Annotated in this window: 44 protein-coding genes, 1 tRNA gene and 1 pseudogene (1 of these 46 cut by a window edge); 31 read left to right on the top strand and 15 right to left on the bottom strand. The window is 58.3% G+C overall.

Annotated features, from left to right (window positions below):
* Positions 1–408, top strand: partial view of a hypothetical protein gene (locus ACR9Y2_RS35125; protein ID WP_435046570.1) — the 3' end only. 939 nt of this gene lie to the left of the window's left edge; only the last 408 of its 1,347 coding nucleotides appear in the window; its start codon lies beyond the left edge, outside the window; it ends in the stop codon at positions 406–408.
* Positions 409–588: 180 nt separating this feature from the next.
* Here ACR9Y2_RS35125 and greB read toward each other — a convergent pair whose 3' ends face one another.
* Both greB and ACR9Y2_RS35115 read right to left on the bottom strand, forming a co-directional pair.
* Positions 589–1,212 carry a transcription elongation factor GreB gene (gene greB, locus ACR9Y2_RS35120; protein ID WP_435046569.1) on the bottom strand — a complete coding sequence of 208 codons (624 nt, stop codon included), beginning with the start codon at positions 1,210–1,212 and terminating at the stop codon, positions 589–591.
* Positions 1,213–1,588: 376 nt separating this feature from the next.
* The gene (locus ACR9Y2_RS35115) at positions 1,589–2,362 is read right to left on the bottom strand and encodes a formylglycine-generating enzyme family protein (protein ID WP_435046568.1); all 774 of its coding nucleotides are present in this window, start codon (positions 2,360–2,362) and stop codon (positions 1,589–1,591) included.
* Positions 2,363–3,077: 715 nt separating this feature from the next.
* Here ACR9Y2_RS35115 and ACR9Y2_RS35110 point away from each other — a divergent pair.
* The 5 genes from ACR9Y2_RS35110 to ACR9Y2_RS35090 all read left to right on the top strand — a co-directional run bounded on the left by ACR9Y2_RS35110 (position 3,078) and on the right by ACR9Y2_RS35090 (position 7,860).
* Positions 3,078–3,638 carry a hypothetical protein gene (locus ACR9Y2_RS35110; protein WP_435046567.1) on the top strand — a complete coding sequence of 187 codons (561 nt, stop codon included), beginning with the start codon at positions 3,078–3,080 and terminating at the stop codon, positions 3,636–3,638.
* A gap of 432 nt (positions 3,639–4,070) precedes the next feature.
* Entirely contained in the window at positions 4,071–6,974 is a 2,904-nt protein-coding gene (locus tag ACR9Y2_RS35105) for a hypothetical protein (protein WP_435046566.1), read from the top strand.
* A 344-nt stretch (positions 6,975–7,318) separates the two neighbouring features.
* Positions 7,319–7,498: a hypothetical protein gene (locus ACR9Y2_RS35100; protein WP_435046565.1), complete on the top strand. Its 180-nt coding sequence runs from the start codon at positions 7,319–7,321 to the stop codon at positions 7,496–7,498.
* Complete coding sequence (locus tag ACR9Y2_RS35095; RefSeq protein WP_435046564.1) at positions 7,499–7,636, top strand: hypothetical protein; 138 nt, start codon at positions 7,499–7,501, stop codon at positions 7,634–7,636.
* A complete protein-coding gene (locus tag ACR9Y2_RS35090) occupies positions 7,633–7,860 on the top strand; it encodes a hypothetical protein (protein ID WP_435046563.1) in 228 nt (75 codons plus the stop codon). The genes ACR9Y2_RS35095 and ACR9Y2_RS35090 overlap by 4 nt, the downstream gene beginning before the upstream one ends.
* 633 nt (positions 7,861–8,493) lie before the next feature.
* Here the strand turns inward: ACR9Y2_RS35090 and ACR9Y2_RS35085 are convergent.
* Positions 8,494–8,904 carry a hypothetical protein gene (locus ACR9Y2_RS35085; protein WP_435046562.1) on the bottom strand — a complete coding sequence of 137 codons (411 nt, stop codon included), beginning with the start codon at positions 8,902–8,904 and terminating at the stop codon, positions 8,494–8,496.
* A 489-nt stretch (positions 8,905–9,393) separates the two neighbouring features.
* On the opposite strand from ACR9Y2_RS35085, the gene ACR9Y2_RS35080 reads away from it, so the two are divergent.
* The gene (locus ACR9Y2_RS35080; RefSeq protein WP_435046561.1) at positions 9,394–10,665 is read left to right on the top strand and encodes a hypothetical protein; all 1,272 of its coding nucleotides are present in this window, start codon (positions 9,394–9,396) and stop codon (positions 10,663–10,665) included.
* A gap of 287 nt (positions 10,666–10,952) precedes the next feature.
* On the opposite strand, the gene ACR9Y2_RS35075 is transcribed toward ACR9Y2_RS35080, so the two are convergent.
* On the bottom strand, positions 10,953–12,338 hold the full coding sequence (locus ACR9Y2_RS35075; RefSeq protein WP_435046560.1) for a DUF2252 domain-containing protein: 1,386 nt from the start codon (positions 12,336–12,338) through the stop codon (positions 10,953–10,955).
* Between the two features lie 57 nt (positions 12,339–12,395).
* Here ACR9Y2_RS35075 and ACR9Y2_RS35070 point away from each other — a divergent pair, with 57 nt between their 5' ends.
* The 6 genes from ACR9Y2_RS35070 (at position 12,396) to ACR9Y2_RS35045 (ending at position 18,504) form a co-directional block, all read left to right on the top strand.
* Positions 12,396–13,910 (top strand): FumA C-terminus/TtdB family hydratase beta subunit, encoded by a 1,515-nt coding sequence (locus tag ACR9Y2_RS35070; RefSeq protein WP_435046559.1) that lies wholly within the window; start codon positions 12,396–12,398, stop codon positions 13,908–13,910.
* Positions 13,911–13,968: 58 nt separating this feature from the next.
* A complete protein-coding gene (locus tag ACR9Y2_RS35065; protein ID WP_435046558.1) occupies positions 13,969–14,424 on the top strand; it encodes a YybH family protein in 456 nt (151 codons plus the stop codon).
* A 52-nt stretch (positions 14,425–14,476) separates the two neighbouring features.
* A complete protein-coding gene (locus tag ACR9Y2_RS35060; RefSeq protein WP_435046557.1) occupies positions 14,477–14,830 on the top strand; it encodes a PadR family transcriptional regulator in 354 nt (117 codons plus the stop codon).
* Between the two features lie 11 nt (positions 14,831–14,841).
* A complete protein-coding gene (locus tag ACR9Y2_RS35055; RefSeq protein WP_435046556.1) occupies positions 14,842–17,439 on the top strand; it encodes an ABC transporter permease in 2,598 nt (865 codons plus the stop codon).
* A gap of 56 nt (positions 17,440–17,495) precedes the next feature.
* A tRNA-Phe gene (locus ACR9Y2_RS35050) sits at positions 17,496–17,571 on the top strand.
* Positions 17,572–17,877: 306 nt separating this feature from the next.
* Positions 17,878–18,504 (top strand): recombinase family protein, encoded by a 627-nt coding sequence (locus ACR9Y2_RS35045; RefSeq protein WP_435046555.1) that lies wholly within the window; start codon positions 17,878–17,880, stop codon positions 18,502–18,504.
* A 1,421-nt stretch (positions 18,505–19,925) separates the two neighbouring features.
* Here the strand turns inward: ACR9Y2_RS35045 and ACR9Y2_RS35040 are convergent.
* Entirely contained in the window at positions 19,926–20,540 is a 615-nt protein-coding gene (locus tag ACR9Y2_RS35040) for a hypothetical protein (protein WP_435046554.1), read from the bottom strand.
* A 710-nt stretch (positions 20,541–21,250) separates the two neighbouring features.
* Here ACR9Y2_RS35040 and ACR9Y2_RS35035 point away from each other — a divergent pair.
* The 8 genes from ACR9Y2_RS35035 to ACR9Y2_RS35000 all read left to right on the top strand — a co-directional run bounded on the left by ACR9Y2_RS35035 (position 21,251) and on the right by ACR9Y2_RS35000 (position 32,161).
* Positions 21,251–22,093 (top strand): hypothetical protein, encoded by an 843-nt coding sequence (locus ACR9Y2_RS35035; RefSeq protein ID WP_435046553.1) that lies wholly within the window; start codon positions 21,251–21,253, stop codon positions 22,091–22,093.
* A 470-nt stretch (positions 22,094–22,563) separates the two neighbouring features.
* On the top strand, positions 22,564–25,377 hold the full coding sequence (gene ppdK, locus ACR9Y2_RS35030) for a pyruvate, phosphate dikinase (RefSeq protein ID WP_435046904.1): 2,814 nt from the start codon (positions 22,564–22,566) through the stop codon (positions 25,375–25,377).
* Positions 25,378–25,874: 497 nt separating this feature from the next.
* Positions 25,875–26,405: a hypothetical protein gene (locus tag ACR9Y2_RS35025; protein ID WP_435046552.1), complete on the top strand. Its 531-nt coding sequence runs from the start codon at positions 25,875–25,877 to the stop codon at positions 26,403–26,405.
* Positions 26,406–26,458: 53 nt separating this feature from the next.
* Entirely contained in the window at positions 26,459–26,818 is a 360-nt protein-coding gene (gene tnpA, locus ACR9Y2_RS35020) for an IS66 family insertion sequence element accessory protein TnpA (protein ID WP_435040430.1), read from the top strand.
* A 2-nt stretch (positions 26,819–26,820) separates the two neighbouring features.
* The gene (gene tnpB, locus ACR9Y2_RS35015; RefSeq protein WP_435044829.1) at positions 26,821–27,249 is read left to right on the top strand and encodes an IS66 family insertion sequence element accessory protein TnpB; all 429 of its coding nucleotides are present in this window, start codon (positions 26,821–26,823) and stop codon (positions 27,247–27,249) included.
* 14 nt (positions 27,250–27,263) lie between these two features.
* Entirely contained in the window at positions 27,264–28,790 is a 1,527-nt protein-coding gene (gene tnpC / locus ACR9Y2_RS35010) for an IS66 family transposase (RefSeq protein ID WP_435040429.1), read from the top strand.
* 135 nt (positions 28,791–28,925) lie between these two features.
* Positions 28,926–29,651, top strand: a complete 726-nt coding sequence (locus ACR9Y2_RS35005) for an HNH endonuclease (RefSeq protein WP_435046551.1) — start codon at positions 28,926–28,928, stop codon at positions 29,649–29,651.
* A 1,520-nt stretch (positions 29,652–31,171) separates the two neighbouring features.
* The gene (locus ACR9Y2_RS35000) at positions 31,172–32,161 is read left to right on the top strand and encodes an SEL1-like repeat protein (RefSeq protein WP_435046550.1); all 990 of its coding nucleotides are present in this window, start codon (positions 31,172–31,174) and stop codon (positions 32,159–32,161) included.
* A 70-nt stretch (positions 32,162–32,231) separates the two neighbouring features.
* On the opposite strand, the gene ACR9Y2_RS34995 is transcribed toward ACR9Y2_RS35000, so the two are convergent.
* From ACR9Y2_RS34995 to ACR9Y2_RS34975, 5 genes are all read right to left on the bottom strand, one after another.
* Positions 32,232–32,963 carry a hypothetical protein gene (locus tag ACR9Y2_RS34995; protein WP_435046549.1) on the bottom strand — a complete coding sequence of 244 codons (732 nt, stop codon included), beginning with the start codon at positions 32,961–32,963 and terminating at the stop codon, positions 32,232–32,234.
* A 392-nt stretch (positions 32,964–33,355) separates the two neighbouring features.
* Positions 33,356–33,916, bottom strand: a complete 561-nt coding sequence (locus ACR9Y2_RS34990; RefSeq protein WP_435046548.1) for a PEP-CTERM sorting domain-containing protein — start codon at positions 33,914–33,916, stop codon at positions 33,356–33,358.
* Positions 33,917–34,994: 1,078 nt separating this feature from the next.
* Positions 34,995–35,147: a hypothetical protein gene (locus tag ACR9Y2_RS34985; RefSeq protein ID WP_435046547.1), complete on the bottom strand. Its 153-nt coding sequence runs from the start codon at positions 35,145–35,147 to the stop codon at positions 34,995–34,997.
* Between the two features lie 288 nt (positions 35,148–35,435).
* Positions 35,436–35,903 (bottom strand): hypothetical protein, encoded by a 468-nt coding sequence (locus ACR9Y2_RS34980; protein WP_435046546.1) that lies wholly within the window; start codon positions 35,901–35,903, stop codon positions 35,436–35,438.
* 2,430 nt (positions 35,904–38,333) lie between these two features.
* Complete coding sequence (locus ACR9Y2_RS34975; protein ID WP_435046545.1) at positions 38,334–39,320, bottom strand: HNH endonuclease; 987 nt, start codon at positions 39,318–39,320, stop codon at positions 38,334–38,336.
* A 417-nt stretch (positions 39,321–39,737) separates the two neighbouring features.
* Here ACR9Y2_RS34975 and ACR9Y2_RS34970 point away from each other — a divergent pair, with 417 nt between their 5' ends.
* A complete protein-coding gene (locus tag ACR9Y2_RS34970) occupies positions 39,738–42,923 on the top strand; it encodes a DUF4062 domain-containing protein (RefSeq protein ID WP_435046544.1) in 3,186 nt (1,061 codons plus the stop codon).
* Between the two features lie 65 nt (positions 42,924–42,988).
* Here the strand turns inward: ACR9Y2_RS34970 and ACR9Y2_RS34965 are convergent, their stop codons facing one another.
* From ACR9Y2_RS34965 to ACR9Y2_RS34955, 3 genes are all read right to left on the bottom strand, one after another.
* Positions 42,989–43,174 (bottom strand): hypothetical protein, encoded by a 186-nt coding sequence (locus tag ACR9Y2_RS34965; protein ID WP_435046543.1) that lies wholly within the window; start codon positions 43,172–43,174, stop codon positions 42,989–42,991.
* Between the two features lie 384 nt (positions 43,175–43,558).
* Positions 43,559–44,077, bottom strand: a complete 519-nt coding sequence (locus ACR9Y2_RS34960; RefSeq protein ID WP_435046542.1) for a tetratricopeptide repeat protein — start codon at positions 44,075–44,077, stop codon at positions 43,559–43,561.
* Positions 44,078–44,161: 84 nt separating this feature from the next.
* On the bottom strand, positions 44,162–44,590 hold the full coding sequence (locus ACR9Y2_RS34955) for an HNH endonuclease (RefSeq protein ID WP_435046541.1): 429 nt from the start codon (positions 44,588–44,590) through the stop codon (positions 44,162–44,164).
* 120 nt (positions 44,591–44,710) lie between these two features.
* On the opposite strand from ACR9Y2_RS34955, the gene ACR9Y2_RS34950 reads away from it, so the two are divergent.
* The 3 genes from ACR9Y2_RS34950 (at position 44,711) to ACR9Y2_RS34940 (ending at position 47,926) form a co-directional block, all read left to right on the top strand.
* Positions 44,711–45,010 (top strand): helix-turn-helix domain-containing protein, encoded by a 300-nt coding sequence (locus ACR9Y2_RS34950; RefSeq protein ID WP_435046540.1) that lies wholly within the window; start codon positions 44,711–44,713, stop codon positions 45,008–45,010.
* 158 nt (positions 45,011–45,168) lie between these two features.
* Positions 45,169–45,924, top strand: coding sequence for an endonuclease NucS domain-containing protein (locus tag ACR9Y2_RS34945; protein ID WP_435046539.1), 756 nt, complete (start codon positions 45,169–45,171; stop codon positions 45,922–45,924).
* A 1,390-nt stretch (positions 45,925–47,314) separates the two neighbouring features.
* Positions 47,315–47,926, top strand: a complete 612-nt coding sequence (locus ACR9Y2_RS34940) for a hypothetical protein (RefSeq protein ID WP_435046538.1) — start codon at positions 47,315–47,317, stop codon at positions 47,924–47,926.
* A gap of 789 nt (positions 47,927–48,715) precedes the next feature.
* Here the strand turns inward: ACR9Y2_RS34940 and ACR9Y2_RS34935 are convergent.
* Entirely contained in the window at positions 48,716–49,081 is a 366-nt protein-coding gene (locus tag ACR9Y2_RS34935; protein WP_435046903.1) for an IS66 family transposase, read from the bottom strand.
* 654 nt (positions 49,082–49,735) lie between these two features.
* Here ACR9Y2_RS34935 and ACR9Y2_RS34930 point away from each other — a divergent pair.
* From ACR9Y2_RS34930 to ACR9Y2_RS34920, 3 genes are all read left to right on the top strand, one after another.
* On the top strand, positions 49,736–50,704 hold the full coding sequence (locus ACR9Y2_RS34930; protein ID WP_435046537.1) for a tyrosine-type recombinase/integrase: 969 nt from the start codon (positions 49,736–49,738) through the stop codon (positions 50,702–50,704).
* 252 nt (positions 50,705–50,956) lie between these two features.
* Positions 50,957–51,379 (top strand): tyrosine-type recombinase/integrase, encoded by a 423-nt coding sequence (locus ACR9Y2_RS34925; protein ID WP_435046536.1) that lies wholly within the window; start codon positions 50,957–50,959, stop codon positions 51,377–51,379.
* 148 nt (positions 51,380–51,527) lie between these two features.
* Complete coding sequence (locus tag ACR9Y2_RS34920) at positions 51,528–52,493, top strand: tyrosine-type recombinase/integrase (protein WP_435046535.1); 966 nt, start codon at positions 51,528–51,530, stop codon at positions 52,491–52,493.
* Positions 52,494–52,558: 65 nt separating this feature from the next.
* Here the strand turns inward: ACR9Y2_RS34920 and ACR9Y2_RS34915 are convergent.
* A pseudogene (locus ACR9Y2_RS34915) lies at positions 52,559–52,798 on the bottom strand (IS66 family transposase zinc-finger binding domain-containing protein); the annotation flags it as partial.
* Positions 52,799–54,406: 1,608 nt separating this feature from the next.
* Between ACR9Y2_RS34915 and ACR9Y2_RS34910 the strand changes: the two are divergent.
* Genes ACR9Y2_RS34910 through ACR9Y2_RS34900 form a run of 3 tightly spaced genes read left to right on the top strand, consistent with a single transcriptional unit; the run spans position 54,407 to position 57,587 of the window.
* Positions 54,407–55,258, top strand: a complete 852-nt coding sequence (locus tag ACR9Y2_RS34910) for a sugar phosphate isomerase/epimerase family protein (RefSeq protein WP_435046534.1) — start codon at positions 54,407–54,409, stop codon at positions 55,256–55,258.
* A complete protein-coding gene (locus ACR9Y2_RS34905) occupies positions 55,245–57,155 on the top strand; it encodes a sensor histidine kinase (protein ID WP_435046533.1) in 1,911 nt (636 codons plus the stop codon). Before ACR9Y2_RS34910 ends, ACR9Y2_RS34905 begins: the two co-directional genes overlap by 14 nt.
* A gap of 18 nt (positions 57,156–57,173) precedes the next feature.
* Entirely contained in the window at positions 57,174–57,587 is a 414-nt protein-coding gene (locus ACR9Y2_RS34900) for a hypothetical protein (RefSeq protein WP_435046532.1), read from the top strand.
* Positions 57,588–57,671 lie beyond the last annotated feature (84 nt).

Genomic DNA, 57,671 nt, shown 5'->3' with positions numbered 1-57,671 from the left:
GCACTCTTTCCGGAGACCTACTATCCAGGTGTGAGCGACTGGCCGGAGGCAGCGGTGGTCGTGGTCGAAGAGGGGCAATCCATAAACAACATTACATTCCGGCTCCCGGATTTCGGCACCAAGCGCAACGTTGTCTTCCGGGTGGTCGATGAGGGAGGGCTTTCCGTTGCGGACGCCAAAGTGTTGGACTATGGTTATAGCCGCACGAGACTGGCTGCCGTCGGCGTCACGGACAGCAGCGGCAATGCCACGGTGGCGTTGTGGCCCAACGCCGAATATACCTTATTTGCCGAAATACACCTGCCTGAATATCGCCCGTACTTCGCGGACCCGATTCTCATTCCCGCCGGCAGGATACCAGCGAATCGTGTGTTCGTTCTGAAGGGTCTTCATTCGCGGCGTCCATAGGACTAGCGACTTGACGGTCTGTCGTCATGCCGGACCCGTGGCCTGCCTTGATCACTCCTGGATCACGCGCCAACAGGAACTAATCCGGCAGCAGTCCAAGCTGCGGTTTGCCGATGATTTACGCGGAGAGGTCAACTCGCCACTCGTCCCCAAGCCCCCCCGTAAAGTACATGTGTCGAGTTACGAGCTTCGGCCAGGTGGATCGGAATTGCGAGCAAGCCCCTTTGACGAGGATTCGGCAAAAGGCGGTTCACTGAATGGTTCGACCGCGATGCTCTCATAACGCACTTCAAGCACGATCAGGTCGGTTGTGCCGCCCGGCGCCCTGAGTTCTACGTGGTCGCCTTCCGCCGACTTCAGCAATGCGCGCCCCAGAGGCGAGAGCCAACTGATGTGGTTGCGGTTGAGATCGACCCCGTCGGAACCCACGATACTCACCACACGTTCGGCGCCCTTGGTATCGGCATAGCGCACAGTGGCTCCAAAGAATACCCTTGCCGAGGCCTGCTCCGATCTCGGAGCGCCCGGGTCGACCATTTCCGCGGCTTCAATGCGCTTGCGGAGAAAGCGAATCCGGCCATCGATCTGACGCAGGCGCCGCTTCCCGTACTTATAGTCGGCGTTATCGCTGCGATCGCCGTTGGCGGCCGCCCACGACACCATCTCCGTGACGGTCGGGCGTTCCCTGGTGACGAGAAAGTGGTACTCCTCATTGAGACGCTTCAGGCCGCCTGGCGTTATGTAGTTCTTGCCCGGCGATTCGGGTTTGTCCGCTTGGGGTTGTCGAGTAAACGCTGTTCGCACTTCTAGTCCGCCCGCGCGAATCTCGCGGATGAACCAGGGGCCACGAGGAAGGGGTGAGGAAAGCACCCCGGATGTCCGAATTCCCTGGGAGGCGTGCCTCTACTGACCGATTGTTTCACGTCCTCCAATCCCGCGTTGAGCCGGCCCGCCGCCACGGGCGCTCGCGCGCGAAGGCACGCCGTTGGCAGAAGGCCACCCGGCGCTTGCGAGTTGCTAGCGAATCCCGCGCTACCCTTCCGTTACCGGATTGGGGAAGGGTTGCCGACGATCCGGGAGTCGGCGGACCATAGCTGAACCCTATGCCGTCAGGGTGGATCTTCCGCAGTTTGGACGACAGTTTCGTTAGTGTTGCTGATTCCTTTAGGGTAGTTCCAAACTAGCCCCATACGAGCCGAAACCCAATGCACCCATCGTGATATTCCTGTCCGATCTCGTATCGCTTGGAGACCGTGCAGTGGACAGCTCCATTGTGGAAGCACCCGCCCCGAAGAACACGCTCGTCGCCTGGGCCTGAGTAGGCCGATCCGTCTGACGGTACTTGAGCCGGGTCTGAAGTGTAGACATCCTGGCACCACTCCCAGACATTGCCCGACATATCGTAGATGCCCAATTGATTCGGCGCCTTCCGCTTCACGGGTTGGGTGTGATCACCGTGCCGACGATGGTGCCAGGCCACTTGTTCGACGTCCTCGCTTCCGCTGAAAGTGAAGCCATCCTGCCACTGCGGACCGCCGCGCGCCGCATACTCCCATTCGGCTTCTGTGGGTAGACGGAAGTTGAAGGGCTCACCAGGCGGAAGGGACGCTTGCTCCGCAAGGCCCGCCGGGATGGAAGTGGAGTTGATGCGATCCAGAAACCCGCCGGGCGCTGTAAGGCTGTTCCAGGAGACATTCTCCAGTGGGTGCTCGTCGCTTTCCCGATTGATTGAGGGATTGGAGTTGCCCATCACGTGAACCCAGAAAGCCTGGGTAACAGGAGCAACGCCGATATAGAACCCTCGTGGAATCTCGATCAGCGGACCACCACGTCCGCTGGCTCGATCGCCGAACGGATAGCGGTTACCCTCAGTTCCTGGCACATAAACGAAACTCGCAGCATGGCGTGTTTGTCTGAAGGACTCGTGCCAAGAGTAAGCAAGGACCTTGCTCATAGTGTCTCCTTGAAACTGTCATCTCCGACTACATCGATCAAATGCTTCCGCAGCTTGCAATGACAACGCAATCAGAGCAACTTTGTCATTCATTTCTGACCCTTAGCTCCTCCCGTGACTCATGATAACGGCCCGCGACACGGCGTCCAGATGACGCGCTATCCGGAAGTTGAGAGTTCGTCCCGGTCCATAAGTCCCGATCTGGGAAGTTGGGCGTTGGGACTTCTGTAGTGAGACGCCGTGGCGCCCGCCGGACGTGTTGTCGCCGTTGCTGAGAAATGGTGTCCGGCTTGGGCTGCCAGCTCCGGGCGTGTCAGGCGCCACTCGTACATAGTCCCGCAGCATCGGATGCGGTCCAGAAGGTCGGCCTGGAGAGGATGCCGGCGCGCCAACGTGAATCGTCATCCCGGCTCAGCATCCACAGATCGTTAAGTTAGCGCTTATGTCCTTTCTCCCCCTCCTCCTTGGCAGGCGAAGCCGAAGGGGGGAGCCCGACGGAGGAATGGTGGCCAGAGCATCCTGAAAGCGGGGCGTGTCGTGGATTTGGCTGTCCCAGTGAAGCAGGGGCCGCTCGAGTTCAGAGTGACTGAAACGCCATCCTTACGTCCGATAGACGTCGGCGATGATCACTTTCTCGGGTCCGGCAACCACTATTCCGGTGCGCAGCTTCTGATCGATGGAATTCTGGAGCGGCTGCGCACTGGAGGCAACAATTATGGGTATTCTTCTGGGCTACGCGCCTTTTGTGGTGTTTTTTGCCGTCTCAAACCTGGGCGGTTCAGGAATGGGGTTGGTCTGTGCGGCGATCGCGGCGGTTATCCTCACAGCGGCCAGGGCTCTCGGCGGCAAGCAATCCGTCAAACTTCTGGAGCTTGGCAGCGTGCTGCTGTTTGCGGGCCTGGCGGCGGCCGCCTATTCCAGCAATGCAAACTGGACCCTGACTGAAGTCCGCCTGCGGGTGGACGCCGGACTGCTGGCGATCATCGTGGCCTCGCTGGCGATCGGCCAGCCCTTCACCTTGCAGTATGCGCGGGAGGAAGTACGCCCCGAGTTGTGGAACAACCCGGACTTCCTGCAGACGAATCGGATCATCTCGGCTGTCTGGGCGGGCGCGGTCCTGATGTGTATCTTCGCGGAAGTGCTCTGGATCTACTTTCCAGCCGTACCCAGGGGAGTCGGCACGATTGCGACGATTGGGGCGATCTATGGGGCGGTTCGCTTCACCTCGTCATATCCGAGGCGCATCCGGGAGCAGGCGGCAGTCGCGGCGGAGTGAAGGGTTGGCAGCCGCCCTTCGGCGTTCCTCTGCTTGGGCGTTCGCTGCGTGCGCAATCTGAGCGGAGCAAGGTCGTCGCGTTCTTGCGCAGAAACGTGATTTGGCAATAGGCGCCCGCGGGGGCGAGTTGATTGTACAGGTCATCTGAAGACTGAGGAAACACGTTGGAACTCCGGCGGCTGATGCCGGCAGATCGTATTGGACGTGCGAGGGTGAGGGGGAGCCATCGGGGCTCCCCCTTTTCCGCGTTTGGGAGGAAGGCCTGACGCCGGTTGGTATTGATCTCCCCATGGATCCCTCCTGTCCTTTGCGCGCTCAATCTGTGCAAGCCCAAGCCTCGCGATTTCGATCATTCAACGGCTGCCCGGCACGTTGCCGCGATCGCCGGAATCTTTGATCACATTTGGCCAGGTGGTCGCCACTTGGAGGGGCATGAGAGAGAAACTCACCGACAACATTTGGAGCCGCATGACCGCGGCGCCCGGGCACCGCTCACGGCTGCGGATGTACGCTTTGGCGTCATTCTGCCTGGCCATGAGTTCCACTGTAGGGTTTGCGGCGGACAGACAGTTATCCGCCAAGAAAGCGAAGGACGGCCTGATTGCGGCCCCTACCGCGGGCCAGCGGCTGAGCGGCAAAATCCACGTGTGGATCAATATCCCGGACGACCAGAGCACCCGGTTTGAGGTGAAGCTGAACGGGCAGGACATCTCGGATGCCTTCACGCAGAAGCGGCGCAAGTCCTCGGCGCCGAACGGCCGCACGCGGACGGTGCAGAGCGATGCGCTGACCGCCCACGACGGACTGCGGAGCGGGCGCAATCTGGTGGTGGCGCGGGTGTTGATGGCCGGCAAGGCGCCCAGAAGGGAACACCTCTATTTCGAATGGTCGCAGCAGCCACTGCTGGGCGCCTCTTCCGTGAGTGCCGTGCAATATCCGCCGGCCGTGGGTTTCGTCGTGCCGGGTCCGACGAAGGGCGGTCCAGTGGTCAAAATCGGCGCCGACGGAATCCAGACCTCGAACTGCGATACCGCGCTGCAGGTACTGGTGCTGGATCGCAGCGAACTCACGCAAAAGGACTACCAGTGCTTCGACGACTCCGCCAGCCTGAAGACCTACCTGGCGGCCCGCACCAGTGCTGAGCTCGTGATAGTCACCACGATGGAGGGCCGCACCGCTCCCGCGGGTCTGAACACCTCCGCCATTGGCGGCAACGACTACACGGCCACGCCCGCGACGCTCTCGCCTTACGGTTACATGATCATCGGGGCCGGCCAAACCAAAGCCGGGCAGGCGACGGAGAACTATTACGTGGAAACGACGGTAGCGGCGCCGTTTCAGTACGCGCCATACCTCACCGGAATACTGTTGCACGACAACAACAACTACTACGCCTTCCACCCGAGCGAGATGGCCACCTTCACGGTGTCTCCGAACGATCCTTCCCGCTCCAAATCGGTGGTGCAGATCAACGATCAGGTCTACACGAATCCGCACCAGAGCTATGGCGCCGGCGGCTTCTGGCTGCTCACTCTCGACCGGTTCGGTCTCCAGCCCATCGACTCCAACTGGAGCGGCGGCAGCGTTTGCGTGTATGGCGCTAAGCTAAACGACGGCACGTGCGGGCAGTTTTACCCCACCGGATCGAACGATACCAGCGTGGCGTATCCGGCGATGACGGCCCTGGCGGCGGCGTTGACCGGCGCCAACCAGAGCCCGCGCAATCTGTTGGTGCTGACGACGGTCGGCACGCCACTCGGCTATCTGCCCAACAAGGAACTCGGACAGGCCGTGGCACAGTTGGGCGCGTCGGAATACGTGCTGCAGAAGGTTATTTCGGACTCAATCCAGAACACGTATACGCTGATCTCGAGTTCCGACGATACCTTCTCGAAGGGGCTGACCGGAAAGGCCGTATTCTCCACCAGCGTCTATTCGCAGCAGAAGCAGACCGGCTATGTCCGAGGACTTCTGAGGCGCGACCGGAATAGCCTCTTCAGCCCCGGGACCTATGCGCATGAATCGGCGCAACAAGTCGCCCAGGGCAAGGGGCGGGTGTTCGAGCTGGAACCTCTGCTTTGGAGTCAGCCGGTAGCATGGCCACTCACGGATACGCCCGGTCACATCGCGGCCTATCAGCAGCTCAGCTACCAGGTGATCAACAATGTGCTGACCAATCCCAGCGGCGATCATCTGTACGATGTCCGGTATTACTACTTTGGCAGCCAGGCCACCAAGTTTGGCGAGTACAAGCTGAATAAGAGCGATTACCCCTATCCGGCCAATGCGAACGGCTTCTCGCAAGCCGAATGGACGGATGCGCTCGGGCAGATTGGTACGGAACTGGGCTATCTGGGACAGGTGCAGAGTTTCCTGGGTCCGGACTGGGTGGGTGGCATCATGTCGGCGGGCACCACGCCGATGGTGTTGAGCATGTTTCAGGCAGCCGGCGATCTGGCGGAAACCGAACTGAGTGCCAGCCAGGCGCAGGTGCGTGTCGACACGTCGGCAATTCTGAACCTGGCCATCTCGGGGTTGGAACTGCTCGGCGACTTCTACGATCCGGCCAGCGTCCTGGGGGATGCGCTGACGCTGGCGTCGCAGACCAGCGCTTTCGGCGATGATTCGCAGAGTTTGCCTGGCGCGGAATATGCCGCGATCGCCGAGGCGACCGCCCTGGCCGGCAAGGCGGAGACGTTCGCGGTGAACGTGGAAAATGGGTACAACATGATGGTTCAGGCGATCTACTGCGACTGGGGCAAGCTGTCCTATATCGGGCAGCAGGTGGCCGACACCTCGAGTCCCTGGTATCAGACATCGAAGACGATCTCGCCGAACCTGGTCGCGGCCTTCGACACAGCAGCCAAGAAGAGCACTTATCTGCAGGCGCTACCCACCCTCATCTACAAGGACGCGTGGCTGGACCAGCAGGCCACGAGCCCGTCCCAGATCGGCTCGTGGAAGCTGCAGGAATGTGATGGAAAGACCGGAAAATGCGAGTACAAGTGCACGTCGTACTATGCGACCCGCAGCATCCCGGCGAACGTCACGCGCACTTACGGGACGCCGAATGATTCGACGACCGGGGATAATACGATCCACGACCTGTATGTTCTGTCGCAGCCCATCAAGAGCCAAGGCAGCAACTTCGTCAGCCAGGTCTATCCCAGCGATGCGCTCATGACCCTGCTAACCGGCAGCGGCCCGGGCGATTTCAACCTTTCCCTGGATTCGCTGCTGTCCTCCAGCAGCCTTTTGAAGAACCAGGCGGGACCGATGTACAGCAACGACGGGGCGGCCTGCTACAACATCGGCGGCACCAAGTACATCCCGTAAGAACACGGCAGGGTCTTGAGGGAGTGTGCGGCCCGGGGGGAACGACTCCCCGGGCCGCAGCGCCGTTTTCGAAGCGGCTGCGACGTGGGTGATTCGACGAATAATCGAGGCGGCAGCGTCATCGCACCCAGGCTCCGTTCTGCGCGGCCCGAGGCCTTGGCGGATACGAGCCCGTCGAGCGCGGATCGTGCCGATGTGAGCACATGACTTCCGGCAAGTCCGGTGGCCGCGAGGGCCACAGTCTAGGAGGCCTCTGAACAAAGGCCCATAACCTGGACCCGTGCGGCGCATGTGCGTTCAGAAGGTGCATACCGGCGCTGCGTCATTGTCCTGGGCGATACACAATGCGGACCGTAGAGCTCCGCGAGCCGGCCAGCCCGGAGAAAATTCGTTCGCGGATCGGCAACCGTTTCGCCTGGTTCCGCCAGGGCGGCGCCGAGGATGTGAGCACGGACGAGGGTGTTCTGCGAGAGATTGAACGGGCGATGGGGCCGCAGAAGAAGGTGAATGCTCAAGAGGCCTAGGTGAACCGGCGGCAGGACCTGCTCAATCGCATGCACGATGCGGGCTCCTGGGAGAGTAATGAAACTGCGGTGAAGAAGGTGGGGGCGCTGCGGAAGGAGTTGCGGGCCACGCCGGGGCGTCCAGCCAGGAAGAAGTGAACCGCCAGCAAGCTAAGGTGAATGAGGAACAGGGGCGGGTGAACGAACTGCAAGGGAAGGTTAACGCGGAGCAGTGCCATGTGAATGAGGAACATCAGAAGGTGAATGCCGAGCAGGGGAAGGTGAACGCGCAACAGGCGAGGGTTTCCGCGGAGTTCAACACGCGAACTCAGGAGATCTTTGATTCAGCGATCCGGCGGGGGTTGACGAAGCCGGGACGGTGAGGAGGCAGAGGGCGGCTGGGGGGAGGCGGCGGGCTATGACCAAGGTGAAGCTCTGAGCAGACGAGATCACCTTCTGTAGTGATAGGGCGTATCGCACTGTCTTGCGTACGCACCAGTGACCCGAGGCAACGAGGTGCGCTGGTTGGCCGCTACGCCCTGTTCGGACCAGCGGGTCCGTCTGCCCCGCTGGTCCGTTCGGCCTCACGTTGTTCAACTGCAAACAGCACGGAACGCTGAATCCGTACTAGCACCCTCGCTAAACCAACGTTCGGCCTCCGTGCCACACCGAGAAGTATCCAAGGAGCACGATGAAGATGCTCCATGTGCTAACTAGTGCGAGGAAGACGATCGCAATCATTTTCGATGGGCTTGACAACCCCCGAGAGTTCTTCCATTCTGAGGACGATCCTCCATCCAGTGGTTGGGTGGTTGGTCTTTGAGTTTTGGGCATTGGGAGTCTCCTTTCTCCGGTGCTAAGAACTAACTCGTGAACGCCAGGGACGGTCTGCACACCGTTCTTGGCTTCACAACTCCTTCGCAATACGCTAGAGCACTGTCCAACCTTACGAACGCTCACAGGCTTCCCCAGGCATTCGGCGGCGTTTGATGGGGCAGCAACGGTCTTGCGCATAATCACCCCAACTTCCGGCGACGACCGCCGCTCATACTCTGCTGAAGCAATCTAACAGTCTCAGCGTCGCCGTGCTTCCTCTTTAGCTTCCGGATCACCTTCCGGACCATTTCTTTGGCCTCGCCATCTTCGGACACCGATGCGAGCGCCCCGACGGCGTCCCAAAGGGGGAATCCAAAGTCATTCAAGCAGACGTGGCCAAGGTATTTCACCAGGCACGATCTCACATGGGGCTCAGAGGCGTACATGGCCGCCCGGACGTCTTCGATGGGCTTTGTCTCGATCCAACTATCTTCGTAATGAGCTCGTCGGCGGTATTCCTCGAAAGCAGCCACAGCTTGCTGGGCGTCAGTTCCAAGCATCCCGCCCTCAAGCACAGAAGTGAATTTCAGATTCGATTGAGTATCCTTCATAGGGCCTTTTTCTCCTAGGAATAGATTCCTTCATACCCAAGAAGAAAAACACCATTTGTCCGAAGTATCTATGGCCTCTGTCGGTTGATATCTTTGCCAGAATCATTCTCTAGGACAGACACTTCATTCCGTTAGGAGTCGTCGGATGTTAGCCCCAGGAACGGAACCGGCGACGGCTGCTGACGGTGTATTCCGCCCCCATCAGGGGGGCTATGGCATTCCGCTCTCACAAAGGAGCCCTACCACGCGCCACACAAGGCGGCGGGAAGGGCGAAAGATGCCTCGGATCGCGGTTTGTCGGATGTACACCCGAGGATTGGCTCTGCTAGGGAGGATAGGAGGCGCTCCTAGTAACAGGTCGTGGTGCACGCGGCCCCACTCACCGCAGTTGGGTACTTCTCTCGTAGCGATTGCCGCATATATGATATAAAGTTCCTAAAATCGTCTAAGACGCTCCATCCACAACTGTGGTTGAGCGGAGAGAATGGCATGCAACGCGAACAAAACCAGAAGCCGGGACGCCGACGCTCCTTTACGCCCGCAGAAGAGACACGAATTGCACTCCGGCGCCACCAGCCGCAGAAGACAGGCGGGAAGGTCAGGCTCCCCAGTTGGAGCGCGCTCGCTGGAGAATTCGATCGCGACCCCAGATTGCTGCAACAGGCCTCTATCAGGGCCTTCGAACGCGGGCATGTCAAGGTCATCGAAGTTCCACGGTTGCCAGCTGAATGCGTTCGCGTCGAAGGACTTGAGAAGGCCCTGCACTTCAAGTTCAAGGTCCGGAGACCGATTGTGGTCGACACGGACGAATTTGAGCGGGAGTACCTGAAGACGTTCCACAACCCCGGGCACTACAGCGCATTGAATGCGTTGGACGACGAGATCCACCGTATACTGGGAGCCCACATGGCGAGGATTATCGAAGAGCGCTTCATCTTCGACGATTCCTGCGTAATCGGATTGGGGGCTGGTCGTGGGGTCTATTATATTTTGGAAGCGTTGTTGCTGCGCAAAGTCATGCTCGATTATACCGACGTGGCACTGATGTCGCTCAGTGGATTCGTCCATCCGCACGATTACGCGTCCCGCCTCAGCGTGCCGCTTGATTCGGACTATCACGTATGGCTGATGGCCAGTTGCTTCAGTACCCAGGTGAGACTGCAGCAGGTCTATTATCCAATTACGTGCGAGAAGCGAGACGATACTCCGCTTGGTCAAAAATCATGGAAGGAGTTTCATCCGCAAGTAATCCTCGCCGGAGTCGGCGCCCTCAGCTCCGGCCATCGGTTCTACGACGCGGCCAAATCAGTTCGCCACACAGCGGCCGCGCAGCCGGACACAATGCTTGCGCCAATCATGAAGGAGCTTAGTGAGCTGGTAGAGATCTGCGACAGAATATCGAAACTATCGAAGGCTATCGATCCTGCATTCTGGCCCGTCGGAGACATCTGCCACCGGCTTTATTACGTTCAGCCACCGGCGTCTGTGACTGTGCCGCCTACTGACCAAGCGCATGCGGAGCGACTGATTAAGTGCATCAATGATAAACTGCTGAATGTCAGCGAGGGCCAACTTCGCGAAGTGCAGATCGCCCTCGTCGCTGGCACATTGAGGAAGGCGTATGCAATTCACGAACTCTTGAGAGCGGGTCGATACAACGTGCGTGTACTCTGCATTGACAAAAAAGCGGCTGAGAAGATTCTTGAAATCGACACAACAGAGCGGAGCCACCTCGGGAACAATTATCAATCCGGCCAATAAGGGGGATTCAAATCCGCCCGATCCTCAACTATTATGACGGGCACATTCGAAGGTGGATGCAGCGCCCAAGCCAAATTGGATTGCAGGTGTCTCTGTTCTGACTTAGGGCGTTGAATCTCAGGGACTTTCGGCCGGGTTTCCGGAAATGTGCATCTGTTCCAACGCCACAACTTGAGGCGGTCAACAGGTATGAATCCGCTTGAGCACTACCAGGAATAGCGCGATACGGTCCGTTGGGGGGAGTATCGCCATTCATGGAGGCCCAAAATAGGAGGCACACCGCTCTTCTACCCCACGAGCGCCTTCACCTTCTTCTTCTGGATCGCCTCCACCAACAGTGCATGATCCAGCACGGTTTGGTCTCCATAGAGCTCGGCCCAACGGACCATGGCTGCGTCCAGGACCTGGGAACTGCCGCAGTAGCCGGCGATGAGGGCGATGTCGCCGCTTCTTGCGTGCGCACGGGCCAGGAGGCCTCCCAGGGTGTAGGCGTAGCGCTGCCAGTTGCCGGCGTCGAATCGTTCCACCGGGATCTGGCCTTTCAGGTTGCGCTGCTGGCGGACGTAGAAGGGCCGGCTGCCTACCGAGGTCCAACCCAGGAGGATGTCGCCGGAGGCCTGCATCAGGCGCTGGTAGTGGACTACACGGCGGCCGTCGTGGGCTGCCAGATCGGGCGGCAACGCGGGGAGATGGTCGACCTGGACGGGCGGGGTCGCTTCCTTGATCTGCAGGACCAGGGCATCGTTCGCGCAGGCTCCGAACATCAGCAGGACGTAGTTGCGGACTCCGGCGCTGCCGACGCCGCCCACGCGATGGCCTACGTCGGCGACACGGTAGTGGCGCATCAGGCCGCGGCGCTCGCGCGGCAGGGATTCGACGTAAGTTTCCAGCGCAGCCTCCACCGCTTGGCGGGTTTTGGCGTCGACTCGGCTGAGCACGGGCGGATCGAGTTTGAGGCGCCAGGCGCCTTTGACGGACTGTTCGGCCAGCTTGTCGAGGGCCGCGTCGCTGTTCTGGGTGCGCGCCTTATCGAGGGCCCGCCGCAGCATGGCGAGGTAGTTGGAATCCACGCGGTCGATGGGCTCGCCGTCGCCGGGGAAGAGATTCAGGTACCAGATGTAGAGGGCGCCTTTGTCCTGAAGGAGGATGGCTTGCTGGCGGTAGCCGCGAGCGCAGCGTTCGACGACGGCGGCGCGCTGTTTGCGGGTGAGTCCGGCCTGGCGTCCGAAGACATTGATGCTGGCGCAAAGGCGCTTCAAATCCCAATCCCAGGGTCCGATGCGGGCCTCGTCAAAGTCGTTGAGGTCGAGGGTGACCTCTCGCTGGGCGGTGCCGAAGAGACCGAAGTTGGCGAAATGGGCGTCGCCGCAGATGCCGCCGTGGATGCCACTGTTGACGCCGGCGGTCAGGTCGAGGGTCATCAGGGCGGCGGCGCCGCGCAGGAAGCCGAAGGGGGAGGCGGCCATGCGGCCCATGCGGAGGGGGACGTAGCGGTCCTGGCGGCCGGAGTTGGTGCTGGTGATGAGCCGGACCGGGTCAGGCCGGTGGGGCGAAGGGGCCCAGTCGCCGAGGGATTCACGCGGTACTTTTTCGCGAAATGACTTGCCTTCGGCGCGGCGGTCCTGCCAGCCCCCAGTGATCCGTTTCGGCATGATCACCGTTGTAGCAGACACCCGGAGGCCATTCCAGGGGGGTACCATGGTTGTTTAGTCATTTAGGAGCTCACCGTCATGGAATTCCTCTTCAATAGCCTGCTGGAACTCATAACTCAAACATCCACGAATCTTCCCCCCGACGTACGCGCAGCCATGGGCATCGCACTCAAACAGGAGACCCCGGGCACACAGTCGCACCAGGCGCTTTCGATCATGGCGACCAATATCGACATGGCCCATGAAGACCAGGGTCCGATCTGCCAGGACACGGGCATGCCGACGTTTATCGTGCATACCCCGGTGGGTGTGAACCAGTTGGTGATCAAGAAGAAGATCAAGGAAGCGGTGGCGGAGGCTACGCGGCTGGGCAAGCTGCGGCCGAATTCCGTCGATTCGCTGACCGGCAAGAACTCCGGCAACAACCTGGGCGAAGAGACTCCGGTGATCCACTTTGAACAGTGGGAGCACGATGAGATCGAAGTGAAGCTGGTGCTGAAGGGCGGCGGCTGCGAGAACAAGAACATCCAGTATTCCCTGCCCTGCGAGTTGGATCACCTGGGCAAGGCGGGCCGCGACCTGGCGGGCGTCCGTAAGTGCATTCTGCACGCGGTTTGGCAGGCGCAGGGCCAGGGGTGCGCTCCGGGTGCGCTGGGCGTGTGCATCGGCAGCGACCGGGCGCACGGGTACGACTTGGCCAAGATGCAGCTCTTCCGGACGCTGGACGACGTGAACCCGAATCCGGAACTGGCGGCACTGGAAGCGGAGATTGTGGCCGAGGCCAACCGGTTGGGCATTGGCGCGATGGGCCTGGGCGGCGGTGTGGCGCTGATCGGGTGCAAGATCGCGGCGGCCAACCGGCTGCCCGCGTCGTTCTTTGTCTCGGTGGCTTACGACTGCTGGGCGTTCCGGCGGCTGGGTATCCGGATGGATGCCTCGTCGGGCGTAATTACGCAGTGGCTGTACCGCGATCCGGAGCGGCCGGTGGAGCGGATGGCGAAGGAGACCGGGTTCCCGCTGACGGGCCGCGAGGTGATCCTGACTCCGCCGCTGACGGAAGAGATGATGCGGCAGCTGAAGGTGGGCGACGTGGTGCTGATCCGCGGCGAGATGTTCACGGGTCGCGATGCGGTGCATGCGTACCTGATGAAGAATCCGCCGCCGGTGGATCTGAACGGCGCCGTACTGTATCACTGCGGTCCGGTGATGTTGAAGCAGGGTGAAGAGTGGTTTGTGAAGGCGGCCGGGCCGACGACGTCGAGCCGCGAGGAGCCTTACCAGGCCGACGTGCTGCGGAACTACGGTGTGAAGGCCGTGATCGGCAAGGGCGGCATGGGCAAGAAGACGCTAGCAGGATTGCAGGAGTGCGGCGCGGTGTACCTGCACGGTGTGGGCGGCGCGGCTCAGTTCTATGCCCGTACGGTGAAGAAGGTGCTGGGGGTCCATCTGTTCGACTTCGGGGTACCCGAAGCGATGTGGCACCTGCAGGTGGAAGATTTCATGGCCATTGTGACCATGGATGCGCATGGCAATTCGCTGCACGCCGAGGTGGAGCAGGCCACGGGCGACGTGCTGGAAACGATGAAGGCATAGTCTGATTTGATTTGAGGAGGCCGGCGCCGCTGGCCTCCTTTCGCGCCATAATCGAGCAATGCGGGCGCACCATCTCACTCTTTCCCTCCTTTCCGCCGCCGTGATGTTTGCGGCGGTGCTCTCCGCCCAGACCCCCACCGACGAAGCGGCGATTCGCGACACGATCCGGCAGTATGCGGAGGCGCGCGACCACGCCGATGCGAAAGCCACCGAGGCGCTGTTCACTCCGGATGCGGACCAGCTTGTGTCGTCAGGCGAATGGCGGCAGGGGCGGGCGGCCCTAGTGAAGGGGGCGATGAGCAGTTCCAAGAAGGAGACCGGCAAGCGGCTGATTGGCGTGGATACGGTGCGGTTTCTGGCTCCGGGCGTCGCGATCACCGATGGTCCGTATGAAACGACGGGCGCCAACGGAACGGTTCGCAAGATGCGGACGTGCTTCGTCTTGACCAAGGGCAAGGACGGGTGGAAGATCGCGGCGATCCGGAACATGCTGCCCGCGGCTCCGGCGAACTGAGACGTTACAACAATTCCAGTTGCAGCTATAGCAGATTCGGCTATAGTGAGTCATGGAATATCGAGCGGATTCGTTCCTACCGCTGCATAAGGACACTTTTCACATCCTGGTATCGCTGGCGGACCGTGACCGGCATGGGTACTCGATCATGCAGGACGTGCAGCAACGTACGGGGGGCAAGCTGCGGCTGAGCCCGAGTACGCTGTATGCGGCCATTAAGCGGTTGTTGGAGCAGGGGTTGATCGACGAGTTGGCCGAGCGGCCGGATCCGGATCACGACGACGAGCGGCGGCGCTACTACCACCTGACCCCACTGGGGCGCGAGGTGGCGCTGGCCGAGGCGCGCCGGATGGAGCAACTGTTGGCGGATGCGCGGGCCTGCGGGTTGCTGCCGCAGGAGGCATAAGGAGGATCACGATGCCTACCCACCAGAAACCAGACAACGCGCTGTTTCGCGCCCTGTTATGGCTCTATCCCGCCGAGTTCCGGGACGAATACGGCCGGGAGATGTCGATGGTGTTCTCTGACCGGTACTGCTCGGCGTCGACGTCGGGCGCGCGGTTCAGGATCTGGTTTGAGGCACTGACGGGCGTGCTGATGGAGGCTCCGCGGGAGCAGTTTTCCGCGCTGAGCCAGGACGTGCGGTATGCATTGCGGACTTTGCGCAAGACACCCAGTTTCAGCCTGACGGCGGTGCTGACGCTGGCGCTGGCGATTGGCGCGACGACGGTGATCTTCTCGCTGCTGCACTCCATGCTGTTGAGGCCGCTGCCGTTCGAGAAGCCCGAGCAGATTGTGCGGGTCTTCAACACCTACGAGAAGCTGGGGATCACTAAGTTCACAACCTCGATTCCCGATTTCGTTTCGTGGCAGCAGCGAAGCCGAGGATTCGCGCAATTGGCCGGCTACACATCGCGGTCTGTGACATTGACCGGCGACGGCGAGCCGGACCATGCTGATGGCGCGGCGATTTCGGCCAACCTGCTATCGACGCTCGGCGTCCAGCCGGTGCTGGGGCGCGGCTTCGTGCCGGAAGAGGACAAGCCAGGCCGAGCGCAGGTGGTGATGATCAGCCAGGGGTTGCTGGACCGGCGCTACGGCGGGGATGCTTCGATGGTGGGCCGGACGATTCGGGTGAATGGGCAGGCGCGCACCGTAGTGGGCGTCCTGCCGCAACAGATGGGGTTCTCGTCGCGCATCGAGGTCTGGATGCCGCTGGCGCCCGACCTCAAGAGGGAGGAGCGCGGGAACCACTACCTGACCGTTTTGGCTCGACTCAAGCCGGGTGTGAGCCTGAGCGAGGCGCAGGCGGACTTGAACCGGGTTAGCGCTGAGTTGGGACGGGAGTTTCCGGGATCGAATGACGGGTGGGCGACGCGGCTGGTGCCCGCGCTGGACTGGATCGTCGGTCCTCAGTTGCAGACCAGCCTGTGGGTGCTGATCTCGGCCGTCGGGCTGCTGCTGCTGGTGGCCTGCGCCAACATTGCGAATCTGCTGCTGACCCGGGCGAGCGCCCGGCAACAGGAGATGAGTGTCCGACTGGCGCTGGGTGCGAGCAGGGTCCGGCTGATGCGGCAACTGCTGACGGAGAACATCGTGTTGGCGGTAAGTGGCGGTAGCGCCGGCCTGTTGCTGGCGGCGGTTGGCTTGGTGGGGCTGCAGAGGCTGCTGCCGGCGGGTACCCCCAGGGCGGAAACTCTGGCACTGGAATCACCCGTGCTCTTGTTTGCGTCGGCGGTCACGCTGGCTACTTCCGTGCTGTTTGGGCTTGCTCCAGCCTGGCTGGTGAGCAGGTCCGCCTTGAATTCGACCCTGCGCCAGACGGGACGAACGCACTCGGGCCGCCATCCGCTGCGGCAATCGCTGGTGGTTGGCCAGATGGCAATTGCGACGGTGCTGGTGATCGGCACGGCTTTGCTGCTGCAGAGCCTGGCCCGGCTGCAGGATGCACAGCTTGGGTTCCGGCCGGATCACCTGCTGGTGGCCTCGATCAACCTGCCGGAGTCGAAGTACCCGACGCAGGATCACGCGGCGGCGTTTTACCGGCGGCTGCTGCCGGAGATCCAGGCACTGCCCGGCATCACTGCGGCGGGGCTGACCAGCACGACTCCGATGAGCGGCGACGACACCAGCATGTCGGTGACGGCGGGTTCCGCCGCACCGCAGCCGCAGGACAAAGGGCGGCAGGCGTCGTGGCGCATCCTGTCTCCCGGGGCGCTGGAGACGATGGGCGTGGAACTGCGGCGCGGGCGGTTCTTCTCGCAATCAGACAGTTTTGAACAGAAGCCGATGGTGATCAGCGAGGGGCTGGCCCGCCGGCTATGGCCTGAGGGGACCGATCCGGTTCAGCAGCAGGTTCACCTGGGGAACGGCCAAGTCTTTACCATAGTTGGCGTTGCGGCGGACGTGCGGCACTCCGGACTGGGCGCGGAACCACCGCCCACGATGTATATGCACTCGTCCTGGTATCTGTGGCCCACGATGGTGCTGATGGTCCGCACTTCGGGTGATCCGCTGGCCATGGCCGGCCCGCTGCGTGCGGCGGTGCGGCGGATTGACCCGGATCAGCCGTTGTTCAAAATCCGATCGATGTCAGATATCGTGGCAGCCGATGCGGCGCAGCCGAAGCTGAGAACCGGACTGATGGCCGCCTTCGCGGTGCTGGCGTTGATCCTGGGCGGACTGGGGGTATCGGGGGTGGTGGCGTATGGCGTGGCGCGGCGAACGCGGGAGTTGGCCCTACGGATGGCGTTGGGTGCGACTCCGGGCCAGGTGCAGGGTAACGTGATGAGCAGCGGGGCTTTGCTCGCCGTGATTGGGCTGGCGGTGGGTCTGGCGGCGGCGCTGGCCCTGGGCCGGTTCCTGTCGAGCCTGTTGTACCAGGTGCAGCCCAATGATCCGGTGACGTTTTCGGCGATTGGCGCAACGCTGCTGGTGGTGAGCCTGCTGGCGTGCTGGCTGCCTGCGCGGCGGGCCGTTCGGATCGATCCTGCGACCTCGCTGAGGAACGAATAACAGGCGCGAAAGATGCGGATGGGGGCCGTGGTTTGCTAGACTACTGTTTAGCCGATGGCCAGGTAGCTCAGTTGGTAGAGCGCGGCCCTGAAAAGGCCGGCGTCGGCGGTTCAAGTCCGTCCCTGGCCACCATTTTTTCTGTTAGTTACGAGCCCTCCCGTAGTCAGACCTGTTCCGTTCCGTTCCAATTCCACGCTCAAGATGGCCCGGTGGAGTTCGCCTCAACTCGGAATGAAGCATTCCTGACAGCATCTCATTGGACTGTAGTGGAACAGCCTCCCTTCGAAGGGAAGGATGTCCCAAATGAACCTCACCCAAATCTCAACCGAGACGTGGGCCTCAATCGCAATCTTGGCGCTTCACGCCGTCGGATCCATAGCCTGGCACTGTGCAACCGCCATGCTGATGTTTCACTTCATGTTGTCGGGGATCTGAGCCATGACGATTCCGCGTGCAGCCCTCTACGCCCGCGTCTCCACTGACGACAAGGGCCAATCGCCCGACAACCAACTCGCCGACCTCCGTCGCTTCGCTCAAGCCCAGGGGTGGGAGATCACCTCCGAGTACTCCGACTTCGAGTCCGGCTCCAAATCAACTCGTCCACAGTTTCGTTCGATGCTAGACGCCGCTTCCCGCCGGGAGTTCGACCTCTTGCTCTTCTGGTCCCTGGACCGCCTCTCCCGTGAGGGCGCCCTGAAGACGCTTCAGATTCTAAATCAGCTCGCTCAGTGGGGCGTGGCCTACCGGAGTTACACAGAGGCCTACCTTGACTCGGCAGGGGTGTTCAGCGACGCCATAGTGGCCCTGTTAGCGACTTTGGCCAAGCAGGAGAGGATCAGGATCCAGGAGCGGGTGAAAGCCGGCCTCGACCGAGCCAGGCGGGAAGGTAAGCGCCTTGGCCGGCGGCCGACGGTACTACGCCGGGATGTGGTCGCCGACCTCCGGAAGTCCGGATGGTCCTGGTCACGAATCGCAAACGAGCTCGGAGTCCACCCTTCTGCGGTCAGACGAACTGCTAAACGACCAGGCCTTGTCGAAAACCCTCACCAGGAGGGGCCAGGATAATGAAGGAAAGACAACTGTTTCTCATACCCAAACCAGCCCTGTCGAAATCAGGTGGTTTCGACAAGGGCTCCCAGCAGGAGCAGCGGCAATCGAGAGAACGAAAGACCGGCACTGAGATTTCCAGGCCGCGGCCGAACCTGAGGGGTGAGGTGGGGCAAACCCCGCAGAGTCCAGAGCCAGCGCACAACTCCAACGATCACCGAAAGAGAATAAAGGGGCTCGAAGATGAAGGCACTGGTGATCCGGCACCCGTCATCCACTCACGATTCAACCCATCGCATGAAGAAGGAAAGAGGTCCCATATGGGTGGTGCCGATTGGGACCGGGGTCCGCAATCAGGTCGAATCGGAGCATCCGACTGGCAAGCTCGGAGGGATGGAGCCAGGGCGCCCACTCGGGCGGGGTCAAACATCGGGCAATCAGGTGGACAGGACAACGCACCGAGATCCGCTGCTCTCGACATGGCACGACGGGAAAGATGGCGGAAACTCGGTGATGAAACTCTTCAATCTCAAGGGCTTGGACTGGCGGAGAGGGCGGAGATTCGCCGGGACTACAGACGCCTCGTCGCTGGCGCCTCGCCTAGGCGATTCGCTCGCGTTGCAGCGTGGCTCGCATTCGGATCGCCAAGTATCTTGTCTCCGATCCAATTCCGGATTGCGTTTTGTGAGGCCATCACTGTCCCGGCAGCCGACCTTGAGCTGAACTGCACTGCTCGGAAGTTTGCTGAGTTTCTACTGCAACTTCTCCAGGGACGGGACGATGAAGACCGCATGCGGGTTCGACACCGCACTTTGGCGTCCCACTGTTGGATACGACTCAAGTACGGACGACACTTCGTGTAGTCGTGTGCAACTCAACGAGCAGGCCTCACCCGGCCGCCAGGAGAGCCCCACCCCACCGTTGGTTCAACCAGCAAGGCCGGCTGTGGAGCAATTTGGCGGACCTTTTGGGGAGAGGGAGCAGCGCACTCGCCTGATAACCTAGCCGTTTCCGAGAAACAACCGTGCCCAGATCTACCGGGATTCACGACCGAGAAGATCACAGGGATGCCAGATAAGGGCATCGGTGCGCTCGGCGCGGCAACCCACCGTGACAAATGAGCATCCCTGGGCTGTTCCAGCGGTCTGGGCCTCGGCTCGACCTGCAACCGCCCTACCGTATATACATATATATGTCATTACGTTCCCTCCGGATGGTGTCGGTTTCACCACGGATTCTGGGGGTCACTGGACAATCGCCTGTCCATTTCATCGATCCTTGTCACCGCTTAGAGATTGGCATTAAGCCCCATCTAATCTGATCCTTGTCCCGCCAGCAGATTGGTCTCTCGAGCTGTGGCGAATTCGAGCCAGGTTTTATTGCGCTCGCCATCTGCCACGCGTGCCAGGTAAATGTACACTCCTTGTCGCGGTGGGCGATCACCTGGTGAACCTGACGAGGTCCTTGAGACCCCGGCAGCAGAGTCGGCTATCTTGCGGTCCCACCTGGTTTGCTCGATCGGCCAGTCTTGTCAGGGTGTCCGACTGTTTTGAGAGTCGCAAGTACTTGGGGTGCGGTGTTCTGTATGAGTGGTGCGGGAGTGCCGGATGAATTACTCGCGAGAACGTTTTGTCGGTTTCAACCAGTCTCAACAGATCGAACGATGCGCGCAACCGGTCGTCGTACCTCGGGCCGGTGAAGAACACGACCACATCGGGACAAACAATCTCAATCTCGGTGGGCAGCAATCGAAGGGCACAGACGGCCTCTTCTACTTCTTGAGTGGGCCGTTCGCCATCTTGATCGACCTTGATCAGGTTGGACCACAGAAAGGAAGCCGCTGAAGACTCAGGATTAAGTTTCTCGTTCAACTGGTGAGCGGCCTGCCAAAACGGGCTGGCCCAGTATTCGCGGCCGAGGGCGAACCGATCATAGTTGTCCATTAGCCACTCGATTGGATCACTCGCGCGTTTGTCGACATCGCTCGACCAGCCGAACGTCTGCTGGCCGACAATCAACAACCGTTTACCCGTGCCGCCATACGCCTGAGGCACCTTGATCAGGTGGGGCCAAGAGACCCCTTCTTTTAGTTTCGCAAGCCACTTAGTTCATCCCAAGCTCTTGCATAGACCTCCTGCAAGGTGGAATTCATGGGCTCAATTGATGCGTCCGATATCATACGTTGCTCGATCACCGCAGTCGTGGTACTGAAGTGATGTCTCGAGAGCCGTGCCGGCTCGCTGTCAGCCTGTTCACACCGGCAGGTCCTGCCGCTCTTATCGGCACACGGAAAGGCAAGCATGAGGTTCCGAAGGAGACGATTGACAGAGCCGATCAAATCCGCTGACCGCACCCCCAGACACCCGATGGTGATTGCTTCTTCAATCCCTCGAGGAGCACTGCTCTCCGAGCATTCGCAATGCCCAGGCATTACCTCAGTGTGCACCGGCCTCGTACCGGCTGGAGTCCAGTAAGATCCACAATCCACGGACACAATGCGCAGAAGTCACACGGCCCGGGTCAAACCGTCACTCAAAATTGATGCTCGCTCAACTCGTGGCACACCGAGTCATTACGCTTTGGCAGAGCCAATTCCCACAAGGCCAAATCTCCCGAGGGGCTATACTGTCAATACAGCTGGGATAGCACAGCAACGAATCAATCTACTGCAATGCTAGCCTCCGAAGTGCGAAGCGCCTCCTCTGCAAGGTGATGTGTATGACGATGCGCGCAGGTTGATGCGCGATATGCTAAGACGATAGCGATGCCCACTCCTCGTCGTAAGCGAACCAACACGCCGTCCAATATTGCCTTGGCGATGGATGATGAGCCCCATCTCACGGCACGTTTCGAGCGGTGTCGAGAGCAAATCGAATGCACAGACCCCGCTCTGTGGATTAGACTTTCGGGGGTCGTAGAACTGATTAAGAAAAAAACAGGCGTTTCTATTAATATGGAGCCTGGAGTGCTGATATCGATGCTTCAATCAGAGCGCTTGCGATATGCAAACCTGCATGACCTCATCCAGGCGCAGCTCCTTGAGAAATACCCCAGAGAATGGCACTCAAAGCGGAAGGGAATTGACAATATTGTTTTTGGGACCGACGGCGAGAGCTTAGTATTTGGGGCGTTGAATCTTGGGACCGATGGTGTTTTTTCATATGGACCGTGCTGCGTCTATATTCACATGAATATGATCGCCAATGTCGTCTCATTTCTTGAGAGAAATTCTTTTGTATACTTTTCCCAGAATGGAGCGGCTGTTTCTGTTCACGTTCCACCTGGTACCCGGGCAGTTCGATCGACCGTGGCCCATCTTGCCGTTGTAAAACACATCCGCGATATGCAGCAGCTTACGGATGTCAGTCTCAAATGCCTTGCTAGAGTCCTTTTAACTTCACAAGGGGATAAGTTTTCAGATGAGTTTATTGAAGCTCAAATTGCTAAATCCGTAAAGAGTAGTATGTTTAAGAGTGTTGTGGTTTCGCCGCGCTTTCGGTATGGTGCTGCAGCGAACGGGCCTGTCGCGAGATCGGCTCGCCTAGATTATGAGCTACTCAGTGCGTACTTCCCAAATTTGCAGATCAATCTGGGAGATAACTCATGAGCGCCTCGCCTTCTGATTGTCAATTCCGTATCATTAGCCTTATGAACCCGGCAGGAATCGCGGTTTATCTCCATGACGGGATGCTGTACGAGTTCAATGTCATCACGGATGTAACTACGCAGTTACAAGTCAACATTAGTCGTGTTGCCAATTTTGGCCTAGGCATGCTTCAGTGTGATGTTTTGTTCACTGATCAGAAACTCCTGGAAGAATATGTCGAGAAGGAGTACCTTCGAACCAAGAGAGCTCAGTACCTTACGGCGATTCTGACACAAGAGCTGCAGGAAGCGCTACTAATTGAGATCCTAATGTTCCTGAGTGAGGCAGTCGTCGCAGAATTAGAGCTATCTAGTGAATTCATCCGCAGACTTTCCCGGATGATGGATCTAGGGCTATTCTTGAGGGCGAGCAGACTCTCAAAGAAACTGGCCCTCAGCAATGCGCTGACAGTCGTCGATTGGGAATCTGCCATTCAAGGAGCTGCTGATACAGGCCGTGCGTATGGCAATTCCAAATGCGTTTACTTCTTTGGTGGTGGTACGGCTGAGGGTGACGGCACGATGAAAGACTCGCTCGGTGGCAAAGGCGCAGGCCTTGCCTCCATGTGCCGAGCGGGCGTGCCGGTGCCCGGTGGTTTCACCATCATCGCCGACGTGTGTAACGTCTTCTTCGACAACAACAAGAGGGTGCCGAAGGAAGTCGACGAACAGATCTGGGAAGCTCTGGATCAGCTGGAAGCCCTGATGGGCAAGAAGCTGGGCGATGCGGCGGATCCGCTGCTGTTGAGCGTGCGCTCCGGCGCGAAGTTCTCCATGCCCGGCATGATGAACACGATTCTCAACCTCGGCCTGAACGACAAGACCACCAAGGGCCTGTCCGACAAGACCGGCAATCCCCGCTTCGCGTATGATTGCTACCGCCGTTTCATCCAGATGTTCGGCGAAGTGGCCTTCAACGTCGAGATGGAGCACTTCGATCATGCCTTCGATACCTTCAAGGCGAAGAAGAAGTACAAGCTCGACAGCCAGATGACCGCTGACGACCTCAAGATCATCGCCGAAGAGTTCAAGAAGGTCTTCAAGAAGTACGCCAAGCGCGACTTCCCGCAGGATGCCCACGAGCAACTGCTGCTTTCCCGCAACGCCGCGTTTATGTCCTGGTGGGCGCCCAAGGCGTCCTACTACCGCAAGATGGAGAAGATCTCCGATCGTCTCGGCACCGCCTGCAACATCCAGGCGATGGTGTTCGGCAATATGGGCAACACTTCCGCCACCGGGGTCGGCTTCACCCGTGACCCCGGTAGCGGCGAGAAGGTGTTCTACGGCGAATTCCTTGTCGACGCCCAGGGCGAAGACGTCGTCGCCGGCATCCGCACCCCGTCCCCCATCTCCGAACTCAAGGACTGGAACGCGGACGTCTACAGCCAGCTCCGCGACATCACGTCGAAGCTGGAGCTGTTCTACAAGGACATGCAGGAATTCGAATTCACCGTGCAGGAAGGTGTCCTCTGGATGCTGCAGACCCGCAACGGCAAGCGCACCGGCCCGGCCGCTGTGAAGGTGGCCGTCGACATGGTGACCGAAGGCCTCATCGACGAAAAGACCGCCGTCATGCGCGTTGCCCCGGCCCAGCTCGACCAGCTGCTGCACCCCGTGTTCGACTCCGCTTCCCTGAAGTCCCTCAGCAAGCTCGCCACCGGTATCGACGCCTCCCCCGGCGCAGCCGTCGGCCGCCTGGCCTTCACTTCGGAAGACGCTGTTGTGATGTCGGCGAAGTCGCCCGTCATCCTCATCCGCAAAGAGACCACTCCTGACGACATCCACGGCATCGACGCCTCCAAGGGCATCCTCACCGCCGTCGGCGGCAAGAGCTCCCACGCGGCCGTTGTGGCCCGCGGCATGGGTGTCCCCTGCGTCGTCGGCTGCGGCGCCCTCTCGATCAACGAGCACGGCAAGGTCGCAACCGTCAAGATGGCCGACAAGACCGTCACCATCAAGGAAGGCGACTGGGTGTCCATCGACGGCGCCACCGGCGGAGTCTATCTCGGCCAGGCTGCCACCAAGGATCCCGATCCCAATTCGCCCGTCTTCGCCAAGTTCATGAAGATGGCCGACGTGTTCCGCGGCAAGTTCGGTGTTCGTGCGAACGCCGACATCCCCCGCGACGCCAAGGCTGCCCGTGCGTTCGGCGCCGAAGGCATCGGCCTGTGCCGCACCGAGCACATGTTCTTCGCCGAAGACCGTCTGCCGCACGTCCAGGCCATGATCCTCACCGACAACGTGAAGGATCGCACCAAGGCGCTCGCCAAGCTGCTGCCCTTGCAGCGCAAGGACTTCGCCGGCCTGTTCGAAGCCATGAACGGCTTCCCGGTCGTCATCCGCACCCTGGATCCCCCGCTGCACGAGTTCGTCCCCAAGCGCGAAGAGCTGATGGTCGACCTCGCCAAGCTGCCCACCGCCGACATCAAGACCAAGAAGGAAATGCTGTCGCGCTACAAGAACTTCGCGCCCGACGTGAAGTCGCTCAAGACCGTGCTGCCCCAGTTGCTGCACCGCGTCGAACAGCTGCATGAGTTCAACCCCATGCTCGGCCACCGCGGCTGCCGTCTCGGTATCACCTATCCCGAGATCACTGAAATGCAGGCGCGCGCCATCTTCGAAGCCGTTGTTCAGGTCGCGAAGAAAGGCAAGACGGTCATTCCCGAAGTCATGATTCCGCTCATCGGCGGCGTCGAGGAACTCAAGAACCAGAAGAAGATCGTAAAGGCCATTGCCGAGGAGGTTCTGGGCAAGGCTGGCCTCAAGAAGCAGAAGTACATGATCGGCACCATGATCGAGATCCCGCGTGCCGCTCTCACCGCCGATCGCGTGGCCACCGAAGCCGAGTTCTTCTCGTTCGGTACCAACGACCTGACGCAGACCACAATGGGCCTCTCCCGCGACGACTATACGAAGTTCTCGAAGGAGTACGAAGAGAAGAAGATCTTCAAGAACGACCCGTTCGGCGTCATCGATCGCGAAGGCGTCGGCAAGCTGATCAAGATGGCAGTCGACCTCGGCCGTTCCACCAACCCGGAACTGAAAATCGGAATCTGCGGCGAGCACGGCGGTGACCCGAGCTCCGTCGAGTTCTGCTACCAGGTCGGCATGGACTACGTGTCCTGCTCGCCCTACCGTGTGCCGATCGCACGATTGGTAGCAGCTCAAACTGCCCTCCGAAGCACAGGAGCTGCATCGGGGTCCTCGGAGCATATGGCCATGGGGCTCTTCATGGCTGGTCGATGACTCGTCGTAGCGGGACTCCAATCGTGTGCGAAGAGGCAGGCAAGACCACTTCAAACGGCGGCTCGATAGGCATTTCGCGACTCGGTGCGGGCTACTCCCATTGCCACTATGCCTTCGCCGAAGCCCGGCGTTACTTAAACATCTGGACCCGACCGTCCAGCCCGAAGTGTCCACCAGGGCGATTGAAACACTTCTCCAATTGGCGAATATGTGGACACTTCGGAGAGCGTGAGTTTGACGACTATAATCAGTAGGCTTGGTTGCCGGCACCCGGGCATTCGACGGCGTCAGTTCCGAGAGGAGGCCGGGAGTTCTAACTGTCGCCCGTCAATCGTTGATACATTGATACGTGCCCAGCAGTAAGTAGCCGCAATCGGACCGCATTGCCCCTCCCTATCGATCAGTTCTCGCCATTTCACTCAAGCCTCAGGTCCACGCGTGCGCATGCCCTAAAATGGGGTTGGCGCAGCGCAAACGATATGATTCAACTTCCTTCAATGGGCACGGAACTCTCACTCGTCACTTCGGCCGACGAGATTCGAACGTCGATGTATGGCTTCGCGGCGCAAGCATCACAGCATGCCGAAACTGTGCGCAGTCTTCTCACTGGGACGCGCTACTGGGTGTTTGATCCGGTTTCAGGATCGTTCGGCCCATCCAAGTTTGTTGGGCTAGGAAGAATGACACTGCCTCGCTACGAGGCAGCTCGCAAAGACCTGCACGTAGGCGCCAGTTTCGACGGCAACCGGACAAGGCTTGCGATAGAGAAGTGCCTTAACGCCAGATTCCAGCCCGACGAGGCAATGATGGCGGCACTGGGGGAATGGGCGAAATCCCTCCTTTGTTCCCGAGGAGTAGACCCACTGGCGGGCATTGATCGCACAAAATGGGCATTCGTCTCATTGCCGGAACCAGAATCCATGTGCCGCACAGAATATGTTACTTCGTGGAAGTACGACACTTTTGAGAGTATGGCCAGAGGCACGCCGATAGAGCATGCTGGAAGCTCCCATTTCAATCGACTGTAAGCGTCTCAGCATCCCATCTATCCCCAAGTTGCTGAGCATGATTCAGTGGGCTCATGCATGAACAGCGATGGAATGGAAAGTTGCGGCGTCGCCGGACGCGGGCGGAGGCGGATCAGTTACTGGCCGAGTTTGAATCCAGTGGGCTTACTCAACGGGAGTTCTGCCAACTCCATCACATGAGTCTGTCGACGTTCGGCCGGTATCGCGAGCGGCAACGCAATGATCCTCGTTCCTCATCGGCACCCAACTGCCGCTTGGTCGCTGTGGAAGTCGCCGAGCCTAGCCAGTCTCGCTGCCAGCGCAACGGCAGCGGCCTGGCGATCGCCCTGGCCGCGGGCCGGCGCATCGAGATTGGCATCGGCTTCGATGCTCAGACCCTGCGCCAATTACTGCAGGCACTGGAGCTCAATTGAGCATGTTTTCCTGGGGTCCGGCCACCCGCATCTATCTTGCCGCCGGCGCGACCGATATGCGCAAGGGCTTCGAAGGACTCTTCGGACTCGTGCGCGACCGGCTCCAGTTGGAGCCCTTGAGCGGCCACGTCTTCCTGTTCTCGAATGCGCAACGGAACCGCCTGAAGCTTCTCATCTGGGACGGCAGCGGGCTTTGGGTTTGCACGAAACGCCTGGAGAAAGGTCGGTTTTGGTGGCCCGCCGCCGATGGCAATGAGGTCAAGGTGGTGTTGAGCTCCGAGGAACTGGCCCTCTTGCTGGGTGGGATCGACCTGGCCGGCAGCCGCCGCCGCGCCTGGTTCCGAAAGATGGTCCCGGATGACGGCGTTGAGCGGCAGAACCCACGCAATATTGACAGCAATTACGACACAATCAACCATAAGCAGGTATAATTGGTTTATTCCCCGTGAGCATTGAATTCATCCCACCCACTGCTCCCGACTCTCCCGAAGTCGCCGAATTGAAGCGCAAGCTGCAGTGGGCCAATCTGCGGATTCAGTCGCTCGAGGAACAGTTGCGGCTGGAGCGGTTGAAGAAATATGGACCGGCCAGCGAGAAGCTGAGCGATGCGCAGTTGAAGCTATTGGAACTGGAGCCGGGCGTCAGCCGCGAGGAGGTGCAGGCCGAGAGCCAGCGCCAGCCGCCGCAAGCGCCGGCAAGGCCACGCTACCAGAAGAAGCATCCAGGACGGCAGGAGTTGCCCGCCCACCTGCCACGAGTGGAAACGGTTATTCCGTGCGCTCCTGAGCGGTGTCATTGCGGCCACTGTGGGCAGGTGATGGACGTAATCGGATACGACGCAAGCGAGCAGCTCGACGTGGAGCCGGCCAAGTATTTCGTGGCGGTGACGAAGCGCGAAAAGCGCGCCTGCCGCCACTGCCCACAGGGCGGAGTGGCCATGGCTCCGGTGGCGGAGCGGATCATCGACAAAGGGTTGGTTAGCGACCGGGTGGTGATCGACACAGTGGTCGGAAAATATTGTGATCACCTTCCTTTGTACCGGCAGAGCGTGATTCTGGAGCGCGAGACAGGGCTGGATCTCACACGGGCAACACTCGACGGATGGGTGATGAGAGTCGGTGAATCCCTGATTCCCATCGTCGGTGCAATGGGCCGGGAAGTGCTTTCCGGCGGCTATATCCAAGCGGACGAAACGACAGTGGGTGTGCAGATGCACGATGGCCGGGGGCACAACCATCAGGCCTACCTTTGGCAGTACGGTCAACCGGGCGGTGGAGTCATCTTCGATTTCCGTTTAGGGCGAGGGCGCGAAGGGCCGAAGCAATTCCTTGGGCAATACGAAGGTATTCTGCAAACCGACGGCTACATTGCCTATGAAAAAGTGGGCGGGCCGAAAATGGTGCATGCCTGTTGCTGGGCTCATTCGAGGCGTGGATTCTACGAAGCGCACAAATTGAGCCCGGACGAACACATCGCCGAGGGCATCGTGCGGCTGATGGATGAACTGTTTGGGATTGACGCGAAAGCGCGGGCCGAGGGCCTGGACGTGGCCGCGCGGAATGAGTTGCGGCAGAGGCGTGCGCGTCCGCAGGTGGACAAGATCAAGGGGGCGGTCGAGTCGGCGATGGGAGCAGCATTGCCGTCCAGCAAGTTGGGCCAGGCGGCGAAGTACACGCTGGGGCTGTGGCCGAAACTGGTGTGTTTCCTGGAGCATCCGGTTGTGGAATTGAGCACCAATCTGGCGGAGAATTCGATGCGGCCGATCGCCCTTGGCCGGAAGAACTGGATCCACCTGGGAAGCGCAAAGGCGGGGCCGAAGGTGGCGGCGATTCTGTCGGTGGTAGAAACCTGCAGGCGGCTGGGCGTGCCGATCCGAGAATACCTCGCTGCCGTACTACCGGGCTTGAACGACGTAAGCATCCAGAAGATGCCGGAACTGACACCGATTGCTTGGGCTGCCAAGCGGAGATAGGCCCGCGTCCGCGGGCTTGTCAAGGTGGGGTGGTGAGACGCTTACAATCGACTGGCCGAGAATGACGTTGTTTGGGTCGTCACCATCCATCAAAGGCGACTCTTTCTAGTGTCACGGCTCGTTGTTGACCGCATAATGTCACGTGAGGAAGCGAGCCTTAACTGGCCTACTTCATGGGATGCCGAATATCATATTGCCACCGTACCTGGAACGGCAGAACCACTGAGAGAAATCGACATAACAGGTGTTCTCCGTGAGATCTCATTTCTGGGCAGTGCCGTACGCCTTCCGGCCGATTTTGGCCAATCCTTCCGCCAGCTTCGACGTCTGTCATCAGCTTCAGGCCGTTTGTTTAGGTCTGTCTGGTTCTCCGGTGAAACTCGCTCGCTGCTCGATGATTCACGACGGCAATTAGAAATCGATGACGAGTTCGATCCTCTGGACACAACGGATGCCAGACGAAGGGCCCTGACGTTGATCGTTCGTCGTCAAGGTCGGGGGGACTTTCGAAACGCCTTGATGGCGGCCTATGAGCGCCGATGCGCGATCACCGGATGCCAAGTTGAATCTGTGCTGGAAGCGGCACATATTCGGCCGTACCGCGGCCGTCACACAAACTCTGTGCAAAATGGACTTCTCCTCCGAGCGGACCTTCACACGCTCTTCGACTTACATTTACTTTCCGTCGATCCCGATAGCTGCAAGGTGATCCTGGCACCCGGATTGCGTGACAGTCAATACGCCGAGCTTCATGGGGTACCCATACGAGCTCCTTCATACGCTGCGGCTCAGCCGTGTAAGCAAGCTCTTGGTCTTCACCTTGCAGAAAGCGGTTTCGGAATGGATGTGTCCGATAAATGATGATGATACTCATCGGAGCGCCGAGCCGGTTCGCGGCGAAGGAACTCCCATAGTTAGGGAATCAATCGGCTGACTTGGTGAGAATCCGCACTTAATGGACTGTCTCGAGGCATCCAGCTCAATGGCGACTGGAAGATTCAGGCCGACTGGCGTGCACTTGCTTTGCGCGAGGCAGTCGATGACACAGCTGCGTGCCAGGCATTGAAGCGGTCACCCGGCAATAGCTTCGCCGCGCGGTCGATTCTGGTGATCGGCGACTCGTTCAAATCCGTTTTGTCGGCGTGCCTCCGATGGTGACGATAGATATTCGACGTTTCAGCACCGGAGAACTTAAGTGGTCCATAGGTCCCTTCGAGCCATTCTGTTGCGCCCGGCAACAGGATGGCTTACGCACGATTCGGCCTCAAGTGCTCTAGTCACACATCGACCTATCGACGTAGCGCTTCCTCCCACTCGGCGAGACCGTGTAGCAGCCGCCTCGAGGCCCGCGGATGTACCGCGATGAGGTCCTTGGGTGAGCCTCCCTACTCTGGAGCGCGGAGGCACCAGCAGAAAGAGGCTGACCGGTGACCTCAGCTGCGCCCTCACAGAGGGAATGATCCACATATCGTTTTCGGCCGCCGGCGCCAAGAGTGTAACATCCTCCACGCGGTCCTCGGACGTACTTGCTTGAGGGGGATGAGATACTCGCTTCGGAGCCTCCAGTGCCGGACAGAGGCCTACGGGCCGAGTGTTGTGGCGGCGCAGGGTCGCACATTGACCGGTCGACGTATCGCTTGTTGCCGCTCCTTGTTACCGTGTAACACCCACCCCGTGGACCCCTAATATACTGCGCCTGCGATTCGACTCCGAAGAGAATGAGCAGTGAAGCGATCGCGGCGAATTGGAAATGGGTCAAGGTCATGCAGTGCATTGCCAGCCTAACTGGCAGACGCGACTTCAGGTATAGCGGCATCACTCCTCACAGTCAAGATTTCAACTGCGATCTAGGCGGAATGAAAGGCACAACTTAGCCAAAAACCTGACCGAACGGCTGGGGACACCGAATGAGATCAGCAAGGCACCCTGCCGAGAACTCCGACTTGGCAATCCGTCCCGGCCTCGCCTTTAGGCTCATCGGACCTGTACTGGATATTATCAGCAGGACAAGGGGCGTTGTCCTAGCTCCAGAATCTCCTTCTGCCAGCGCCGATGCAACAATTCTCATGGTGCCGATCGACAATCCCCCTCATGAGAAGAGCTGAGGCAGGTTGCCGACTCTGAGAAGAGGAGGTGCCGAGACCTTCTGGGGGGAGAAGCCGTGCACGTGGTCGGCGCGAAAGGCCACCTTCGTGCCGGCCGGAGGAGTCGCAACAAATCAGTCCTCAATGTCAGGATCAGGCGACCGGAATGAAGTCGGCACCATGTCTGAAGATGGTCGAAATCCCGGAAATACGGCGGAGACAGGCATAAAGCGCACCGCTGAAACCGCCGATGTCAGGCAGGTCTACTTATGTGTTCTTTGTGTTAGGAGCCCTACGATGGCATTTAAGATCTACTTGATGATCATTCTGACTGTCGTGATGGCAACGGGCGGGCAGCCACCAGAGCGACAAAAGCCGATCGGCAGTTCGTCACCCAAGGACGAGATCACGCGCCGGGCAGAAGAGGGAAACCTGGAGGCCCAGGTGGCCTTGGGGGCGCGCTTTTTCTTCGAAGGGAATACAGCTGAAGGGTACAACTGGACTCTCAAAGCGGCCGAACGGGGGCACATTCCTGCTCAGTCGAGTCTGGGCATGTTGTTTTACATTGGAGAAGGTGTCCCCCAGGACTTCAGCCTGGCTGCCAAGTGGTTTCGCAAAGCAGCGGACCAGGGCGATAGTGAAAGCCAGGGGCTTTTGGGTGGATTGTACTGTGACGGGCGCGGCGTGCAACAAGACTTCCAAGAAGCATCGAGGTGGTTTCGCAAATCCGCCGACCAAGGAAATCCTCGTGCTCAGATGGCACTTGGTAGGCTATATGGGCTCGGCTATGGTGTACCAAAGGACTACACACGGGCAGCGGCTTGGTACCGATTGGCGGCTGCTCAAGGCGAAAGTGAAGCCGAAGGGACCCTAGGAAAAATGTACGAGCTCGGGAAAGGAGTGTCGGCTAATCTCGCCGAAGCGATTAACTGGTACCAGAAGGCTGCGGCGCATGGAAATGGCCAGGCCGCATTCTGGCTGGGCAGGATGTACGACGAGGGCAAAGGGGTGGAGCTGGACTACTCACGTGCCTCAGTACTGTATCGCCAATCCGCGGAACAAGGAAACTCCGACGCCCAACATTACTTGGGGTATCTATACTTCCAAGGTCACGGTGTCGTTCAAGACTTCGTCGAGGCACACAAGTGGATGAACCTCTCAGCCTCTCGCGCCAGAGGCGACCTACAGCAGATTAGCATCAAGTTGAGGGATATAATCGCTGAGAGTATGACTCCAAATCAGATCGCCGAGGCCCAGCGTCTGGCACGGGAGTGGAAGCCCAAGTAGGCTAGCCGCTAGGATCTCGATGGGGGCACGAAGGCTCGTCAATTTCAAACCCTGGGTGAATCAAGGCTTTCTAATCCGGTGTATGTTGCATACTACTGCGTAACTTCAAGAACGTCAGTAGCAGCAGTCCCCCTCCGCAGATGAGACCTGTTTGTGGCTCTGGGACGACGCCGAGCGATCGTTCAAAGGTATAAGTGGCGTAGATTCCGCCGCCAACTGGTGTGACGGGATGGACCTCAGAGGAGGCAGTCAAAAACACCGGAAATTGGAAGCCCGTTACGCCGGTGAGCGTAATGGTCCCAATATTGACTTTCTTGCTAGATGGCGAAGGTCCGCCGATGAGTTCGCTCCCGCCCGGAAAATCCACTGAGCCGAACCCCTGCACCTCGTCGTTGATCGGGACGCCGTTGAAGCCAAATACCACTATCGCGAGATCAAGGTTGAAGATGTAAGTACGAGTGGGGTCCAGGCCCGAAATGTCGATCACGTCCGCCCAGTCTGTGTATGCATACGCATCAACCGAATGCGTACCACCGCCGCCAACGCCAATGGTCGTCCTGAAGGGTACGGTAGACACCATCGCATACCCCCAGGCATAGCTGTCTGACCCAATGACATCTGGCCGTACATCGCAGGGCGGCATTGCCCACGATGCGGATGTTGTCCCTACTGATGTTCCTGGAGCGCAGGTCGATCCCCAGCTAGGGTCCACGAATGTGTCCACTGTAGCCGTGGACATGGCTGCCAACGCAACCATGCCGCCAAGGGGAGAAAAGACCAGCAATCCTAGGATTGTTTTCATTTCGGCGCAAGTGTACCGGATCTTCGCCCCGGCCGCAACGGTCGCCTTTGCAGGTATGGAGTGACCTATTTCAGACTGAAATAGGTGGCGGCCAGAGGAGCGTTCATCGTCTCCATCCCCACAGCAGCTGCAGAGTCCGAAAAAAAACTGAGAGAAATCCCCAGGCACCCGCACCACCTTCACAGAATGCAACTGACACACGCCTCAGACGACGACCTTGAGCGCTACAGCCTAGGGCTAATCAAGGACGAACGCGAACTGGCCAACCTTGAGGAGCATCTCCTAGCCTGTCCCTCATGCGCGGAAGAAGCCGAAGAAATGCGATCTTACGCGAAAATCGTAAGAGGCGCATTGCTTCGGCTTAATCCTTGGAGGGAATCCCGCCACCGCCACTAGGATCTGGCTCGCCGGAACTTTCTGGCCGCAAGGCAGAGCCCTATGCCCAACGAGAGGAGCACCCCGGAGCTTGGCTCGGGTGTGTTCACGCCGTCCCAGATGCCTACTCTGTTTATCGAGTAGCCCAGCAATGGGTCGTAGTTCTGGACGATGACCCCCCGTGCGTCGTGGCCCTTAGTCGAATAAATATAGACGTCGGGGTTACCCCAAGGCCCAGCGAAAAAAGCCCAATCAGAAATCCTATTGTGACTGTCTACCGCCAGCGAGAGATAGACGAGCAAGACACTTGAACCGGGGATAGTAATCCCGTCAAAGTGATGGTCTCCATCGGTGATCTCCCAGAAAGTCACCAGTGAAGAGACATCGGTTAGCGGCATCATCGGCAATGGATCATCAAAAGTGAAATTTGCAGTCACTCTGATGCTCGCGCTTTGCCCCGATGGCTCATTGAAGTCAGGAAAATAGTGACCCTCGTAGGTGTGAATGACGCTCGGCCAGAGGCTCGGCGACACTAGAACTGCGAGCGTGATAACCTTCAAAAGGTTGGAATAGCGCATATGGCTCAGACAAGTCTATCACCGCTCCGGGCAAACGGGATGGGGCGAATTGTCTTCTCTGGGATTATTGTCGCCAATGGACGCACTCGGACGGGAAATTCCGATACAAGGATGGGGAGCGCAGACATTGAATAGACAGGTCTAGCCAGTTGGCAGCGCTCCGGGCACTACGCAATGGTGATTAGCGCTTCCGGAAATTTGCCCAAGGGAGCACGCAAGACTTGATCGATCTCGCGCCCCTGCATCCTTTTCGTGTAAGGATCTGGATAGCACCGAAGAGCCCCACACCCAACGAAAGGAGCATTCCGGAACTCGCCTCAGGGGTGGCTGTGCTTGGCTCAGGGTAGCTTGTATAGGTCCATTCTCCATACGCACTGACCGCATCGGGTATCAAAGGGTCTCTAAGGAAGAATGGGATTCCTCGAGAATCGTAACCTGGCTCTGAGGAGATCCAAATTTCGGGGTCCGGGACTAGTACTGCGGAGAAATGCCAATCCGGGACATATTGCTCGCCAACAACTGCCATGTAAAGTGAGGCATATAAGCTACTGCTTGGCGGGAGGGGTCCGGAGAAGAACCGCTGACCATCTGAGATCGCCCAGAAGGTTGTGAGTGACATGACATCTGTTAGGGGCATGTCCGGCAGCGCACTGGCAAACTCGAAAGTCGCCGTTACTCTGGATGTTTGATCTGGAAAAATAGCGCCCTCGTAGTGGTATATCACGCTCGGCCAAAGGCTCGGTGACAGGAGTACTGCGAGGGCTAGAATACTAAAAATAGTGAATTTGCGCATAGGTCCGCAGCAAGTCTATCACCGCATGGACCCGGTGGCGCGTCTGATTCGTTCTAAGTGCGCTTATTTTAATCAAATGGTCCAGCCGTATTTTGATTCGCACTGAGGAATGATCAGGCTTGTCGTGTGGTGTCATGCGGCGATGATTCGCCTCAGCTCGCAGGTCCACTCTAGAATCACGCGGACCTCGATGTCGCGGCCACGGTAGCCGGTTGGCGAATTGCGTAGCCAAACGACTAAAATTGTTCCTCTCGGACTGAAAATGCCAGATTACCTCCGGCATGTCTAGCAGAGAAGACTAAACCGGGCACCGCGGGCGAAGTATGGCAGCAGGTATGGCAGGGCGATGAGGACAGTCTCGAAGCCGGTGCGGCCGATTGAGCCGGGGTTGGCGTGGCCGTCATATGGGCCCAGGTGAAGCAAGCGAATGCGGACCATCGCCCGCTTTGTCGGCAGGACGTGACCTCCCTGCGACACGGCACGGATACTTCGCGCAAGACACTGTCACCCTTCACGTCTGCGGGACCCCAAGGACATTCGTCAAGCCGCGCTGCGGCCTTCCATTGATCGTTATGGAACTCGGGATGTCCAGCAAGCCTGCGAGATTGGGGCCGACCTTTAATTGAATGGTGCTGTCGTGCTACCGGTCGAACGCGGGCTCATCTGATGGGCAGACAACGCCACATGAGTGAGCACAAGGCCCCCAACCAAGGCGCACTTCGCTTCTTAGTTTTTCACCGTCATCGCATCTGCGTTCACGGCTTTCCTCCCAGTGACACCTTCCAACCCGGCCAGTACGCCTCGGTAGTCATTCTTGTCGGCCTGGAACGCCACGCCACCCTTCTTGCCCGCATCGTCCCATGTGAGTCCAATGTAGTGCTTCTTCGACTTGGCGAGCGCCATAAGGGCACCGATGCCGAAGGAGACCACGGCAAGGCCGATCGCGGCCCCAACGCGGCGGTGAACATCCTGGCCGTAGCTGATCTCGGTGATCGCCGTGGGGGGGATGACGGCAACTTCTGACTTATCCTTCATGAACCGGATGTGGTCGGAGTCGATGTAGAGTTTAAGATCGGTTCCGGACTTAATAGTGGAGATTGAGCCTCCATCGTACGAAACCTTATGAGCATTGTCGGCCGAGAAGACCGCAGTCGGCATGGCAATACAAAGCACTATCGCAAGTAGCTGTTTCATCTCTATTTCTCCTAAGCTGGTGCGAGTATATTACAGAGAGATTACGCGCGTCTCATCCCTTCACAATTAATTACTTCTCTTTTGCGCTGTAGAGGTTGTGTCCTTGCGCGCACGCGAGTGGGCAGCGCAGGGGAAACGCCTTACGTCACCCCTGATGCTCTTTGGATGGCGGAAGGCTGGGAATCCAAATTGGAGTTCATGATACCGGTGATTGACGGCCAGTATGTGTCAGTGTCTGAGGGGGGCACTCAGCCTGGTAGGCACTCTAGAGTTGATTGGATGTTGGGGGGTCGCGAGAGCCAACGATAAAGGCTGGTCGGTTCGTTTCGCGACGCAATCGGAACGCAACCGTGCGGCACTGACCATGCAGAAACCGAGTGTAAGAATCCCCCTCTCTCGCACCGTGAGTACGACTGCGTCGAGAAGTTCGCAAAGCTAGGCCTTCGTCGACTGTCTCGTCGGGAGCAATCCTCGCCGTGTCAACGTAACGCGGCATGTCCTCTGCCATCGCGGCACATCGCGAGCAGCCAAGGAGGTGCTCCTCTAGGCGGGCCAGTTCGGCCTCGGCGCGCACGAGCCAGAGCGAGGATCGCTCTAAATCGTGATCTGAGATGTGAGCTGGCTTCATTCTGGAAGAATATTTCCGGGTTCGATGGATTTCGCCCGAGTTTTCTTGAAGAGCCTCATCAACGGCAGCCGAGTGGGAGCTCTCTCCCCACGACTTCTGCTGCGGCCTGCTGGGGCCACTTCACGCGGAAGGGACGTCTCTGGCTTCTGGGTAGACCGGTAGGGTTACACTATTCGATGTGACCCCAAAAGGAATTCTGGATCCCCAGTTCTTCGCCGGCCGAGCCCGCGCAATCGCCTTGGAGGTTGCGCAATCGCGCGGCCTCGTCTTGCGGAATGAGGCACTTCCGGCTGTTGACTCTCTCGTCATGGAATTATGGGCGGCAGTGCAGCTTCAATTCGAGAAGGGGGACCTAGACATTCGGACGTGGGAAGGGAAAGTCCATCTCTTGGCAGTGAGAGTTGCTTCGGAGTACGCGTCAGAGAACGTTAGGTCTATAGACGATCCTCACGAGTTGAAACAAAAGATTCGGCCTCAACTGAGCGTCTACCCATTCGACTGCTGAGGCATGTCAAATGCCAGATATGGAGGACGCGGTCAGGATTGCCGGTGAGTGGGCTAAGCAACTGTCGAATTGGGCCACTGGAACCCTTGTCCTTAGCTTGGGGTTCTTGAAAGATTTTCTTAGAGGGCAGCCCGTCACGGGGTACTGGTGGTGCTGTCTCGTGTTCGCTTGGTCGGCGCTAATCTGCTCCCTAGTTTCGGGACACCTAGCATTTGGCGCGCCTTTGACTGGCGCCGGGAAAGAACCTGGCTGGAAGTTGGAGATCAACCGTCAAACAAGGTGGTTCTCTGGCATTCAATTGATTGCATTCATACTCGGCGTAGGCGCAATAACAGTGTTCGTAGCTTGCCACATCTCCCCAGACCCGACGCCACAGGAGAGGAACGAACCATGGAGCAATCTCGGGTGCATTGGTCCGTTCAGATCCGGAAGCGCAGATGAATTGATACAGAATAGCGGGGAGGTCAACACCCCAGTCTGTGCCAACATCGCTTCGGCGGCGGCGAAATTCCGGGCATCCTGCCCAAAATCAACTGAGTGCCAGCTCCTACTTGTAGGTTCGGCTGATAAACTACCTGTCAAAGGAAGTTTGGCTCTTGACTTCGGGTCCAACGAAGGGCTTGCGCGCGCCAGGACAGAGTGGGTGAGTGAGCAGCTTAGGCGTACATTGTCATTCGACACGCCCCGCCCCCTCATTCTCACCGTTGGTCCAAGGGAGCACGGCTCCGCGGTGAATGAAGGCCGACTTCGGTCCGACCGCACTGTTCAGATCTTTGTCCTTGGTCTGCTCCCGAACGGTGCCGACCAACAACGAGCCGTCCCAAGCACCCATAGCGCACGATAGCCAACACCGACGAGTTCATAAGAATCCGGGTGACTCGCTGGCCTCGTGGCTGAGACGAACCCATCACCAGGTGCTCAAATTGTCAGGCATGAAGTCTACTTCCATCCTGCCGGGCGCCTCTAGGGTAGCTGCCAGCGCGCCCTTGTTGAGACTATGGGCTGGTGCTTCCGCTCGTCAGGTGTGACTATTCTGACGGTTACCGTACTCACCGCCCTTTGGCCGGCTTCCTGACGGCCTCCGCGCGAACCTGGCGGTCACGAGAACCCGGGGTCGCGTGCCCCGCTTCTTGGGAATGGTGCCCTCGGGTGCGAGAGGCCAGCATGACGCGAGGGGAACTGGAGTGCTGACCTCGGCCCCCAGACCTCCATGCGCAACTCTGGGCAAGACTTGACCGTGAGGTGCCGGTCCCTGAGACAGGTATAGGAACCTGGCGTCACTCGGTGGCCGCTGGTCCTACCTCACCGCTCGGAGGAGAACTGAAGTTCTGTGAAAGTCCAGAAATCTCCTCTGCCCCTGGGTAAACCCGCCGACGTTCACGACATGTCCGGTTTCAACTCCCATGCGTTGGAGGGACTGCCGGTGAGCGACAGGGGAAACGATGAGGTCTCCGGAGTCCTCGAACCCAATGAAGCCGCGGTCGAAAAGGTGGTCGATGGTAGGGGTGAGGAGTAACCCATTCTCGCCATTTAGTCGTTCCTCATTGCTTGAGTCACGCCAGGGTTTGCAGTGGCTGGCTACCAGATGATCCACTTTGTCCACCCCTGTGATCCGGCACTGGGTCTCGAGTCGAAGAACCCGCTGCTTGAACAGCCCCTGTCCACGCCGAGCCCGGATGATTGCCTCCTTCTCGGTCTCTGGAACTGAGGTATCCGCCACAACCAACTGCTCCAATTTGTGTTCCCAGTAGTCCAGATCGTCGGCAGCCCTGGCCGCAGCACTCTCTGGGTGAGCAGGGATAGTTGAAACCCGGGGCATAGTGATGAGCCGCGCCTCAGGCCCGATCAGTCCCCCCAGCACTTCGGCCAATGGTTCAGATACCTCGGTCAGATAGATACCCTGTAGACCGTTTCCGTTCGACTGGAGGGGAGCATACTTGCCAGGCAGCTCAGACCTCAGGACATCGATGTGGTCCTTGGGGCGGAGTTGGTGGAGAAGTGGTGTGAACTGAACTCTGACTTTCCACCCGACGTTTTCCCAATACTGGCCAGCAACACCGAACTCTGCCGGTTTGGGGCTCTCCCAACAATGTGACTGTGCGACACCGATGGCGACGATTCGTGTGTCCTTGAATGAGAAGATGATATCCCCAGGAGCCACCTCGCGCATGGATTCGTAGAAAGGATTGCGGCCGCCATCTCGATTTCGCTTGGGCGACCAGAGGTATCCGCCGGCAAGTTCGTGGCGGTACGTCTGATTCTGATTCACCCACCAGTAGCGCATCGGCGTGGGCACATCTGGCCCTGGGGTAGCTTATCACCGCCGAATCGGAGTGTGCTAGGTGCTGGGCTTGGTTGGAGGAGTTGGACACGGCGATTCGCGCTAGAACCCTTCGGTTAACAGCCGAACTGGTTGTAGCCACCTCACGTTGCAAGCACAAGTACTTGCACGCGCGAAAAGGGGTTTTTGCCGTTAATTGGGGGGACTCTGGGGGGACTCTCGAATGCCAATCCAGGACCAGTCCGCAATGACGGCACGCCGAGACATTCTGGATCGCCATGAGCCGAGTAACCCGAATACCCATCGTGGCACTCGGGTCCAACGCAACTGCCCGAAGCCTCGTCGTTCAGGGTCGGGCGCGCAGCATGGCATCGATGTTCCGACAACCGAGCATGATTGGGCGGTATCCTCTTATGGGGAATGGCCCGAATCTACATCTCGTCGACCTACCGCGACCTGCGCGAGCATCGGCGGCTCGTGGCGAACACGCTTGAGCGATGCGGCCATCGCACGCACGCGATGGAACAATACTTCGCGTCCGACGAGCGCTCATTGACCCTTTGTCTGACGGATCTTGCCCAATGCGATCTCTATGTTGGCATTTTCGCTTGGCGCTATGGGTTCATACCCGTTGGCGTCGACTGCCGGGGATCGTCAATTACCGAGTGTGAGCTTCGCGAAGCCATCCGACTCCGGATACCGACTCTCGTGTTCCTATCGGACGACGGACCTGAACAATGGCCTGATCGTGACCCAGACAACCTGGAGCGCGTACGAGCTCTTAGGGAAGAGTTGGCCGCAACCGCTACGCCTGGTTACTTCAATAGTGCTGACCGGCTTGCTACGGAAGTGAGCGTCGCCGTCAATGGCTGGCTCAGGAAGCCTCGCCTCAAGGCGTACATGCAGGCCGTGCTTTCCGAGTCCCTCGAACTTCCATTGCTCCCCAATCGAGTCAAGAATCTAAGCTTAAGCGAGATCATCCCTCCGGTTGTAACTGTGCCGGCTTCGCCCAATAGCAAGGAGCAGCGTAGCTGTGCACTCCTGGACGCCATCCGTCAGGAGCGCGCGTTTTTCTTAGTTGGCGAGGCAGGGCAAGGCAAGAGCACCGCCCTTCAGTACCTAGCTTGGCACTGCGCTCGGCACTGGCTTGAGAAGCATGCGGGAGAAGCGCCGAATCCAGAGGACGATCTCATACCAATCAGGCTCGAACTCGGCCGACAGGCGAGTGGCCTTTGCACTCAAGCATGGGAGGCAATGCAGCGACAGGGATTCAGTTGCTCGGAGGATCTATTCAATGAGTGGATCAAGAGGCATCAGTTCCTCTTCTTGTTTGACCGCCGCGACCAAAGCGATCCCCGCTCAATGATTGAGCAATGCCGTGTGTTGCTGCAGCGCGCTCCGCAGTCACGTATTGTCATCGCCAGCCGGCCCCTTCAGATCCTTGAAAGCTCCGAGTGGCCGCAGCGACGACTTGAGCCCCTTACGCCCGAAACGCTAAAGAACTTCTTAACAAAACTTACAACGCCCTCGAGAGGTATGGCGCTCGCGCAGGCCCTGGACAATAACCACCTAACAGATGTCTTTCGACGCCCACTGTTCGCAAGGTTGATCGCGCTGTCGACTGATGCAGTCACAGCCGGGCAAGACGTCAGCCTGACGCGCCTGTTCGACGATGTGGTTTCCAATGGCTTCCTGGGCCACTGGGAAGGCCAAGGCGAGTCAACTCTGGGCTTAGATATGGTCCGCACGTTCCTGGCGTACTGCGGCTACCAGATGCTCAAGGCAGAGCAGTTCGTAGTCACGAGGAGCGACGCAGCGAGGCACGCCGCGAAGATAATCGGAGTCGTCGGTCTCGCTGCTGACTTCGCGATCGTGGATGGACTGCTGCGGAAGGTAGTCCTTCACGGATTAATGTGGGAGTCGGCTGAAGGCCTTAGCTTTTGGCACAGCAGCTTTCGTGACTATTTCGCCGCAGTATGGCTTGCTCGCCACGCTACGTCCGTGCCTGTCTACCGCCTCAGCCATCGTTCAGAATGGCGTGATTGCTTGGTCTTCTATTTTGGGTTGCTTCAAGGAACTGCGGCCGCTCGACAGTTGCGCCGACTCGTCTCGCGCCTCTGGTTCGACATGTGGTTGTTGCGACGGTTCCCGTCCCCCATGGCTGCGGACCGTCTATTGCTCGTTCTGCGATGCATCGTGGAGTGTGGTGCCGGTGAATCGGTATCTCCGTGTGTCACGGCGCGACTGCCACAACAGTTGGATAGTTTGAACCTGTCCAACGCAACAGTACCCGCCTCGTGGATCAGGCACAACCGTAACCACGATTCGGCCTGCCGGTACTTGCTTTATCTAATCCGCCAACTAAGGTCCACTTCGGCGATGGCGTACCTTCAATCCGTCGTCTGCCCACTCGACGTTCTCGCACCAGCCTTGGTTGATGGGGCTGACTACGCCACGGTCTGTCGATTCGTGTCGGCTCTTTCCGGAAACCCCCGAGCAGAGCGGCTCTCCAAACACGGGAATGAGGTGATGTGCGAGTGGATTCTGAATTCGACGGACATCAGGTACCGCCAAGAGATTCACCGCGTTTTTCGAGACGCTTCAAATGAGGGCCGATCGGCGCTGATGCGGACGCTATCCGGCTGGCTCGGGCGTAACGGCGATGGGTCCGGCGATGAAACCATGCGAAGCGAACTCTCCCACCATTGGGAGAGTTCGCTCACGTTCTTGGCGCTAACGGACGACGACGCTCAGGTCAGGGATTCTGCCATTTCTCTCCTCAACAGGTTGGCGGGTGGACAGTATCGCCTAACGGCGACCGCTGAGCGAACCTTCATGAACGCCCTGAGCGCAACGGAGCCGCAGGCGCGGAAACGAGCATGGAGGGCCGTGAACATGTCCTCGTTTGAAGGGTATGACACCTTGCGCTGGACGATGCTTGGAGACGCTGATCTGTCGATTGTATTTGAAGCACTCTTCAACTTTCACGTTTTCGGCAAGCGGGGCAGACATGTGTGCCGTGCCATCCTAAGAGTCATTCGCAGACTTACCATCTCCGATGTGGTGACAAGACAGGCCGCACGTGACATGACGACGTACATTCTCAAGGAGAATCTAGAGTGCGCCTATCCCCGCGTGGTCGGGCTTCTCATGGCCTCCGCTGAGCACTGTGCAATTAACGGTCTGAGGCTGTACGCGTTACGCGGGCTTTCTGCGTGTCGCTATCCCTGGATGGTGGAGTGGCTCACTCAAGTGCTTCGGCAAGAAACCTGGAATGAAGCTCGGTGCTCAGCACTCGACAATGCGGTGGATTTGTTGGGCAAGGAGGCCACTCCAGTGATTAGTGAGGCGCTGCATGATCAGGACGAAAGGGTTAGAGGTCACGCAGCGGCGCTGTGTTGCATGGCCGCGGGCCGAGGTGACTGGATTCCCCATATCAAGACAAGGCTTTTTGCGATGCTGCGCGATTCGGAAGAGTATCCGCGACGATACGCGATGATGGCTTTAAAGGACCACAATCTGCTAAAGAAGGACTGGTATCCGTTTAAGGGAGAGGCAGTCCCCGAGGACGACGTCACTGCGCAAGACTCATCTATTAAAGGCTAGTAGCGAACACTGAATAGTTCGGACGGTCCACCATGGAGTCGCCCCGGTTTCGTAGCCAGCGCCGCTTACTGAACGGTGGCCAACAGCGAAGCCACGGCAGTCTGTGCCTTCCGCTCGACTTCGGCTTCGCGCTTGTCGTCGGCCGCACGTTGGCGGGCGGAGATCTCGTCGAGCGCGTGCCGCTTTGCTTCCATCCGCACGTGGGAGTAGCGCGAGGACATGGCGCGAGAGACGTGCCCGGCGATGCTCATGATCACCTCGTCGCCGGCGCCCGACTCGGCAAGCTCCGTCACCAGCGTGTGGCGGTTATCGGCGCGCCACGCGTCCCGGGCGCTAACGACCTTGGCTGTTTCGCGAACCCTCGGCTATGGTGTCCTTAGCATCATCTCCGCGTCCGTCCAGGAAGCCGTAAAGCTCCGTCCTGCTCGAGTCAAAGCGCTGAAGGAAGCGGGCGACGGGCTGACGCAGACTGAGCCTCTGGCCAGTCGTCGCAGCGCAATTGATCACTGCCGACCGTAGCGCCATCTGCCGCCGTGTGAGGAGTCTTCCCCTTGGTCGCAACGGCCCACGAACTGTCTGTCTGTTGGAACTGGCCCCAGCTGAATCCGGTGACCCTCGCAATGCGGGCTGGGAACTCACGGTGCGCTTGAGACAATTTTCCTGCATACGCCCCACTCTCGTTCGAGTCGCTTGGCCTGAGCCAACTCCGTGGGGTTCATCCTTCGAGCAATGAGATTCCGGAAGTCCGCATATTCCCGGGCCCCAGGGCCTGAAGCTGACGACGCCGCAAGTGCCACCCATGCGTAGGCGGAAACATAGTCCAAGGGCACGCCACGTGCCCGGTAGTACATCAGTCCCAGATTATACTGTGCCTTGGCGTATCCCCGCCCCGCGGCGAGTTTCAACCAGTGGAGCCCCTCACGATAGTTGACCTCGGTGCCTTGACCAAGGACATACATTAGGCCAACCGCATACTGAGCTTCTGCGCTACCAAGTGATCCGGCTCGAAGGAGCAGTTTCATGGCCCCAGCATAGTCTCGTTCTACGGTCTCTCCCTGGTAATACACCAGGCCGAGTTCCACCATTGCCTCGAGATCATCGCCATCCACTGCCTTGACAGGCGCCGGCAGGATATTCGATTCCAACGATTTCAACTGCCGATCCTCCAATCCATGTCCGACTCGATGTCCAACTCGATGACAGCGGGCTGCAGCGCTCACCACGTTATCAACCCTCACTCATTTGTCAGGATCTCTTGACCTCCCGATTAACCCGCCGAGCACGAGCCCAACAGCCGTCAGGACACCTCCTGTGGGATCCAAGAGATATCCAGCGAGCGTCCCAACACCGAGACCCTTAGCCGCTTGGTCACTCTTCGCCTTTTCCCTCTGCTTCGAGTTCAACGGCGACCGCGTTTTCCCGCGGCTGCTTCTGACTTGACTTGCTTGCTTGGTCCCCTTGCTCCGGTTGCAGGCCACACAGGCCGGGTACAAGTTATTGATATGGTTGGTTCCGCCCTTCGCGCGCGGTTTGGAGTGCTCGATCTCCCACCCGCCCTGCGCCTTTACCTTCCCGTACTCTTCGAAGCTCAACCACTCATGGCAAAGGTGGCACTTGCCCGAACTCCGGTCGAAGATTCTCTTCAGTTCGTCCTTTGAACGAGCCATCCGTACCTCCTCTGTCCCGTGCAGACAGGGCCTACAAGTGGCCTTCGCTCGCATCTGCACCTCCAAATATTCGGACTATAGTCCGTGGGACTTTAGGCCGCATCCGGGCAGCATTGTGATTTGGCCCAGACGCGAAAGAAACAGGTCCAGCCCGAGTTCGGACCCGACAAAGCCTTCGGAATTGCTTTGAGGGAAGTGAGAACAGCCAAAGGCTTGTCCCAAGAGGGGTTAGCCGATGAGGCGGGCGTGGATCGGACCTACGTCAGCCTCATGGAACGAGGGATCAAGAGCCCGACGCTTAGGATGCTTATTCGGTTAGCGGCCATCTTGGGAGTGACTGCGGGTGAGTTGGTGGGGAGGACTGAGGCTATAATGTCGGCAGCCAGATCGCCTACCAGGAAGACACCTCCGCCAGACTAGTGCACGCCGCCGTCGAAATTTAGACTCTAAATTTCGGGGAGGCGTGGCTCCAGAATGCGGAGTTGAATTCAGGCCGCTGCCGCTCAGGGGATTCTCACCGCATTAGCGATCGTGCCAGCCTTACGCCGCCCAGCTGAGGTGGGTGCTAGCATCACGGAATGGCCATATATGACAAGCCAACACGCGAGCTCATGCGGCAGATGGTTGCCGAGATGCCACTCAGCGCCGGCCAAGTCATATCAAGAGATGCGATTCTTAACTGGTTCGCAGCTCGATTTCCCAAGATCAATGAGGGAACCATCGGCGCGCACTTGGTGCGGTTATCCACCAATGCACGCAGCCGCATTCATCACAACCCGAAGCCGGGGACGGACGACATGTTCTTCCAGGTGGATAGCCGTCACTTCAGGTTGTACGATCCGGCTACTGATCCACCCCCAATTCTGCGTGGGGCTTTGAGTCTCGGTACAAACACACTTCCCGATCCGCCACTCGTGGACGAATCGGACGAACCGAGTACCGAGGCATTCGCGTACGAGTCGGACCTTCGGGACTTTCTTTCCAGGAACCTCCACATTCTCGAAAGCGGCCTACGGCTATATGAAGATGAGGGGATCACCGGCGTGGAGTTCCCCGCAGGTGGTCGATTCATCGATATCCTTGCGCTCGACTCCAAGCGGAGGTATGTGGTCGTCGAATTGAAAGTCTCTCGTGGCTACGATCGAACGGTTGGGCAGCTACGGCGCTATATGGGCTGGATTGCCAAGAACCACGCCGAATCTGGACGGGGAGTACGCGGGATGATCGTGGCACGAGAGATCAGTCAGGATCTCGTCTTGGCCTGCGCCGGCCTGTCGGACGTGGAGCTGTTTGAGTATAAGATGTCTGTCTCGGTCAGCAGAATCGAGAGTTGACAGCCTTCGCGCACTCGGAGCCGTCAATTGTCACACGGATTTGGGGCGTGTCAAAATGGTACTTGAGGAGAGAGCCTAAACCTCGTTGCGACGTATTAAGGAGGCCTACACAGGCTTACGGTCGACCGGCAGCCCCGCCCAAAACCGGGGTTGCCCGGACATTTCAGGTTTCCGTGAGGTCCTCACGTGAGCAAGGCGACGTCATCGTCGGTGCCGTTAGAGTCCTTATCGCGAACTGCCACATGCAAAAACCATCTTCTCGGCGCCCCTGGGGTTCCTGTCGAGACCAGAGTGCGTCTAAAGCGGTCAGGGTCGTGCCCGGTTCAACTAATGCCGAAGAAGAGCTCGACGGAGTCGTGCTGATTCAGCGTCCAGTTCAGCCTTCAGGGGTGCATAGATGGCGTCCCAGACCAATCTCTCCAGCCGCAGTATCTCGGCCTCCTTCTGGGCGACAGCTGCGTCGAGGCTGGCCCATTTCCGTACCAGAGCCCCGTAGGCTCGATAATTGTTCAGGAGCTCAACGAGGTGGTCGGCGCCACACTCCAGGTCCTGAGTCCATTTCCGCTCGGTTACCTCAATGACCATCAGCCAGCGTGCAGACTCGCCACATAGAACTTCCTCCCGGGTTTGATGGTGACGTCGAAGGGCTGGCGAAGAATGCTGCGTCTATCCACATCAGGCCACGGTACCGCCTAATCGATCGATACTGGTACTACGACGAATAAGGTCCATTCCAGCTCCACAGGCTATTCTGACATTCTTCTTAATATCGCCGATTCGGAACGCAGCGCAGGCATTGCGGGGGCGTGAGAGTAAAGATCCTGCCTCAGTGGGAAACTCACTATACACAACTACAAGTTCGAGCACAGCCTCCTCAATTGAGCGTCCCTTCGATCAACTCTGAGGTCTACCAATAGGTCCGAAGTCGCGCGCATTGCTTGACATAGCCTGCCCGCTCAAGGGATATTGAGACTCGAAATGTTGTGGGATCACATAGCCGAGAAGGAGTCCTTGAGTGCAGCTCGATTCAGCGCGTGAATTGAAGGGCCGGCTTGTCAGCCAATTTGTAGAATCTGTAAGGTCGCGGGCGTTTGGAGCGATGCAGAGAGGAGAGGATACGCCTCGCCGCCGCCGTGCCGTCTCAATTGGAATCTCCGGGAGGAGCAAAGACGACTACACCATCGCTCTCCGGGTCGAGGACTCCGCGGCGAAGGACCACCCTGATGTCGTCAGGATGGCTGCTGCTGCTCGCCAAGAATGCGAAATCCGATGCGTCGGGAAGCTTTCAGCTCTGACGGGCGGCTTTTGGCACCGTGAGAAGTGCAGACCATTGCGGCCTGGATGTTCGTTGGGGCACTATGCTGTCACTGGAGGAACCTTGGGGTGCTTTGTGCAGAATATCAATGGAGATTCGGACATTCTTATATTGTCGAATAACCATGTACTTGCAGACGAGAACAGAGGAAAAGGGGACGATCCGATTGTTCAGCCGTGCATCGCCGACGGTGGCCTCGTTGCAGAGGACGTCGTCGCCAAGTTGCACCATTCTACCCCCCTCACTCCCCGCAAGGTGAACCTATTTGATTGTGCGCTCGCTAAATTGGCAGACGGCATTCCCTTTGATCCCCGAGACCTCGCAAAACTCGGAAAACTTCGTGGAACTCGTCAGGAGCCACCAGAAATTGGCGCGTCAGTCGGCAAAGTCGGGAGGACCACTGGCTCAACCAGGGGCATCATTACCGCCATCGAGATGGACAGTTTGCTTGTGGACTATAGATTGGGAACGCTGAGATTCGACAACCAGTTCGAAATCGAAAGCCTCGACTCGGCACCTTTTAGTCAAGCAGGTGACAGTGGTTCTCTCGTGGTGGATTCGGAGAACTTAGGTGCTGGTTTATTGTTTGCGGGGAGCGAAACAGGCGGACATAGCGACCAAGGACTCACCTACGCACACCCGCTTGGCGAGTTGCTCAAGTTTCTGAAAGTGCAAGTCTTGCATTGATCGAAGTCTCCCTTCTGACTTCCCTTTTAGTACGGGGAAGCAAGAAAAAAGAGCGAAAAGGCCGCAGATGGACGCTACCAACCTGCCGCCTTTTCTCTTTTCTTTACACGACTAGTGTACTCAACGACCACAGGTACGCCATCAAGGACAGCTGGTACTACGGAATGAGAGTCCGGCGCGCCTACTAGGTTGACTTTTATCCCATATCCGCTGCCCACTCGTGTTATCCCAACCGCTGACACCACAACGCCAGGGCGGATCTTCTTTAGAACCTTAGGCTTGGCTGCGCGAGCTTCCGCCAAGGATGTATGGTTCATAGCTAGATCATACCAGCTTCGAGTAACTTCGTCTAGCATGAAGGATCCTCCATTATGATCGATCTCGAGCAGTTGGTTCTCTAGCGCACTATCGGTCCTATCGTCCGAAAGCTTTATGCCTTGAGCCTTCCAGCGACTTCGGCGGAATGGCGCCACCAACCATTCCAACGATTACTGGCACGATTCCCAAGCGAATGCAAGCTCTAATCGATGGTCGCAAATCAACCAGCAAGCCGTGAGTTGACATGATCACGAACGACGCCAGAAACGCCGAACGAGCGCCTAGAGTCCGCGCCGCCCCCCCACGCGTCGGCCCAAGCGCCGGCGGAGCCTCAAGCCAGTTCACAGAAATTGGATCGACCAAGTGGCCACCCTCCTATTGATGGAAGGGTGGTGGCGAAATCGGAGTGCCACTTGGTCGATCCTCTCACAACCCGCGCGAAGGCAAAATTGTCTCGGGCAAGATTCGCGCTCAGTCGTCGAGTATCAAGGCGGCCTCAAGAATCACTCCGGCTTCGTAGCGGCGACTGAAGCCCGCATAACCCACGGCCTGCAGCGGCCCTCCTGATCCCTTCAGGAGTTGCTGCGGATGATCAACCGTGCGATCAGGCGAGTAAGCAGCCCATACAACCGGCGCTGACTCATCGCCCGCCGGCCGCTCCGCTCTCATAAAGGTCCACAAGCGAGCCGTCTTCGTCATTCCGTCGCCCGGCGCCAACACCGGAGTTCCGTCACCGTGCAATTTGCCGGTTCCAACACGTACCACTCCCACCGGCAGCGCCAGTACTCGCCTCGCCCCACCAACCGAATTGGCCATCTTGGACCGCTCCAGATCGATACCTTCACGTTATTAGATGTCAGACTGCCGGTATAGAGGCAAATGATCGGCATTATGTGACGGGCCACATAATGCCGATTATATTGGCTTCCGCGTTATGTGGTGATCGGGCCGAGTGTGCGCCCAGTGCACCCCGCGCGTCGAACCCGAACGCAACATAATGAAGGGATCGGAAGCCGCTCCTGGTGCTTTTAGCATTGAGCCGGGGTGTTAAGGAGCCCCGGTGAATGCTAACAACCCTGTTGCAATTAGAACGAGCCTTCTATGCCGACCGCCACGAGAAGGCGCCATTACTCAAGGAACGAGAAGTTTTTCTGGAACACCTGCTGCAGCAAGGCACGAGCCTTGCTGCAGCGCGCAGTGTAGCTTGGCAGCTGTTGAACGTCATTCGGTTGCTGCAGCTGACTCGACTGCGGGGTGTGAGCATTGATGAGATCGAATATGCTGCCAAGCGGTGGGCACGGCGGCAGCGCTCGATTCCCCAAGTTCGCTCTTGCAAGCACTCGGCGCCCCTCTTTGTCTACGTGGCGAAGAAGTGGCTGCGTTTCGCGGGCGTACTGAAGGAGACAACGACCCCGCGCCTGCATTTCGTAGACGAGATTGATGAATCTGCGAGATGGATGACGGAAGAGAAAAGGGGCCGCCGCCCTTACGGTGCGGTCGCACCGATCGAAAACAGCGCAGTTTCTGAAGTGGTTCGCCGATCGGCATCGTTCGCTGGGCAACGTACGGCTCCGGGACGTGGACAAGTTCCTGGCTTTCAAGGGGTCGAGCGGCTGGAGTCGGAAGTCGACTCGAGGCAACGCCGACGCCCTGCGGGCGTTCTTCCGTTGCGCTGAACAACGCAACTGGTGCAAGCCGGGCATCGCCGAAGGCATCCTTTCTCCAAGATTGTATGTGCATGAAGGCTTACCCGAAGGGCCGCAGTGGAAGGATGTGCAACGGCTGCTCGAAGACGTGAAGGGGAACACCGTCGCCGTCCTGCGCGCCAGAGCTGTACTGCTGCTCCTAACGACCTACGGGTTGCGGAGCGGAGAGATATCGCGTCTGTTGCTGAGCGACTTCGATTGGCGGCAGGAGACCTTCACCGTGAACCACTCCAAACGTGGAGGCGCACGGACATACCCGCTGCAGCGTGAGGTGGGTGAAGCCATTCTGGAATACGTCCGGAAGGCATGCCCGAGGACCTGTTGCCGGAATCTGTTTCTCACGTTGCATCCTCCGTACCGCGGCATCGGCTACACCAGCCTGTGGCGCATCACGAGCACAAGAATCGACAAGGCCGGTATCCAATGCCGCCGCCGAGGACCGCACAGCCTGCGACACGCGTGTGCCACTCACTTACTGGAACAAGGAGCATCGCTGAAAGAGATTGGGGACCTCCTTGGCCTCCGAGACTCCAATTCCACCAGGATCTACGCCAGGTTCACCTGCCGCAGTTGCGCCGCGTGGCGGACTTCGATCTGGGAGGTCTGCTATGAACCTCGATGCAGCCGTCGACATTTATGTTTCGCACCGACGGGCGACGGGCCAGAAGTGCCAGGGCCCGGCCGTTGCACTCCGCGCGTTTTGTCGTCGTTACCGCAACAAGCTCCTTCAGGGGATCACACCTTCGGATGCTAAGAAGTTTCAGGACTTGCCACAAACAGGGCCCGCAGCCTGGCGCCGAAATATGGGGTATTGAGGGACTTCTTCTCGTACTGGCAATGCCGCGGAAAGGTCAAGGCTGTTCCTCTGCCGCCGGCGGCTCCCAGGCACACACAGACCTTCGTTCCGTATATCTATTCCCGCCAGGAACTTCGTCTGTTGCTGGACACTGTTCCGCGTTGCCAGCGGAACGTGGAGTGCCGCCTCTCTCCCTCCACGGTTCGCACCATGTTGTTATTCCTATATGGGACAGGCACGCGAATAGGAGAAACGATCCGTCTGCGCCTTGCGGACGTGGACCTCGATAATGCGATGGTCACCGTCCGCGGGACGAAGTTCTACAAGTCCAGATTCGTCCCTTTGGGGCGGGATGTTGTTCGGCTCCTCCGGGATTACCTGACGACACCAGGCAGATGGAATCAACACTACATGCTTCTTTTCCAGACTCGGCGGCACGAAGCTGTTAGCCACCGCTTGATAGAGACCGCCTTCCAGCGCCTGCGAACCCTCGCCGGCGTTCGCCGGCGTGACGCGGGTTCTCGTCAGCCCCGACTTCATGACTTGCGGCACACGTTCGCCGTCCACCGGCTGACGGATTGGTACAGAACCGGCGCCGACGTGCAGAAACTGCTGCCTTCTTTGTCTACGTAACTCGGACATGTCGACCTGCACTCGACGCAGTGCTATCTGACCGTGACTCCGGAGTTGCTGTCAGAGGCCAACTATCGATTCCAGGAGTACGTCTACGGAGAGCGCCATGAATATAGCAGCCTTCGGGCCCTGGATCAGGCGCTTCTTGATGGAATACCTCATCAGCGAAAGGAATCTGGCCCACAACACACAGCGCAGCTATCGTGATGCCATTCGCCTGCTGCTGGCGTTCGCTGCCGCTCAAACGCGCAAGAGGCCGGATGAACTGCTTGTTCCCGACATCGATGCGGACCTGCTGCGCGCGTTCCTGCGACATATCGAAGAGAAACGCAAATGCAGCGTCTCCAGCCGAAATCAGCGCCCTGCGGCCATCCACGCGCTAGCCGGGTTCATCGCAGAGCGCCGCCCCGAGTACCTGGACTGGTGCGCCAAACTTCGCACGGTCAAGGCCAAGCGCTCTGCTCCCAGCCCAGTCTGCTACCTCGAGAAGCCGGAAATCGACGCTCTTTTGGATGCCCCGAGCTCACTCACCAAACTCGGCTCCCGGGATCGGGCTATCCTGCTCTTCTTGTACAACTCGGGCGCGCGGGCGAATGAAGTAGCTCGACTCTGCATCGACGATCTCAGTCTGCACACCGGCGGGGTCGGTACGTGGTCGTCGGTGCGCCTTACTGGCAAGGGCGGCAAGGTTCGCATCTGTCCGCTATGGACCTCCACAACAGCGGCGGTGAGCAGCATTGTCACCGGCCGGACTGTCACGGAGCGAGTGTTCCTCAATCGTCGCTCCGAGCCGCTCACCCGATCCGGCATCCATGAGATCGTGACCCGCTATGCCCGTGCCGCTATGGATCGCGTGCCGGGGATGGCCCAGAAGCGGATCGGGCCGCATACGATCCGACACACCACAGCCACACATCTCCTTCGTGCCGGGGTCGATATCAACACCATCCGTGCCTGGCTCGGCCATGTCTCAATCAACACCACAAACATCTACGCTGAAACCGACCTTGAAATGAAAGCCAGGGCGCTCGATCTTTGTGCGATGAAGAGTAAACGATCACCAAAGCGCTGGCGCGACAATCCCGATCTGATGTCGTTCCTTGCCCAGCTCTGACCCCCAAATTATGTGACATTCGCTCCCGCGGAGCCCGCAGTTTAGCGCTACAGCGTGGCTGAACGTCACATAATGAGAGAGCCAACATAATCGGCGTGTTTCGACACCAAAACGTGAGCCAATAACCACGGGTCGGGCCAGACCGCGATCGATTGGACAGCTGGCGCCCGCTCCTGCTCGATGCGATCGCTGCAGTCGCATCTGAGCCTCGTCCGCACCTGGCGGATCACCTTGAGGCTCGCCGGCAAGTATTCGAGAATCTCACTCACTTGTTCGCCCAGATGCTTCAATGCGCTGCAGCACTCGGGGCAAGCCGTCTGGTGGGCACAATTGTCCTGATTTCGGGATGCAGGCGCTGCGGCAGAGGTCGGCGCACTGGTGTGTTCGCTGGCTCCGCAACCGAGGGCGAGGGAGTGGCCGGCAGCGGTGCACTTTCGGCCGGCTTAGCCTCCAGGTCTTCCAGTTTCTGTTCCAGTTGCTCAATCTGCCGGTCGAGGTTCTCGAACTCACGGCCAGACGGCATGCGCCCCATTCAGATGATGAGCAGCTTCGGGCGATCGATCTGGGTGTCGCGCGCAATGAGGAGTCTCTGCCGGGCGAGGACGATCGCGCACTAAGCGTCCGCAACAAGACCCGTCAGATCCGGGAGCGTCTTGAGTGCGGCGGCCATGGGTCAAATGCGGCACATACAAATCTCAGAATGAAGAATTCAAGAACATCTCAACGCCATCTCGTTCTTGCCCAAACTGTCATTTGGGATGGCGGCGTGTACAGTTGCCACCGCCAATCGATGCCTTCCTGAAGGCTAGAAGACTAAGCGCGTACCCGCGAAACCGTACCACCGTCGCCCTTAGTCCTGACGAAGCGTCCACAAACCAAACGCGTCACGGGCAGGCTGAGTCCGTCGCCCTCACGCTAAGGCACCTTGATCAAGTGGGCGTGCCTGCCACGGATGACGAAGACTATCCGCAGAGGGCATCCAATTCGAGTGCGGTCTGCGCCAGAACACTCCGGCCCGGGAGGCCGGGACGCAATTCCGTGACACCCGCTGCCCTCCAGGCGCGTGTGCACAAGCAGAAGCTGATCATCCCAGCAGGTACTCCAACACAACCTGCAAGACCGCTGCGTCGCCGTGACTACCAGGCACAATCCGCCGCGCTCCAGTTCGATTTGGATGATCCAGACGGAGCGAAGGCGTCCCGAGCAAGTTGGAGGATGTGAAGGCTTGCCGCCCAACCTTCACCGAAAGAACCGGAATGCAATTGCGGCCCTCGATGAGGCTTACCGGCGCCATGGGGAGACCAGGTTCGCGTTGACGCAGTGGCCCAGGGCCAATTCCGAAACGGAGGCGCCGGACCGTAGGGCCTCCCAGGCGAACCGGTGTTTCAAGCAAGAGCGAAGGCGCTCGGTTGTAAGATGACAACCAACTCATTAGAAGGCAATGCCGCGGGGAAGTGGTTCGAATTACGATCCCACTTACGCGCCCGCAGGACAAAGCGATGGCTACACGCACTCTTCAAAGCATGAGGACTGCCGGTGCGCCACACCCGGAGTGTGGCGCATCGCGGATAATGACTATTGGTTAAAGTAAGTCACTGCTCGGCATGCGAACAAGCGAGACAAGTGTATCTTTCGAGGGGCGCGGACCGTCGTGGCCCCTGCGGCGGCCTCTTTGGGGAACTCGACTTGGTCAGCAATAGAACACCTAGCACCGCAAAAACCGGCAACTTGTTGCGGGTCTCCGTACACCGTAATGCCCATCTGCCTATCCACCCATGCGACACGCAAGGAGCTGCGCCCAAAGCAGGGGCAGACCCGTTGAGCGCCACTGATCAACTGCCGGGCAGAATGGTACCTGTGAACCGGAGAAAGAATGTAGTAGACTCGACGCTTCTGCCAGTCTTGGGTGATTCATGAAGGATGTTATGTGGATTCGTAAGCTGCTCACGAGACCAGTCAAAGCCAGAATCACCGGATGGCCACCGGTCATCGCAGTCAGCAGCTGGAGCCTTCATAACAATCTCAATTCGGGAAGTCTAGATATAGCTGAGTTTCCTCAACTCGCACGAGACAGATTTCAGGTGTCCGTAGTGGAGCTTTTATTAAATCATCTGTCATCTACTGATGACGACTATCTCCGTCAAATCTATTTGAGGGCGAGCAATGCTGGGGTAGAAATTGCCTGCCTTGCCCTGGATAACGACTTTACGGTCTTGAGCCCTGAATCAGATGTTGAAATCGCACGAGCATTGGACATGATCAGGAAAGCTTCGCTACTCGGCGCAACAGTCATTCGCGTCAACACAGGCCTCCGTGGAATTGGAACCGACGATGACCTCACACGGAGGGTCTCACATTGCATATGCTCTCTCCTTCCATTGTGTAAAACGCTGAATATTCGTCTTGCACTTGAGAACCAGACCCCCTTTGGAATGCGCCCCGAACACATCACTTCCATTGTCAGGACCGTCAATAGCGACTATGTTGGAGCGTGTGTCGATTGGGGCAACTTCTACCCAGAAGATCTCAATATGGGACCTGAGCGCTTGGCTCCACTAACGCTTCACGTTCACGCCAAAGCATATAGCTTTGGCCAAGACGGAGAAGAGTCGACCATCAATTATGCAAAGCGACTGAGGGAGCTCCGAGAAGTTGACTACGGGGGGGTTATTAGCGTCGAATGGGAATGTATGTCTCCAGACTTAGAAATCGCCAATACTACGATCGCCGTGAATCTTCTTCGGAAGCATATTGCAGCTCTCTGATGACATCATGAGCCAGCCATCATCAACTATTGCCGCAGAAGGCATCGTGACCAAGGAGCTGTTAAGCAATCTGTATGTAGTGCTGTCTAGATTTGGACTGGACGTGTGCGAAATCTATATAAGCACTAATGGACCCTGGCGACCATTTTGGCCAGACAAGGATTCATTTTCCGCCGCGCCTCAGTCAGATTTCTGCAAAGTAGTAAGTGAATCCAGCGCGTTCAGACACATTTGTGAACAGGATCATGACGAATGTTGTAATCGAATAATGCAAGGGGGAGGTGCGCCAATTACACTGTACTGCCCCTTCGGCTTGTCGCTCTTTGGACTCGGTTTTCAAGTTGGGCCGACGAAAATTGTTCTGAGAAGCGTTGGATGGCTAGAACGGGGCAACGAAGGGCTTACGATTAAGGCAACACTCGATCTCCTGTCGCGTAATGAGTGCTCCGCCTCTCGCAGTGAAATCTTGTCGCTGCTGCAGCGTCAGCCTGCACGTACGATGAAGCAGCTGCGCGATCAATCTAAAGACATCGAAGCTCTAATTGTCCTCGTGCGCGACCGCGCTCAGGTATGCTTTGATCGCAACATTGACCAGTGGAAAGACTTGGTTATTCAGGATATAAGAAAACAGGTATTGCCGCTTATGAGTGTTGCTGCAGGACAGGATAGCTCCAAACGCATTCGAGAAGCACTGTCGTACTTGCAAGACTCATTCCGTCTAGATGGGGTCCTTTACTATTTTTCAAATGCCGACTCACCTACCCTGCTGACATCGAATGATTGCGACATCCTTAGAAGACCTATATACGACGCCACCCTTATTCACCACTTCTTGCAGGCTAATCAGCCTGCCGTGATTGGCGAAGTAATCTCACTGCAACCTGAACAGTTAAAATTACTTCCAAATGCCCCATCGAGAGCATGTTCCATCTCCTATCCGGAGAGCAACACAGCATTCCTAGCCGCATGGCACGGGCAAGACACTTTCTTGGACAATAGAACGCTTGGAACCATTAACGAAGTGTTGAGCGCGCCACTCTGCCTCGCATCGTTAACCACAACTCTAAGGCGAGAGGCTACGCTTAGAGCGACCCAAGCCCGCAATAATGCCCACACTGTCCGATCCACTTTTCAAGCTATCATGGGTGACTCCGGGGATGTTCGCGTTCAACTTGGTCTCCTATTTCCCCAAAGCATCCCCTCTCGCATATGCGAACCACTTGAACACATGGAGGAAATGCTCCAGTTTACCTGTGATCTTCTGCAAAGTAACGATGTGGTCATTGATTCCCAAAATACCAAGCAACGACGGGCATCGCCCGCAAGCGAGCGAGTCAAACTGCGCTTGACCGATCTTGTAAACAAGGCGACAGGCAGCTTTGCAAAGCGGGCGACTGCATACTGCATCAGAATTACCCAAGAAGCTTCATTCATAAATCTACCCGCTGCATGGGTGCATCCCAAGCTGATGACGTTGGTGTTTGTAAACGTACTTCATAATGCATTGAAATACTCTCACCGAGGCAGTAAGCATAACTTCAAGTCCATCGTTCTCTCCGGTCGATCGGACACTAACTATCTATATGTTGACATCTCAGACTTCGGGGTCGGTATACACCCTCTTGAGCATGAAGTAATTTTTGAGCCATTCTGCCAAGGACTAGTTGTAGACCGGACACGAGAAATCGACGGCCAAGGGATAGGGCTAGCAGCGGCTCGTGAAATTTGCAGACAACACGGTGGGTTCATTAGGCTAAAAGAGTGCATTCCATACGAGGAACAAGGGAGACGGATATCTCGAGAGGAACTTTGCCTCCATCGGCCGGACAGTCAAGAATCAGCACGGTTGCTGGAGCACTGTTGCGTTATTTTTGAAATTGCGCTCCCCATAACATGACTACTTATGGAGATAGAAATGGCTAACTTGCTGTACGTTGAAGACCAAGAATACGAATATGAAAATATTATCCGATCCCTTCGGACACGGCACTCAGTGACCCTTGCCGCAAGCGGCGCAGCGGCACTGGCGAAGCTGAGGCAGAAGGCGGCTGATTACAACATTGTAATATTGGATTTGATGCTTCCTCATGGGCAAGCAGATTCGTCAGAAGATGCAATACCACTGGAGATTCCTTCAGAGAAAGTAGGCGAATATGTCTTTGGCAAGATGGGGACTCTGTGCCCATCGATGCCGGTAATTATTCTGACCGCTCTCAGATCAAATCTCACCGGGCTTCGCGACGGCCCTTCAGTTGGCTTGATGATGAAGCCAGTGAAGACCTCCGATTTGCTTGTGACAATCGAGATGATGCTGGGCAGCGGAGCCTAGCAGTCGCAGCCCTACCGAAGAATATGAGCAAAGGTCAACTTGATTACCAAGCCAGTATCGAACAACTCACGGATAAGATGCGCG

Origin of the sequence: Paludibaculum fermentans, from assembly GCF_051172195.1 — a bacterium.
Classification (GTDB): Bacteria; Acidobacteriota; Terriglobia; order Bryobacterales; family Bryobacteraceae; genus Paludibaculum; species Paludibaculum fermentans_A.
The sequence above is the reverse complement of the archived record's forward strand: the minus strand, read 5'-3'. Positions and strand labels throughout refer to the sequence as shown.

What these genes read in the sequence shown, in the direction of transcription:
- ACR9Y2_RS35115 (WP_435046568.1), bottom strand. Translation starts at nt 2,362, where the DNA reads ATGAGCAAGGTCCTTGCTTACTCTTGGCACGAGTCCTTCAGACAAACA.
- ACR9Y2_RS35110 (WP_435046567.1), top strand. Translation starts at nt 3,078, where the DNA reads ATGGGTATTCTTCTGGGCTACGCGCCTTTTGTGGTGTTTTTTGCCGTC.
- ACR9Y2_RS35105 (WP_435046566.1), top strand. Translation starts at nt 4,071, where the DNA reads ATGAGAGAGAAACTCACCGACAACATTTGGAGCCGCATGACCGCGGCG.
- ACR9Y2_RS35100 (WP_435046565.1), top strand. Translation starts at nt 7,319, where the DNA reads ATGCGGACCGTAGAGCTCCGCGAGCCGGCCAGCCCGGAGAAAATTCGT.
- ACR9Y2_RS35085 (WP_435046562.1), bottom strand. Translation starts at nt 8,904, where the DNA reads ATGAAGGATACTCAATCGAATCTGAAATTCACTTCTGTGCTTGAGGGC.
- ACR9Y2_RS35080 (WP_435046561.1), top strand. Translation starts at nt 9,394, where the DNA reads ATGCAACGCGAACAAAACCAGAAGCCGGGACGCCGACGCTCCTTTACG.
- ACR9Y2_RS35070 (WP_435046559.1), top strand. Translation starts at nt 12,396, where the DNA reads ATGGAATTCCTCTTCAATAGCCTGCTGGAACTCATAACTCAAACATCC.
- ACR9Y2_RS35065 (WP_435046558.1), top strand. Translation starts at nt 13,969, where the DNA reads ATGCGGGCGCACCATCTCACTCTTTCCCTCCTTTCCGCCGCCGTGATG.
- ACR9Y2_RS35060 (WP_435046557.1), top strand. Translation starts at nt 14,477, where the DNA reads ATGGAATATCGAGCGGATTCGTTCCTACCGCTGCATAAGGACACTTTT.
- ACR9Y2_RS35055 (WP_435046556.1), top strand. Translation starts at nt 14,842, where the DNA reads ATGCCTACCCACCAGAAACCAGACAACGCGCTGTTTCGCGCCCTGTTA.
- ACR9Y2_RS35045 (WP_435046555.1), top strand. Translation starts at nt 17,878, where the DNA reads ATGACGATTCCGCGTGCAGCCCTCTACGCCCGCGTCTCCACTGACGAC.
- ACR9Y2_RS35035 (WP_435046553.1), top strand. Translation starts at nt 21,251, where the DNA reads ATGCCCACTCCTCGTCGTAAGCGAACCAACACGCCGTCCAATATTGCC.
- ACR9Y2_RS35025 (WP_435046552.1), top strand. Translation starts at nt 25,875, where the DNA reads ATGGGCACGGAACTCTCACTCGTCACTTCGGCCGACGAGATTCGAACG.
- tnpA (WP_435040430.1), top strand. Translation starts at nt 26,459, where the DNA reads ATGCATGAACAGCGATGGAATGGAAAGTTGCGGCGTCGCCGGACGCGG.
- tnpB (WP_435044829.1), top strand. Translation starts at nt 26,821, where the DNA reads ATGTTTTCCTGGGGTCCGGCCACCCGCATCTATCTTGCCGCCGGCGCG.
- ACR9Y2_RS35005 (WP_435046551.1), top strand. Translation starts at nt 28,926, where the DNA reads ATGTCACGTGAGGAAGCGAGCCTTAACTGGCCTACTTCATGGGATGCC.
- ACR9Y2_RS35000 (WP_435046550.1), top strand. Translation starts at nt 31,172, where the DNA reads ATGGCATTTAAGATCTACTTGATGATCATTCTGACTGTCGTGATGGCA.
- ACR9Y2_RS34995 (WP_435046549.1), bottom strand. Translation starts at nt 32,963, where the DNA reads ATGAAAACAATCCTAGGATTGCTGGTCTTTTCTCCCCTTGGCGGCATG.
- ACR9Y2_RS34990 (WP_435046548.1), bottom strand. Translation starts at nt 33,916, where the DNA reads ATGCGCTATTCCAACCTTTTGAAGGTTATCACGCTCGCAGTTCTAGTG.
- ACR9Y2_RS34985 (WP_435046547.1), bottom strand. Translation starts at nt 35,147, where the DNA reads ATGGTCCGCATTCGCTTGCTTCACCTGGGCCCATATGACGGCCACGCC.
- ACR9Y2_RS34980 (WP_435046546.1), bottom strand. Translation starts at nt 35,903, where the DNA reads ATGAAACAGCTACTTGCGATAGTGCTTTGTATTGCCATGCCGACTGCG.
- ACR9Y2_RS34975 (WP_435046545.1), bottom strand. Translation starts at nt 39,320, where the DNA reads ATGCGCTACTGGTGGGTGAATCAGAATCAGACGTACCGCCACGAACTT.
- ACR9Y2_RS34970 (WP_435046544.1), top strand. Translation starts at nt 39,738, where the DNA reads ATGGCCCGAATCTACATCTCGTCGACCTACCGCGACCTGCGCGAGCAT.
- ACR9Y2_RS34965 (WP_435046543.1), bottom strand. Translation starts at nt 43,174, where the DNA reads ATGAGCATCGCCGGGCACGTCTCTCGCGCCATGTCCTCGCGCTACTCC.
- ACR9Y2_RS34955 (WP_435046541.1), bottom strand. Translation starts at nt 44,590, where the DNA reads ATGGCTCGTTCAAAGGACGAACTGAAGAGAATCTTCGACCGGAGTTCG.
- ACR9Y2_RS34945 (WP_435046539.1), top strand. Translation starts at nt 45,169, where the DNA reads ATGGCCATATATGACAAGCCAACACGCGAGCTCATGCGGCAGATGGTT.
- ACR9Y2_RS34925 (WP_435046536.1), top strand. Translation starts at nt 50,957, where the DNA reads ATGTTGTTATTCCTATATGGGACAGGCACGCGAATAGGAGAAACGATC.
- ACR9Y2_RS34920 (WP_435046535.1), top strand. Translation starts at nt 51,528, where the DNA reads ATGGAATACCTCATCAGCGAAAGGAATCTGGCCCACAACACACAGCGC.
- ACR9Y2_RS34910 (WP_435046534.1), top strand. Translation starts at nt 54,407, where the DNA reads ATGAAGGATGTTATGTGGATTCGTAAGCTGCTCACGAGACCAGTCAAA.
- ACR9Y2_RS34900 (WP_435046532.1), top strand. Translation starts at nt 57,174, where the DNA reads ATGGCTAACTTGCTGTACGTTGAAGACCAAGAATACGAATATGAAAAT.